The following is a 57,671-nucleotide window of genomic DNA, read 5'->3' on the forward strand; positions in this document are numbered from 1 at the left end:
ACTTCCTTATGTTAACATCTTCGTTTTTCGATGTCAACTAAGTTTTTCAAATTTCTTTTTTGTCGTTTACTGCGTTTCCACATCAGCGACGTTCATTAATATATCACGCAGTATATATAGGGTCAATACTTTTTCTGAAAAAATTTCACATCCCGTTAAAAAACTAAATTAACTATAGAAAAAAATTACTACTCCTCTTTTATAGACATGCTCCTTCCACCTAATCTCTTTCTGTATTGCATCTTAAAAGAAAACACTACTGTTCTTTAATAAGTGATAAATTTAATCATCACCTTCGTTTTCATAAAATATTCTAAATTGTGTGTTATATTATTTCTATAGGAGTGTGGTGGGAATGGGTATTAAATATTCGAACAAAATTAATAAAATCCGAACCTTTGCATTGAGTTTAGTATTTATCGGCCTCTTCATTGCATACTTAGGTGTCTTTTTTCGCGAAAACATCATTATTATGACAACCTTTATGATGGTTGGTTTTTTAGCTGTCATCGCTAGCACTGTTGTTTACTTTTGGATTGGTATGTTATCTACAAAAACGATACAAATTATTTGTCCAAGCTGCGATAAACCAACAAAAATGCTCGGTCGTGTCGACGCATGTATGCATTGCAATCAACCTTTAACACTTGATCGAAATCTAGAAGGAAAAGAATTTGATGAGAAATATAATAAGAAGAGTTATAAATCATAGGTATATGGAGCTTACATAACTAAAGAAGTTTCATCTCATTAAAAAGGTGATTTCTTAACTAAGAAATCACCTTTTGTATTTGTTCTTATTAAATTTGATTCTTCACTTAACATTTTAAATCCTCATGAGTCTAACACGATTCCCATGTATAATAAAGAAAGAGGTCGACGTATAGCCGTCAGCCTCTTTCTTTATTATATATTACGCCTTATGACACTCTGGACAAACGCCATAAATTTCTAAGCGATGACTATTAATAACGAAGCCTGTCGTTTTTGCAGCTTCCTCTTCAAGCTGTTCCAATCCTCCATAAGGAAAATCAACAATCTTACCACATTTTTCGCAAATCACATGATAATGTTGACTTGTAACATAATCAAATCTACTTGAAGCATCCCCATAAGTTAATTCCTTTACAAGTCCAACTTCTTTAAACACACGTAAGTTATTATAGACAGTTGCAACACTCATATTTGGAAACTTACCTTCTAATGCTTTATAAATGTCATCCGCTGTTGGGTGCGTCATAGATTCCACAAGGTACTCTAAAATAGCATGACGCTGTGGAGTAATGCGTACACCCGTATTTTTCAGCATTTCTAGCGCTTCTTTTAATTCTTCTTTGACCACCGTCATGCACCCCGATTCTATACGGATTATTATTTTATAATTCTTATAAAGAGTGTACTCTTTTTCTTATAAATCGTCAATATTTCTACTATAAGTATGTGGTTTATTTTCGTATATAGCCTTATTCTTATGTATCTTCCCCCATTCCCTATACATTTACATAGAAAAAAGTGCGACATAATCGCACTTGGAATACTATCATCTGAGGAGGTATGCCCTACACTTTCACTTTATGTATCGCAAGAAAATATGTATAGACGCATGCCTTACATATGTATTTTTTCTCCTCATTAATATAGATTTATTTTATATAAGAAAGAACATCCTCAATATGCCCTTTCACTTTCACTTTACGCCACTCATTTACAAGCTCACCGTCTTTATTAATAAGGAATGTAGAACGCTCAATTCCCATGTACTCTTTTCCGAAGTTCTTTTTCAGCTTCCAAACATCGTACAATTCTGCTACTTTATGATCTTCGTCTACTAAAAGTACAAATGGAAGCTCATGCTTCTCAATGAATTTCATATGTCTATTTGCTGAATCTGGACTTACACCAAGTATAACCGTATCCTTCTCTTGAAATAATCCATATGCATCACGAAAATCACATGCTTCAGTTGTACATCCCGGAGTCATATCTTTCGGATAAAAATATAGGACTACATTTTTACCGCGAAAGTCAGCTAAGCGAATTTGTTCTCCGTTACTTCCTTCTAATGTAAATTCTGGTGCCATTTCTCCTACTGTAATCATTGTTATCACTCCTTCTCTTTTCTTTTACTATATCAAATGCTACCTTATTTTTCATTGTCTATTACAGATCTCATCACAAAGGCAAACGGTAATGTATATCCAATTAGCGCTTCTCCAATTGCAATCCATCTTCCGATTCCAATCGGAGCTATATCACCATATCCAACGGACAATAAAGTAACCGCGCTAAAATATAAACATATTTCAACGAGCTGAAAGGAATGAGCACTTAACCTATCCCCATCTTCTTTCAAAACTGCAAAACCCATTTCCTCTAGCACAACATAACTTAATCCAAACGCAATCAGTACCGTTGTATAAATCAAAAACAACGTAGCTAAATTGTACAGCGAAAAGAAACGATTGGAATTTGAATATGAACTCCATAATAATTGGACACTTCTCAAAATAGCGATTGCTGCAATTAATAGAATAAATCCCCATAACATGTCCTCCACCTCGTTTTATATGTATGAGGACTGTAGCTGATTTATCCCTTAGAAACGAACAAGCTTCTATAATTAATTTCCTGCACCACGATATCGTTTAACCCCTTGATTCCAGAGGGTAATTGCAATAGTAAAACAGATAACACCAACAATTGGATTTGCGAAAGCATAGCTATTCCACTCTGTTTTTCTTAAAAAGTATGCTGCTGGATATACCCCAACAAATGCAAACGGTAAAACAAACGTTAAAACAAAGCGAATAACACGGTTATAAATATCAACAGGGTAGCGTCCATAATTCCCTATGTTATACATAAGCGGCATAATGGAACTTTTCGCATCCGACCAAAAGCCAAAACTTGCAAGCGTAACAAATATCCCGCCGTACACAAGTGCCCCTCCCCCTACCATGAGTAGGAATAAGAAGAAATCATACCAGTAAAAAGATAATTGCAGCTCCATTGCTGCATAACCCATCACAATAATCCCCGTAATAGCTCCAATTAAAGATTCAAGTTCCATTCTTTCTAATATAATTTGAAATAAACTATGAATCGGTCTCGTTAATATACGGTCCATTTCTCCTTTAATAATGTAACGATCATTAAAGTCCCATATATTAAAGAAAGCTGAAAAAATGGCAAACGGTACTAAAAAGAACCCATAAATAAAGATTACTTCTTCTCGGCTCCACCCTTTTAGTGCTTGGGTATGCCCAAACACAACGAGAATGAAGATTAAATTAACAGCTTGTAGTGATAAATCTGAAAGTAATCCGACGATAAAATCGCCACGATACTCCAATTTTGTTTTTATATATTGACTTGCATATTGCAAAAATAATTTTATATATATCATCTCATCATCCCCCTTGTACGATTAGACGTTTTCTCGCCGTTTTCCACATCAGTACAATTGGAATAATAAGTATAATTGCCCAAATCACTTGAAATAATAAAGCTTCATATAACTTACTTCCTTGTATACCTTCAGAGAAAATCATACTTGGAATATAACTAATTGCTTGAAACGGTAAAAACACCATTGCTTTTTGGGCCCATAACGGATAAAAACTAATCGGTAATAATAAACCAGAAAATAAATCGATAACAACACGTTTCGCATACATAATTCCACTATTATTAAATAAGAAGAATGTAAGCATTCCTGTCATTAAATTTATTTGTGTATTAATGATAAAACTAAATATTAAAGATAAGAAGAAATATAACCACGTTTGAAAATTCGTTGTAATTTGTAATGAAAATAATAACGTAACAATAACCATGCCCGGAATCGAAAAGAAAGCAAAACGAAATATCCCTTCTCCAAGCCCTTGCATAACTTTCATACCTAAATAGTTGTACGGACGAATTAGCTCTACCGCCACACGTCCTTCTTGAATTTCCATCGCAATTTCTCTATCTATATTATTGAAATAAAAAGCGCGTGCCATCCATGCGATCGCAATATACGTAGTCATTTGTGAAATAGATAAACTTTCAATATTCTCTTTCCCGCTATAAATTGCTTGCCATAAAAAATAATACGCACCAATGTTAATCGTATAAATTAAAATCCCGCTGTAATAATTTGTACGATAAGCAAGCATCATTAAAAAGCGAATCCGAATCATTTCAATATACTTACCCATGCATAATACCTTCTTCATAAATGTTACGAATAATTTCCTCTGTAGACACTTCGTTAATTTTCAAATCTTTAATTTGAAAGGCTTGTACTACTTTAGAAATCAACATAGAAATGATAACTTCTTCATTCGGTATTTTTGCAACCCATGCGTTTTCTTCTTTCGCTTTTAACCAAACAACATGGCTATCTGGCATAACCATTGATAACTCCTGGTATGAAACTGGGGCAACAAACTGAAAATGTATTTCCTTCTCTACTCCCCACTGCGTACGAAGATTATCTAAAGATCCGTCATACATAATATTCCCTTCATCAAGCATGATGACGCGTTCACATAAAGCTTCAATATCAGTAATATCATGTGTCGTTAATAAAATTGTTGTTTTATAACGTTCATTCATCTCTTTTAAGAATTCTCGTATTTTCAATTTCACAAGAACATCTAGTCCAATTGTTGGCTCATCTAAAAATAATAACGGCGGATTATGAATTAACGCCGCTGCCAATTCACAACGCATTCTTTGACCAAGAGATAATTTCCGTACCGGTTTATCTAACAAAGGACCGATATCTAACGTTTCAATAACATGTTCCATATGTTCCTTATACTGAGAGTCTGATACACCGTACACTTTCTTCAATAAACGAAATGATTCTTGTACAGCAATATCCCACCAAAGCTGGGAACGCTGACCAAACACAACGCCGATTGTTCTTACAAATTCTTCTCTCTGTTTGTGTGGATTCATTCCATTCACTGTAATTTGTCCTGATGTCGGAGTCAAAATCCCTGTAAGCATTTTAATCGTCGTTGATTTACCAGCACCATTCTCACCAATATAACCAACCATTTCACCTTGCTTTACAGTAAAAGAAACATCATTTACTGCTGGTACTATTTTATAATTACGATTTAATAAATCGCGAAATGCACCCTTTAATCCCGGACGACTTGAATAAGCTGTAAACTCTTTACGTAACCCTTGTACCTCAATTACCGATTTCATAATCGGACCCCCTTCCTAAATGTCACAACGAATAGTTTACCCAACTGCTCCTTCTATCACAAACAATACGTCTTTTCAAAAAACATGTTAGAATAATACATAGATTTTTGTAAGGAGATGAATTGTAGTGAATTTCACAAAATCAGAAGCGTTACATAAAGAAGCTTTAGAACATATCGTTGGTGGTGTTAATAGTCCTTCCCGTTCTTTTAAAGCAGTTGGAGGCGGTTCTCCTGTTGCAATGGAACGTGGAAAAGGTGCTTATTTCTGGGATGTAGATGGAAATAAATATATCGATTATTTAGCAGCGTATGGCCCTATTATTACTGGACATGCTCACCCACACGTGACAGAAGCAATTAAAACAGCGGCTGAAAACGGCGTACTATACGGTACTCCAACAGCATTAGAAGTAAAATTCGCAAAAATGTTAAAAGAAGCAATGCCCGCTTTAGATAAAGTCCGCTTCGTGAACTCTGGTACAGAATCCGTTATGACAACCATTCGTGTTGCTCGTGCTTACACTGGCCGCACAAAAATTATGAAATTCGCTGGTTGTTACCACGGTCATTCCGATTTAGTACTTGTAGCAGCTGGCTCTGGTCCTTCTACTCTTGGAATTCCTGATTCAGCAGGTGTGCCACAAAGTATCGCTCAAGAAGTTATTACTGTTCCATTTAATAATGTAGAAACTTTAAAAGAAGAGTTAGATAAATGGGGACATGAAGTAGCAGCTATCCTTGTAGAGCCAATCGTTGGAAACTTCGGTATTGTTGAGCCAAAACCTGGCTTCCTTGAAAAAGTTAATGAACTTGTTCACGAAGCTGGTGCACTAGTAATTTATGATGAAGTTATTACTGCTTTCCGCTTTATGTATGGCGGCGCTCAAGACTTACTTGGCGTAACCCCAGATTTAACAGCACTTGGTAAAGTTATCGGCGGTGGACTTCCAATTGGTGCTTACGGTGGTAAGAAAGAAATTATGGAACAAGTTGCACCGCTCGGCCCTGCATACCAAGCTGGTACAATGGCTGGGAACCCTGCTTCTATGGCATCAGGGATTGCCTGCCTAGAAGTACTTCAACAAGAAGGCGTATACGAGAAATTAGATGCACTTGGCGCAATGCTTGAAAAAGGAATTTTAGATCAAGCTACAAAACATAACATCGATATTACAGTAAACCGTCTAAAGGGTGCATTAACTGTATACTTCACAACAAATACAATTGAAGATTACGATGCAGCCAAAAATACAGATGGTGAAATGTTCGGTAGATTCTTCAAGCTGATGCTTCAAGAAGGTATTAATTTAGCACCTTCTAAATATGAAGCATGGTTCTTAACGACAGAACATACAAAAGAAGATATTGAATATACAATTGAAGCTGTTGGCAGAGCATTTTCTACCCTAGCGAACAATAAATAATCTCTTCATTACAAAAGGAAAAAAGAAAGCCCATCTTTCTTTTTTCCTTTTTTCTATTTCATAAATCCCTCATTAATAGTATAATTATTCATAATTATCTGTTTTATATTCTTTTATATCCTTACTATCCATGTATACAAGGCAGTTCACGCCTTAAATAGTAAGATTATTCAAAATTCATTTCCAGAGGGGGGATTGACGGATGCTCAACAAAAAAAATAAATGGACACCGTCTTTATTTCGGAATTATAAAAATGCAGAACACGATGCGTGTGGAATCGTTTCCGTTATGGAAAAACGAAGAATTCCTACAAAAGAAAACATCGATCTTTGTATACAATCGCTAGTCAAAATGAATCATAGAGCTGGTTTCATTAATGGCGAAGGAGATGGTATCGGAATTCATATCGACATGCCAAAAGCACTTTGGAATGAAAAACTGAAAAATAGCGGATATAATCCAACGATTGTGGATCATCCCCACTTTATCGTTGGACATTTTTTTCTAAACAAAAAAGAAAACATTGCTGAGTTAAAAGATTACATTCGTACGCAACTAAACAATGAAAGCTTTACAATTGTTCTCGAAAATGATGATGTAATAAACTCAGATGCACTCGGTCCTCTTGGTAAACAAGAAGAACCTTTATTTTGGCAAATTGCCCTTATCGCCGAAAGTGAAGTTAAAAATATTGAACAAACATTATTTTCTGTAACAATAAAAATCGAAGAAAATGAAGCAATTCATGTTGCCTCATTAAGTCATGAACATGTTGTATATAAAGTTCTCGGTGCTGGCGATACACTCGTTGCTTATTACAATGATTTACAACACCCACTTATCGCTTCAACTATGACACTAGGACATAATCGCTATTCTACTAATACGTTATCTAATTTTTTTCGTGTACAACCATTTAGCATTCTCGGGCATAATGGCGAAATTAACACGATTGCAAAATTACGCGATCAAGCTGAAATGATTAATGTACCACTTACTGCCGGGGGCAGTGATTCCCAAGATTTAAACCGCACCTTAGAAACCCTTCTCGTTCAGTATAACTACAGTTTATTTGAAGCAATGGATATATTATTTCCACCAATTATTAATGAAATAAAACTTTACGAAACAAACTTACAAAACTTATACACTTATATACGTGAGGCTTGGGGGCATTTCGCACAAGGTCCAGCTGGTATTATTTCACGTTATAAAGATGAAGCTGTTTTCAGTGTCGATTCCCTTGGATTACGCCCAGTTTGGAAAGTAGAGACAGAGAGCTCCTATATTTTCTCTTCTGAACCTGGAGTTGTATCACCAACTGAATATGTAGCAGAGCCGAAACCACTCGCTCCTGGAGAAAAAGTTGGATTAAAATGGAATCAACAAGATGAGCTCGTTCTCTATGAATACGACAATTATCAAATTGAAGTATATAACCGTTTTAAGAAACGAATCGATGTTACCAATTATCATGTAAACTTATCTATCCCTGAAACGAAAGAAACTGAGGGATTATGTGCTTCGGTTCAAGTTGAAACGAATCAATACGTCGCTTTTGGCTGGGATCGAGAACATATTCAGCTCCTTGAACAAATGGCGACAAAAGGCGTCGAACCAATTCGGTCACTTGGGCATGACTCACCACTTGCCGCACTTGATACAGATAGACGAAATATTGCTGATTTCATTAAGGAAAGTGTAGCCGTTGTTACAAATCCAGCAATCGATCGCGATCGAGAAGTTGAACACTTCTCCACACGTACTGTACTCGGAGAGCGTCCGGGTTTATTAGATAACTCTAAACAACCATTTGTAATCGAGATGCTTTCACCCATTATTTTAGAAGGGAATTTAGCTCAATCTATCGCGGCAGACTTACACACGATTACGTACGAACAACTTATACAGCTATTCATTACTCATAGCTCTGTCTCTACAATTTCTGTTACATTTAGTCCATCAGAAACTCTACAAATCGCATTAAATCGAATTAGTTCCGAAGCGATAGCAGCCGTTAAAAATGGTGCTTCCCTACTATTATTAGATGACGCTAAATCTCATCAAAATGAACTGTTATGGATTGACCCACATCTAGTTACTGCTAAAGTACATCAAGCATTAACTGAAAATAAATTACGCCGGAAATGCTCTCTCGTTATACGTTCCGGTGCCCTTCGCTCCTTACACGATATCGTCACGCTATACGGATTAGGGGCAGATGGTATTAATCCATATTTATTGTTCGCAACGGTAAATGATGAAACAAAAGTACCAATTACTAATTTGTATACCGCACTTAATAAAGGACTAGAGAAAGTAATTTCAACGATTGGAATTCATGAATTACGCGGTTACGGTCGCCTCTTCTCCTCTATTGGATTACATGAGGAAATCGCAAATATATTACAAATTACAAACTTCTGCGGTTCAAATAATTTAGCTTTTTCACTTGAATCACTTGCTGAAGATGCAAAAATTCGAGCTGAGGATTTTAACAATCCAAAAGTTAGAATGCGAAAATCATTTCATATATTCCCGCGGATTTGGAAAGCAATTGGTGATGTTGCAAAAGGAAACTCTTATGATGATTATCGCGACAAGTTAAGTGAATTAGAAGAAAACACTCCCATCGCAATCAGGCACCTTGTTCAAACAAAACAAGCACAGCATGTAGTTCCGACTGAAGAAGTGTCCATCGGCATTCACAATCATGATTTACCATTTATTATTAGTTCCATGTCATTTGGTTCTCAAAATGAAATTGCCTTTCGCGCGTATGCAGAAGCTGCCGATCAGCTAAATATGATTAGTTTGAACGGTGAAGGCGGCGAAATTAAAGATATGATTGGTAAGTACCCACATACACGCGGACAACAAGTTGCATCTGGCCGATTTGGAGTAAACGCCGAACTACTAAATTCATCAAATTTAATTGAAATTAAAATAGGTCAAGGAGCAAAGCCTGGTGAAGGTGGACATTTGCCTGGTTCAAAAGTGACTGCCAAAATTGCGGAAGCACGTAATGCTACAATTGGTTCGGATTTAATTTCACCTTCTAACAACCATGATATTTATTCAATTGAAGACTTGGCTCAAATGATTACAGAAATTAAAACGGCTAATCATCTTGCAAAAGTAGCTGTAAAAGTTCCTGTCGTTCCTAACATCGGAACAATTGCTGTTGGTATCGCAAAAGCTGGCGCTGACTTTATTAACATTAGTGGATTTGATGGCGGAACAGGTGCTGCGCGTATTCACGCATTGCAACATGTTGGTCTTCCTGTAGAGATTGGTGTTAAAGCTGCTCACAATGCGTTACTAGAAGCAAATATGAGACATAAAGTAGAGATTTGGGCAGATGGCGGTATTCGAAGTGTCAATGACGCCTTAAAAATCATGCTCCTCGGAGCAAACCGGATCGGATTTGGCACATTATCAATGATTGCAATTGGCTGTACAACTTGCCGTGGTTGTCATCTTGATACGTGCCACGTCGGAATTGCAACACAAATTGAATCTGAAGCTCAAGCGAAAGAACATGGACTGCGCCGTTTCGTTCCACGTGAATTAGAAAGCGCAGTTACAGGGCTATTAAGCCTATTCACTACTTTCGGTACAGAATTGAAACGTTTAACAGGGCAGCTCGGTTACACAAACTTACAAGATATTATCGGACGATCGGATTTATTAGAACAAACTCGAGGCAAGGACTTATTAGACTTACGTAATTTAATACAAACGATAGAAGATTCATCTGTGAAAATAACGGCATCTGTACAAGAAAAACAATTTGAAACAACAAATTCTCTCCAGTCAAAAGAATTAGTAAGCGTCGGCGTAGAGCAACGCGTAATGGGCGGTCTAGAATCCTGTTATCGTATTCGTAGCAAATTATATGAAAACACTCATCTTGAACCACTTACATTAAAGTATACAAACGGATCTGTTCCCGGAAACGGATTAGGCGCGTACAATAGCGAGAACTTATTTATACACGTAAATGGTGGCGCGCAAGATGGAATTGGAAAAACTTCATTTGGCGGTGGCATTTATATAACGAAAGCAAAAGGAACAGATGGAACATATTATAACGGTTCTGTCGGAAAAGGATTTGGATACGGCGCTCAAAAAGGTGCATTATACGTGCAAGGTAACGCTGATGCTCGTGCTGGCATTCGCCTTTCTGGAGCAGATATGATAATTGGAGGCAGAATTACAAAACCACTCCGCGAAAAAGAACAAGGAAATATCGGAGTATATTCTAATATAAAAGGATTTGCTTTTGAATATATGACAAATGGTCGCGCTCTTGTTTTAGGAGATCCTGGTCCATGGATTTGTGCCGGCATGACTGGTGGTGTTGTTTATTTACATCATGAGCCAAACTTAGGTTTAACAGAGCACGCTTTAAAAAGAAGAATTGCTAAAGGTGCAAATGTAACATTGCAGCCAATTAGTAAAAATGGTTTGCAAGATGTGAATGAATTATTATTAGACTACATTCGTGTATTAAATGAGCACGAACAATATGAAGAAGTCGCTTTGTTAACACCATTATTAGATGATATCCAGCTTCACTTCTATGAAATTATCCCAAAAAAAGAACAGGCGGATCCATCTATTTCAACTGAATGATATGTACAATATTTATTTTCATAAAAAAATTGACGAAGCGAGCATCGCATAGTAATCTAGAATAACAATTTGAAACCTGCTGAAATTCAGCAGGTTTTTTTATTAAAGAATAGATGTTTAAAGAGAATTTGGAGAAATTATAAATTGATTGTAATTTATTTATTAAACTTTTTAACGTCACTAAAATATCACTTGCTAACATATTGTAATGAATGTATAGTATCATGTTGTACATTCATTATGACAAGAGAAAGGATATCAATAAGGGTATGAAACTTGGTGCTCGCATTTTAAAAACGGGTATTGCCATTACATTAGCTTTATTTGCTTGTATTTTACTTCAATTACCGAGTCCTGTATTTGCGGGAATCTCAGCTATCTTTGCTGTTCAACCGTCTGTATACCGCTCGTATTTAACTGCTCTTGAGCAAATTCAAGCAAACGTAATTGGTGCTGTATTCGCTATCGTATTTGCTACTGCTTTTGGACATAATCCTTTTATTATTGGATTAACGTGTATATTAGTAATTGCTCTTACTTTACAATTACGCTTAGAAAAAACAATATCACTCGCTTTAGTAACAGTTATCGCCATTATGGAGTATCAAGGCGAAGATTTCTTTAATTTTGCCTTACTTCGATTCGCGACGATTATGATTGGAATTATTGCGGCTTCGCTTGTAAATTTAGTATTTATGCCGCCAAAATATGAAACAAAACTTTACCATCGCATCGTTGATAATACAGAGGAAATTGTTAAATGGATTCGTATGAACAGTAGGCAAGCTTCTGATTTTACAACGCTAAAAACCGATATCGATCGCATGAAAGAAAAAATGATTAAACTAAATCATTACTATTTGCTGTATAAAGAAGAAAGAAGCTATACGAAAAAAATACAATTCGCGAAAATTCGTAAGCTCGTTTTATTCAGACAAATGTTAGCGACAACAAGCCGCGCTTTAAGCACGTTAAAATCATTACATCGCACCGAAAATGAACTGCGCTATATGCCAGAAGAGTTTCAGGAATCTATTCAAAACGAACTTGATTCATTAACGCATTATCACGAACAAGTGTTATTAAAATTTATTGGTAAAGCAAAGAAACAACAATCCGTTGAGATGCTTGATGAAGTTGAAACCGGTAAACAAGAATTGATTGATATCTTTATGGATTATCAAAATAAAGACGATGAGGAAGCATATAAAATATGGTTACACCTCTTCCCTCTTATTTCTTCAATTATTAACTACAGTGAGGAAGTAGAGCATTTAGATTTACTTGTGGATAGCTTCTACACATACCATAAACCAGAAAGCGAACTCCAAATCGAAGATAAAAAAGAAGACGAATAAAAAACAGCTCCTTTTACGCTAAAGGAGCTGTTTCTGTTATATGCTGAAGTTGATATAGATTGTAATAAAACCCCCTCTTTTTCATTAACTCTTCATGAGAACCCTTTTCTTTTATTTCACCATCTTCAACATAAATAATTGTATCAACATGCGTAATCGTCGCTAATCGATGTGCAATAATAATTGTTGTCCGATCTGCAGCTAACGTTTGCAGTGCCTCTTGAATATATCGTTCATTTTCTAAATCTAAAGCGGAAGTTGCTTCATCTAATATAAGTAAAGACGGATTCTTTAGAAAAACCCGTGCGATTGCTACACGCTGTCTTTGTCCACCAGATAATTTCACACCACGTTCCCCAACGACAGTATCATAGCCCTCTGGCAACTCTGTAATAAAATTATGAATTTGTGCAGCTTTGGCAGCTGAAATCACTTCCGCCTCTGTAGCTTTCGGATTGCCATATAAAATATTAGCCCCGATTGTATCGCTAAATAATAAATTATCTTGTAGCACAATTCCAATATGACTACGTAAATTTCTCATATTATACTTTCTTACATCTATCCCGTCTATATAAACTGCACCTTCAGAAACATCGTAAAAACGCGGAATTAAACTAGCAAGAGATGACTTTCCTCCTCCACTTGCCCCTACAAGCGCAACCTTCTCTCCCGGGCGCATAGTTAATGACAGATTATGCAATATTTCTTTTTCATCCGCATTATAACGAAAAGAAACATTATCAAATATAACTTCCCCATCTAGCCTTTTCGTTTGCACCGCATTTGGCACATTAACAATATCGTATTTTTCATCCAACAATTCAAACACTCGATCCATCGAGGCGAAAGACTGTGTTAATGTTGTAGATGAATTAACAAGGCGACGAAGCGGACTATATAAACTATCCATATATCCAACAAAAGCAACCATCGTACCCAGTGTTAACGACCCTTGAATTACCTCATATGCCGCAAAACCAATAACAAGTAACGGCCCTAAATCCGTTAACGTATTCACTACCGAAAACGTTCTCGCCGTCCAACTCGTATGAGTTAGTGCTTTCGTTAAAAATTCATTATTTCTCTTTTCAAACTGTCCTCTTTCATACTCTTCTAATGCAAAACTACGTGTCACTTGCATCCCTTGAATACGTTCATGTAAATACCCTTGCATAGTTGCTAACGCTTGCGAGCGCTCTTTCGTCAATTTTCGAAGGCGCCCGAAAAAATATTTCACTGCAACTACATAAATAGGTAAGATTAATAAAGCAACAAAGGTTAATTTTATATTCATAGAAAACATAACGATAATGGCAATAACAATTGTTGCAGTATCTAACCAGACATTCATAAGACCAGTAATTACAAAGTCCTTCGTTTGTTCTACATCATGTATTACACGTGAAATAAGCTCCCCTGTTTTTGTGTTCGAATAATAACGTAAGCTCAATTTTTGCAAGTGCCCAAAAATGTATTTTCGTAAATCGTATAGTATTGTATTGGCAATGCGCTGCGCGAAATATTGACGATAATATTCTATCGGCGGTCTTACTACTGCAAAAATAAAAAAAGCAATCCCAATTGCGGTTATTAATTGAGACGTTTTTTCTTGAAGCGATCCCGTACCTTGAATAACATCATCAATAATATACTTTAATAACCATGGCATAATAAGCGGGATACCGAACTTCACAAGACCAATAATAATTGTAATAGCAATAAGCCATCGATATGGTTTAACAAATTGTAAATATCTTTTTATACCTTGCACATAATCCCCCCTCTAATAGGACAAACCTGCCGGGAAATTCCCTGCAGGTTTGTTTTAATTTCTGTACATTAAATATCTTTCGTACCACATATCTACGAAATCCGGTGCGAATGGACCTTTTCTTTGATGAATCCACTGTGTTAAATGTGCTACATTTCGTTTTAAAATTGTATCAATAACAGGTGGATACTGCATAATTTGACTATGCTTTTCATACTCATCTTCATCCAAAAGTGTATATGTCATATCTGGATACACTTTAATGTCTAAGTCGTAATCAATATACTTTAATGCTTCAGAGTCATATGCAAAAGGAGAACTTAAATTACAATAATAATATACTCCTTCTTCTCTCAGCATTCCAATTACATTAAACCAATAATTAGCATGGAAGTAACAAATCGCAGGTTCGCGAGTAACCCATGTTCGACCATCTGATTCCGTAACTACTGTACGATCATTTGCTCCGATCACAAGGCTCTGCGTCCCTTTTAAAATTGTTGTCTCTTCCCACATTCTATGAATGGAGCCATTATGTTTATAACTATGTATTTGTACCTTTTCTCCTTCTTTGGGAAATCCCATATATGCTCCCTTCTTTCAACCGCAAATGCTTTTCTTAAGTTGTCTTAACTACCCCTTGAACTGCATTCACTTTTTTTCTATTATAACTTTTTTGTCAAAATTTTAAAACTAAAGCGATAGGACACTTGTTTTCATGAGGAATATAATAAAGTTTGTATTATTGAATACCACATCACTAACCCTTTTAACGAAGGAACATTTCCTATGAATTAGCAATACGTATTTTAGAAGATTAAACGAAGATATAACAAAAAGAAAAGCCCCCTCACCTCTGTTTAAGAAAGGACTTTTCACCTAAAATCAACAACATATCTCACCCTTAATTTGAAATTATTTTTTCGGTTTCAAAAGATTGAATCACATTATTCGTTTGCTGTTCAAATTTTTCATGCAAAAGTTTTAATGCTATTTCTGTTCTGTATATTTCTTGACGGATAAAATGCAATTCTTTTTTATCGCACGTATCCCTTCCACTCATTTCAATTTGCTGATACTTCTCTAAATGTGATTGTAACTTTAAAAGCTCATCCATCGTTTCCAACTGCTCTCCTACCAACTTATCAAAATCGTTCATCACTTACCCCCTTTTTGATTCATTCGCCATTTATAATTCCTATTACATATTTTCTAATCGTGAACTTCTTTCTCCTTTGACTATATTTGTTGACTTATTAGAAGTTATGTCGTTTCCTTTATTTTCATTACAGTGACACGCACACAAAGAAAACACTTCTCTCGAATTGGAGAAGTGTTTTTCTTTCATTACTCGTTTGAACTAGAAGATTGTGATTGTTTTGCAGCTGATTGTGCATTTTGTTTTTTCACTGCATGCACATCTGTTTCAGTTGCAAACTCTGTACCATAACTAGCATTTGCACTTTGAGCAGCAGAAGCTTGTGCTTTCTGTGCCTCTGATTGTGCGTTCGCTTGTTTTACTGCTTGTACATTCGTTTCAGTTGCAAACTCTGTACCATAGCTAGCATTTGTACTTTGAATGCTAGCACCAGAAGTTGCCTTATTATAACCTTGTTGTTTTTTACTCATCTTTCTCACCTCCACAATCAATAATGTAACCAATTCACTTAGAAGTTATCCCTAATTTTCTTTTTAAAAATTCACGTATATATCTCTTATCACTCATTCAAACTACATATGATGGAGGTGGGAATATGTATACTGGACGTGATATGACTGAGCTAACTATGATTTCCAAAAATGAATGGAAAGAGGATGAATTAGCTTATTTTCATCATTCATTTCAGCAAATTATGCCTTATCTAAATGTAGAGGGACAAACGATTTATAAAGAAGTTGTTAAAGAAATCGAGTCACGGGGCGGATTATAAACGCGTGGATTTTCAACCTCAAAATACAAATTTATTTTCAATATAAAAAAACGTGTTCCAAAGTTCTGGAACACGTTTTTATTATTTATCCCGCTATTTGCCGGGCAGTAAGACCCCACCTCAAAATGCAGCGAAAGCAAAGAAGTTAGGTTGGGGTCGGGCTGCCCATAAAAGCCCGATTGGTGAGGGCTAATAATCAGTGGGGGATGAAGAAAACCCCCACTGATTAAAGTTTCACTTTACTGCATTGTAATTTTCTCAACACACTTTTCGTAAATTGTACGATGTGATTTCGAGAAAGGTAACTGTTCAAACGCTTCTTTCGATACAAACTTTAATGTATCCGTTTCGACAATATTACCTGTTACTTTTCCGTAAAATATGAAGATATCCCAAGTACGATGTGTAAAAGTATGTTGTACATTCATCGCGTATTCATCAATAGAAACAGAGAGATCAAAGCTCTCCTTCATATAATCCGTAAGCTGTTGTTTTTGATTACGAATACCTTCACTTAGTTCAATATTCGGGAACTCCCACATATTAGCCAGTAATCCCGTACTTGGGCGTTTATTAATTACGTAACGGCCATCTTCAGTTTGAAGTACTCCCGCAACGAGCGGTACCATTGTAGGTGCTTTCGCTTTACTCTTCACTGGTAGTTCTTTTTGAACACCTTCAGCATACCCTCTGCAATGTTCACGTACAGGACAAAGTAAACAAGATGGATTTTTCGGTATACAAATTAATGCCCCTAATTCCATCAAACCTTGGTTAAAATAAGATGGATTTTCTATAGAAATAATTTCACGCACAATCTCTTCAAAAACTTTTCTCGTTTTCGGTTTTGCAATATCATCCCACACTGATAAAATACGAGATAATACGCGCATAACATTTCCATCAACCGCTGGCTCTGGTATGCCATATGCAATACTTAAAATGGCACCTTTTGTATATGGTCCCACTCCTTTTAATTTTTCAATTTTCTTTACATCGCTCGGTACTGTCCCGCCGTATACTTCCTTTACCTCTTTTACTGCAGCATGTAAATTTCGTGCTCTAGAATAATAACCTAAGCCTTCCCATGCTTTTAATACTTCTTCATCATCGGCAGTTGCTAGCGCTTCAAGCGTAGGAAACTTCCCCATAAAATTTGCGTAATATGGTTTTACAGCCTCTACCCTTGTTTGCTGTAACATAATTTCTGAAACCCAAACACGGTATGGATCTTTATTTTTTCGCCACGGTAAATCACGTTGTTCTTTTTCAAACCAACCAATTAAATCATTTTGAAACTGTTCTATGTTAAACTCATTTAATATTTCAAGTGTCAAACTTGATCCCCCTCATTTTTTTGCATATACGTACTATTATAAAGATTTTAGGAAAAAATTTAAGTAAGATGACATAGGAAATAGAAGGCAAAGGACTTGAGGTATCGAATAAAAAGAGTTACATTAATAAAAAACGGAGGTGGATTTCTATGGACACAGCCACTCACCTTGTTATGGGCGTTACTCTAGGCAGTTTGGCAACATTAGATCCAGCTATAGCACAAAGTGATATTGGGCCACAAGCAGTAATGCTTGCAACAATTGCCGGTTCCAATATTCCTGACATCGATACAGTTTTAAAATTGCGTAATAACGCTAAATATATAAGAAATCATCGCGGGATTACTCATTCCATCCCTGCAGTGATCCTTTGGTCACTCCTTATAAGTGGCATCTCTTTCGCCTTCTTTTCAGACGCTCCCTATCTGCATCTACTACTTTGGTCATTTATTGCCGTCTTTCTTCATGTCTTTGTGGATATTTTCAATGCCTATGGTACACAGGCATTAAGGCCCTTCACAAAAAAATGGGTAGCGCTCGGCATAATTAATACGTTTGATACTGTCATTTTCTTTATCCATATACTTGCTATCGCCTGTATGCTTGTCGGAGCACATAAAGGCTATACTGCTTTAGCAGCGTATATATTAATGTTTGTTTACTATATCGGCCGCATTATGATGCATCGAAATATTAAAAGTGTAGTATACAAACGTTTCAAAAATGTAGAGAAAGTAATTATTTCTCCTTCTTACAAATTTTATCATTATCATTTAGCCGTCGTTACAACTGAACATTACTACGTAGCAAGATGGCACCGCGGTAACATCCTTGTATACGATAGATTTAATCGCGTACCGTTCCCGAATACCGCCATTATGCAAGCCGCTGTGCGAGATGAAAATATATCTGCTTTCTTATCTTTCTCGCCTGTATATCGCTGGGATATTTTCGATTATGATAACTATTATGAAGTTCGATTTATTGATTTGCGGTATCGAAGTAAAGATTATTATCCATTCGTCGCAATCGTTCAGCTCGATCAAAATTTAAATATTATTAGTTCATATACAGGATGGATTTTCAGCGAAGAGAAACTTCGAAAGAAACTGGAATTGCTTCCACATTAAAAAAAGCGACCTACGTCGCTTTTTTTAATGTTTCAAATGATCTTCTTGATTGATTAAATGACTATACTTCGGATTATTTGTACGCATTTCATGAAGGCGCCCTCCATGATTATTAACCCATGTTCGTACCACTTGTTCAGTCATTTCCTCACCTTGGTAACGACCTGATTTAGCATAAGTTGTTCGGAAGTCTTCCCACAGTAATTCAACCCATGCACGAGCTTGTGCGTAAGAAAGGTTGTCATTTTTATCTAATAATTCTTTCGTTAATGTTTCATAAATATCATTCATGTTCTATTCTCCTTTTACCTATTTATTCCCTTAATTTCTAAAGGATAGTTTCTTCTATTTTGCACATTCTATAAGTGATACTTCTTAAAGGGGTATCGACTGATAATGAGGGGGCGTTCTTAATGGGTAGACAAGCCGAATTTTGGTCTGAGTCAAAAAACAACAGCAAAATCGACGGTCAACCGAAAGCGAAATCACGCTTCGCTTCGAAACGACCTAACGGCACAATTAACACGCACCCACAAGAGCGTATGCGTGCTGCAAATCAGCAGGAAGAGTAGTACAAATTAAATTCCTACACGAGGTGATAAAGATGAGCTACCGTGACCATTTAGATCGTCGTTCTGAATTATTTAACCATACGTGGACTCGTCCAAAACATGCGAAAGCGCAAGTTAACGGACAGACGCAACAAACCCAGTCTCTCATTATACTGGCAAACGAATGTAAAAAACGCCAATTTTAGAATCTCCTATCTCCTTTAACGCCTACCAAAGATGAAAACCAGAGAGATTCGCTCTCTGGTTTTTATTTTTCTTGTAGCAAGGAAATTGGTATTCCAATCTCTTCATTATCATGTTGCTTATATCCCCAAGCAAATACCCCATTGAAATACGTAATTTTAAATACCACACCAGGTTCTTCTACTAATTCATATGTCTCACCAATATGGAATTTATTTATATCTATCATATAAGCACGAGCCATAGCCATTTTTCTCATTAATACATCGAATTCATTTACAATTCCAAGTTGCTCAGCCTTTACTGCTTGCTCCTTCAAAACCCCAATTTCTTCCCTTAGCTCATGTGGTGTCATTTCACTGTAGCGTTTTGGCGTACCCATCTTATTTCCTCATCCCTCTTCACGTTTCATTTGTAAAAATATATCTATCTCATCAATAGAGAATCCTTTTCGATATAACGCTTGCTTCACCTTATTTTCGAATGTCCAACCATCATACTTCTTATATTTCTCATAATATTTATTCCCATGATAGTGTAACGCTTCTTCTTGCTGTTCGTCATCTTTTTCGTCTTTCAATTCTTCCAAGCAAATTTGAATCACATCTCTAGAATATCCTTTACGAACAAGCATTTCATCTAACTTTAGCTTCATTTGTAAAAATGAATGCTTTTGATAAGATTTTTTCTTCTTTTCTATAAGAAACAAAGCATTCTCCATTTGCTTCTCCTTTGGATACTCTTGTAAACTATGTGTAATGATTAAATCCTGAACACCTTTACTTAATAGCCCTCTCCTAATAACAGTTGGACCTTTTTGATTCACATTACTTTGCGTTCGCACGTATGAAATAGCGTACTCTTTATCATTAATGTATCGATCATGTAATAATTTCGAAACGACTTCAGAGATGATGGCCTGTCCCACTTCTTTTTTTCGTAAGAAATCTTCTATTTCTTGTTTTGTTCTCATTTGATAGGATAAATAGGAAATCGCTTGTAAATATGCTTTTTGTACCTCTTCATTGTACAAAATATTCCCTAACGCTACTTCATCAATTTCTAAGCCTTTTTGTAACCCATGTTTCATTAAGATTGATTGATTCACACTAAACCCGTACTCTTCGCCCTGACCTTTATCAATATAAATATTAAATCGTTCTTTCGATCGTTTTTGCACTTCTATTTTTGTAATGACAGTCATACTCTCACCTCTCTATTATTTTAACATAGTCAAGGAACGTTTTTTCTTTTCAAGAATATATATAATGAGGAGGAAATGATTGTGAAAATCGCAATTTCTGGTGGCTCTGGCTTTATAGGCAAATCCCTTTCTAGTTTTTTTATTCAAAAGGGATTTACTGTTTACATTCTTACTCGAAAAAAAATTACTGAAACTTCACACACTAACCTTCAATACGTACAGTGGACACCGGATTTACAGACCTTCCCTCTCTCCTCTATCGATGTAGTTATTAATCTAGCTGGAGAATCTATTAATAGTAGATGGACAAAAAAACAAAAAGAATCAATTTTAAACAGTAGAATTCAAACAACAAAAGGACTCATTAAACAATTACAAACACTTGAAACAAAGCCACACACATTTATTAATGCAAGTGCCGTTGGATACTATGGGACATCTGAAACCGAATCTTTTACAGAACAGCAAGAGACTCCAGGAGATGACTTTTTAGCAAACACAGTATATTTGTGGGAGCAAGAAGCATCTAAAGCCCGCTCCATTGGAATAAGAACTGTCTACACAAGATTTGGAGTCGTATTGGGCGCAGATGGAGGAGCTCTTCCAAAAATGCTACTTCCCTATCAATTATATATCGGCGGTACACTTGGATCTGGAAACCAATGGTTATCATGGATTCATATAGACGATGTCGTTCGCATGATTGATTTCATCATTCACAAAAAAGAAATTGACGGACCTTTTAATATTACAGCGCCAACGCCAATACGGATGAAAGAGTTCGGTGAAATTATTGCCACTATAACTAGGCGACCTCATTGGCTACCTGTTCCTTCATTTGTACTTCGCGCTTTACTCGGTGAGATGAGTATACTTGTATTAGAAGGGCAACATGTATTACCCAATAAAGCTATTAAACATGGATATCAATACACATTTCCAACAGTTAACCATGCATTACAAAATATCCTCTTGCATACAATGTAGTACTTTTAAAATACAGTTTTACGGGTAGTCTATCTCCTCCAAGACTTCTTACTTTTTAAACACCGGAGCATTACTACACGAAAAACCTTTCAGTTACTTTGTCTAAACCTATTCTACACATTACAAGGTGACGGAAATGAGGTCTCTATGAAAATATTGCTCAAACAAGCCATTGTATATCCTATTACATCCCAAAAGTTTCAAGGAGATGTACTCGTTATAGGAGAACGCATTGCTGCGGTCAAACCTCATATTGATACTACTCAGGATATGACCGTTATAGATGCACGAGCTCTTCATCTCTTGCCTGGATTTATTGATGTTCATACTCACCTTGGCCTCTACGATGAAGGTACTGGTTGGGCTGGTAATGATGCAAATGAAACATCCGAAGTTTCAACACCACATATCCGTTCTTTAGACGGGATTCATCCTTTTGATATTGCATTTCAAGACGCTGTACAAAATGGTGTTACGACTGTTCACGTGATGCCCGGAAGCCAAAACATTATCGGCGGTACTACTTGTGTAATAAAAACTGCTGGAACTTGTATTGATCATATGATTATTCAGGAACCTGCTGGTTTAAAAATTGCCTTTGGAGAAAACCCTAAAAAGTTCCATAGCAACGGCACAAAAGAATCAATAACACGTATGGGAATTATGGGGTTACTTCGTGAATCATTCTATGACGCACAACACTACGGGCATGAAGCTGATTTTCGAATGCTACCTATTTTAAAAGCACTCCGCCGAGAAATACCGGTACGTATCCACGCTCACCGCGCAGATGATATCACTTCAGCTTTACGCTTTGCGACAGAATTCAATCTTGATTTACGTATTGAACATTGTACAGAAGGACACTTTATTGTTGAAGAGCTTTCGAAACACAATTTAAAAGTTTCAGTTGGACCTACTCTTACGCGACGTTCGAAAATTGAATTAAAAAACAAAACGTGGGATACTTATCATATTTTATCGAAAAATGGAGTAGAAGTTTCTATTACAACCGACCACCCTTATACACCAATTCAATATTTAAATGTTTGCGCTGCCATTGCAGTAAGAGAAGGATTAGATGAGAAAACAGCGTTGGAAGGAATCACTATTTTCCCAGCTCGAAATTTACGTTTGGAGGATAGAATTGGAAGCATTGATGTTGGAAAAGATGCTGACCTCGTGTTATGGACACATCATCCTTTCCATTATTTAGCCAAGCCTGTACTCACTATGATTGACGGAAAAATAATTTACAAAAAAAATAAAAAAAACTAGTTTATTTTTTTGACTAGATACAGTATTATACGATTATAAACTGAATGAAACCATAATCAATTTGTGTCGTGATTATCATTTTCAAATTGATGAATGGGGAAGGCAAATGGTGCGCCACCAGCGTTAGAAACTGGTTCTAGTGGGTTCGATTCCCACCCCGAAATTTTTTAAAGATTGATATAAAAATTTCGAGGGTGGGTGCTTTTTCGTCATGCTACCCTCGTGTGAGGAGGAGTTAGTGTGTTGAAAAAACGCGACTTACACGACAGCCACGTTCTATACGAATTAATGGTGGATCCTGCTGTCTTCCCTTTTGTGCGTCAAAAGGCCTATTCTTATGAAGAATATTTATTTTTAACGAAACAAACAATCGAAGCCGAAGAGCGTGGAGAATTAATCTCACGCACAATTTTAGATGAATGGGGTAACCCCATCGGCACAATTACTTTATTTGATGTGCAAGAAAAAGCTGGATTCCTCGGAACTTGGCTTGGCAAACCATATCATGGTAAAGGATATAATAAATTGGCGAAAGATTCATTTTTTAGCGAACTTTTCTATGAATTAGATATTGAAACGATTTTTATGCGTATTCGTAAAATAAATATTCGGTCTATTAAAGCTGCCGAAAAACTACAATATGTAAATCTAGCAAACGAAACAAGAAAAGCCGTTTATGATGAAATTAACGCGCATGAAGAAGTATATAATTTATATGAAATTCCAAAAGATCAGTATACACTTGCAACAATGCGAGATACAACATTCCAAGAAGCACACCAATTAAAAGAAGCGTAATCTAAAAATTCAGAAATAATAATTAATCATTACTAGTTTGACATATATGTATATCACCCCATGTCTTTGGAAACGATAGATAGTGACTTTAGGACACGAGGTGATTTGTAATGGATAAAAAGAAACGTGATAAAGCAAAAAACACATTATCTAGTACACAAGAAGTTCTCTATCAGCGAGAATTTCGAAAAGCAGATCGTGCAGCGGGCTATCGCTCAAAAAGTATTTAAAGTGAAACTGAATAATTAGAAGGTTTCCCCCCTAATTATTCAGTTTCATTACATAAGATTTTCCAATGAATTAGCAAAAAAGGTTCCTTATTTATAAGGAACCTTTTTTGTGGACAACCTTATCCACAAAAACCGTAGAATTGTGCATAAATTACAAAAGTATTTTACGAATTCATTTATTTAAATGAATTCTAAACGTGAGAATTGTGGATAATTTTCTAAAAATTGTGGATTATGTGGATATAGCTGTTAATATTCCGATTTTACTGTCTAATGAAAGCGTAATCCCTTGTGGATAAAGTGAAACTTTAATCAGTGAGAGTTTTGTTTATCCCCACTGATTATTAGCCCTCACCAATCGGGCTTTTGCGGGATAAGTTAATAATTCACGTTTATTTTTTTTACAACAATAAAAAAACCCTCTTTAAATGCTTAAAAGAGGGTTTCATATTAAGTAAAAGATTCGGCAAGAACTGGTGATTTAATAGGTATATGATTCGGCTCTGCATGATTTTCTGCCAAAATTGTATCCACAATATGACCAGCTGGCTCAGGACGATAAATACTTTTCATTGCTTCTTTCATCTGAAGAAGCTTCATATCATCTTGTAATAACGCCTCTGTTTTTGCAAAAACTTCACTATCATCACGAATTACAACTGCAGCCCCTTTTTTTTCAAAATACAACGCATTTTCATTCTCTTGTCCTGGGACAGGTTTATATAAAATGACAGGTACTTGTAATGCTGCTGCTTCGCTTAATGTAATACCACCTGGCTTCGTAATCATACAAGAAGTAACACGGAACAATTCATCAATGTTTTCAACATAACCAAATACTTTTAAAGCATCAGAACTTTGTTCCTGTAGTTCCATTAAATCCTGCTTTAAAGCTTCGTTTTTCCCACAAACGACAACTACTTGTAAGTTTGGTACTGACATAAATGACTGGCATAGCTCTTTTACACTCCCTAGCACACCATGAGCACCTGCTACAATTAGTAACATCTTTTTATCCTTACATAACTGATATTTATTATATATAATTGCTGGATTTATCTTTAGCTCAAAACTGCTACGAATCGGAATCCCTGTTTCAACAATTTGTTCTGCAGGTACACCGATATCAACCATCACTTTTTTCACATGATCGGTTGCTACAAAATAACGATCTACTTCTCGATGGATCCATATTTTATGCACGCAAAAATCCGTTAATACGTTATAAACAGGAATAGAAATACCTATTTGCTTTTTCAATTCTGGTACAGCGATGATGGGAAAGGTATTAATAACAATATCCGGTTTCTCCACCTGTAATAGCGTCTTCAAACGCTTTCTCCCAAAATTCGCATACCAAGATGCTATTTTTTTATCATAAATTTTCTCTACACCATAATAAAACAAACGATATAATTCTTTTCCTACCGTATAGCTTTTTAAATATAAATATTTTGTAATATCGGTTATAACTGGATGTGATTCTCCAAACAAGTCGCATACAATTACATCTTCGATTCCTTTTTGGCGAAATGTTTGTTCTAATGTTTTTGCCACTTGCACATGACCGTTACCGTAATGTGCAGTTAATATTAAAACCTTGGGGTTTTTTATCAAACAAATCCACTCCTAGCTTTTTGTTTCTCCATATTGCATATACGACAATAGGAAAAACATTTTCCTTAAAAACTACATACTCGGATTCTAATACTTTCCTGTTAGCTATGTATCTGTCGTGGATATGCAAAGCATATAAGATTGACCCCTTAATCCTATCTGTGCTCATATCTTTACATTATACTTTCCTATAAGAGCTTTCGCAATAACTTACAAATGTTCTATATTCCATAATACTCACTCTTTTACTTCTTAATTCTTTTTACTATTTTGATTTCCCTTTACAATTATGTAAATTTCTCCGCTTATTCTTTACAAAAATATGGATATTCCCTTTTCAGTATACTCTTTTCTAAATATATACTCTAGATTTTATTATGAAGAAACAAAAAGCCTAACCAAATGTTTAGGTTAGACTGCTTGTAAAATATGTTTTGCATGTTCAACATTTTCTTCTGTCGGTGGATTCACATCCGCAAGTGGATACTTATGTCCAAGTGCCTCCCATTTATAAACACCGAGCTTATGATATGGCAGCACTTCCACTTTCTTAACATTAGATAGACTTTGAATAAAGTTTGATAATTTTTGCAAATCCTCTTCACCATCGGTAACACCGGGAACCAATACATGTCTTACCCAAATTGGTTTCTTTCTATCCGATAAATAACGAGCAAATTGTAAAATGTGTTCATTTGGTTTCCCTGTTAATTTACGATGTTTCTTTGAATCAATATGCTTCAAATCCAATAAAACTAAATCTGTATACTTCATTAAAATATCTAGCTTATTTTGGAATTCTGGTTCTTCAGAATAACAACCGCCAGAAGAATCGATTGTTGTATGGATACCAGCTTCTTTGCACTTTTTAAACAACTCAATTAAGAAGTCTAGCTGTAATAGTGGCTCTCCACCGCTAACTGTTATACCGCCTCCAGAAGCTTCAATAAATGGAAGGTAACATGTCACATCCTGCATCACTTCTTCAACTGTTATTTCTTTACCTTTACCGATTTCCCATGTATCAGCATTATGACAATATTGACAACGTAATAAACACCCTTGTGTAAATATGACATAACGAATCCCTGGGCCATCAACAGTACCACAAGACTCTACAGAATGTATTCTTCCTTTTACCATGTTACTTCCTCCTTTATTGAAACAGCCTCCCTCCGCTATATATTAAAAGCGGAGGGACACTTTTTTCACTTACATGCTTTCATGCATTGTACGGTTTATTACATCAATTTGTTGTTCACGAGTTAATTTAATAAAGTTAACCGCGTAACCAGATACACGAATTGTTAATTGTGGATATTTTTCAGGGTGCTCCATTGCATCCATTAATGTTTCACGGTTAAATACGTTAATATTTAAGTGGTGTCCTTCTTTTATTGCATATCCATCAAGCATAGATACTAAGTTGCGCACTTGTACATCATCTTCTTTACCAAGTGCTTTTGGAATAATAGAGAATGTATTTGAAATACCATCTTGTGCATCTTCATATGGTAATTTAGCTACAGATAATAATGACGCTAATGCACCTTTTGTATCACGGCCATGCATTGGGTTTGCCCCCGGTGCAAATGGTTCTCCAGTACGACGTCCATCTGGAGTGTTACCAGTTTTCTTACCGTATACAACGTTAGATGTGATTGTTAAGATTGACATTGTATGAACAGAATTACGGTATGTTTTATGTTTGCGAATCTTGTTCATAAATGTTTTCACAAGATTTACTGCGATTTCATCTACACGATCATCATTGTTACCGTATTTAGGGAAATCTCCCTCAATTTCGAAATCAACTGCAATACCATTTTCATCACGAATTGGTTTTACTTGTGCATATTTAATTGCACTTAAAGAGTCTGCTACTACAGATAATCCAGCGATACCTGTTGCCATTGTACGAAGAACATTTGTATCGTGAAGTGCCATTTCAATACGTTCATAGCTATATTTATCGTGCATATAGTGAATTACATTTAATGTATTTAAGTATAGACCAGCTAACCATTCCATTGTCATATCGAATTTACGCATAACTTCTTCATAATCTAATACTTCAGAAGTAATTGGTGCGTATTCAGGACCAACTTGTGCTTTTGACTTTTCATCTTTACCACCGTTAACCGCATATAGTAATGCTTTCGCTAAGTTTGCACGTGCTCCGAAGAACTGCATTTGTTTACCAATTCTCATTGCTGATACACAACAAGCAATACCGTAGTCATCACCGTAGTCAGCACGCATAATGTCATCATTTTCGTATTGAATTGCTGATGTTTTAATAGACATTTTTGCACAGTATTTTTTAAAGTTCTCTGGTAATTGTTTAGACCAAAGAACTGTTAAGTTTGGTTCTGGTGCTGGTCCTAAATTATCTAATGTATGCAAGAAACGGAATGAGTTTTTTGTTACTAACGGACGACCGTCTAACGCCATACCACCGATAGATTCAGTTACCCAAGTTGGATCTCCAGAGAATAGTTCATTATAATCAGGTGTTCTTGCAAATTTCACAAGACGTAATTTCATAATGAAATGGTCAACAATTTCTTGTGCTTTTTCTTCTGTTAAAGTACCATTTGCTAAATCTCTTTCAATGTAAACATCTAAGAATGTAGAGGTACGTCCAAGGCTCATTGCTGCCCCGTTTTGCTCTTTAATTGCTGCAAGATAAGCAAAGTATAACCATTGGAAGGCCTCTTGTGCATTTGTAGCTGGCTTAGAAATATCGAATCCATGAGAAGCAGCCATCTGTTTTAACTCTTGAAGTGCACGCATTTGCTCAGATAATTCTTCACGTAAACGCATTGTATCTTCGCTCATTACACCGCCAGTTAAATTATAATCAGCTTTTTTCGCTTCAATTAAATGATCTATACCATATAGCGCTACGCGGCGATAGTCACCGATAATACGTCCACGTCCATACGCATCTGGAAGACCAGTAATAACACCTGATTTACGAGCCGCTTTCATTTCTGGTGTGTATGCATCAAATACACCTTGATTATGAGTTTTACGCCAGTCTCTGAAAATCTTGCTAAGTTCTTTATCCATTTCATATCCATACGCTTCACAAGCTTGTTCTGCCATACGAATACCACCATATGGTTGTAAAGAACGTTTAAATGGTTTATCAGTTTGGAAACCGACCAATTTTTCAATATCTTTATTTAAATATCCTGGTTCATGTGATGTAATAGAAGAAACAATTTTTGTATCCATATCAAGAACGCCACCGTTTTCACGTTCCTTTGTTGTTAAATCCATTACTTGATCCCAAAGTTGTTTCGTTGCTTCAGTTGCTTCCGCTAAGAAAGAGTCTTCTCCCTCGTAAACGTTTACATTATTTAAAATGAAATCGCGAACATCAATCTCTGCTTTCCATTTTTCACCTTTAAAGTTTTCCCACGCGCTTTTTACATTTTCTAATACTTGAGTCATCCTAATCTCCTCCATTTTTGATTAGTACAGGACTACGATTTTTTATATAACAGCTTACACACTTAGAATACTACTTTTTTTCGGAAGTGGACGAAATAGTTGTGACATGTTTGTGAAATGTTGAGCAAACTACTACATACATAGTGTTAACCTCATATAAAACTCTTTAGAATTAACCCTTTCTTTAATTGTATTTTTTTGGTATTCTTATATACGAGTCCTATTTTGTAATATAAGAACGATACCCATTGTAGAGCTGTAATACTCTTATCTCCTAATCTGTTATAGTTTTTATAACAGAGCAAAAAAGTGTACATACGTTGTACACTTTTTTTGTTACCACTATAAAACATCTCTTTTTCTATTTCCATCGTAAAATCCACCACGACTGTTTGTTAATGCAATTAATTGCTCTAATCCTTCTATATGATCACCAATAATTCGAAGGACAGCTGGAGGATGACCTATTTTTGCGAAATGTTCACTGGGACGAATACGGTTTATCTTATCAACATCGACACGACTTACACAAGCGATTTCAAAACCTGAAAGTACAGCTTTCACTTGTGCTACACAAGGTGACAATAATGATTTATACCCTATTTCCTTCAAACAAGTACGACTAAACGCATTAGGTACAGCAATAAGAGAGCCTACTCCTAAATCTTTTCTATCACAAGCTAAATTTAATGCATATTTAAATGCTGTTACAAGATGAAGTGGTACTCTCAAATCTAAATAATGATTTAAATCATTTAATGCGACATCCGTTCCATCTGCAATAGCTTTTGCAAAGGGATATAGCTCACTAGCTGGAATAACAAAATCACCGTCTATAAATAAAACAATTTCTCCTTTTGCAAAATAAGTTCCAAGCGAACGCCCCACATCGTTTCCTAGTGCTTCTTTATACACAATTGTTGTTGCTCCCTTGTCTTTTGCAATTGTTGCCGTTTTATCGGACGAACCATTTACAACAACGATGATTTCAAAAGGTTCAATTTTGCGAAGCTCTTCTATAACGTTTCCGATTGTTTTCTCTTCATTTTGCACAGGAATAATTACCGATAATTGCTCTCCTTTATACAAATTAGATGTAACGCCCCATCCTTGATAAAAATCTTCAAAATTTAGAGTATGATAGACACTCTCTCTTTTCCTATTTCCATCATAATATCCTCCGCGCCCATCGCTGCCTAATATCCGCTCTGCTACAGCTTCTATATGATCACCTATCATTCGTTTTTCAGATTGAGAAAGATCCGTGCCATATGCAGCATGCTCGAATGGACGAAATTTATTTGGCGTAATAACGTCAATTGCACAATGACGACTAATTCTCCATTTACTTTGTGCTAGGCGTAGATGAGCCACAATAGGATTAACAAAACATTCGTCTCCAATACTTTGCACAACTTCCTTCGTCAGCGCATGAGGTACAGATAATAAAGAATCAATTTTTAATTCTTCACGCTCTAACATTGCATTTAATATTTGGCGCCATACTGTCACGGAGTGCGGTTTTTGTTTCTTTAAAAATAATGCGTCCAAATTATTTAAAACGATGTCCGCCTGATCATGTAAAATCGGATTAAGGAATAATTGTAATTTTGAAGTTTGAATAGCAAAATCTCCATCTACAAACAGTAATACATCACCTATCGCATGTTTTGCACCAACTGCGCGTCCAACGTCGTTACCAAGTGACTCTTTATGCTGGATTACTGTACATCCTAAGCTCTCAGCAATCGCTTCTGTACCATCATTACAACCATTTGCTACTACAATAATCTCAACTGGATTCAATGGTTTTACCGATTGAACCACATCTGAAATCGTATCCACTTCATTACATACGGGAATAATAACTGATAACGACTTAGCCATTGTTTTCTTCACGAAACCATTTAATAGTTTCTTTCAATCCTTGTTCCCACGTTACTTTCGCTTGAAACTGAACGAGTTCTCTTAATTTCGTTACGTCTGGTCTTCTATTTGGAATCTCTTCAAATCCATGTGGATATACTTCTTCAAATGGAACGTGCACAATTTTGGAAATAGACTTCGTTAATTTTTTTATATCTTCCGCTACTACCCTTATATTTTTTTCATTCTCAGAACCTATATTAATAATTTCACCATTTACCTTCTCATCCATTGCACGAATTGTTGCCTCGACCGCATCACTTACATACGTAAAGCAGCGTGTCTGCTTTCCATCTCCATACACGAGAATATCGTCACCTTGCAAAGCCGCACGAATAAATCGTGGAATTACTCCTGCGTACGGACCATCTTTCGCTCTTGGACCATAAATATTAAAATAACGAACAATCGTTACAGGTAAACCTTCTAATGCGTACCCTAAACATAATGTTTCCTCTAACGTTTTACAAATTGCATAACTCCAACGTATTTTGGAAGTTGCACCGTATAAACGATCTCCTTCTTCAGAGAATGGCGGCTCTCCCTTTCCATATACTTCAGAAGTAGATGCAAATACTACTTTCTTCTTCCCTTTTAACGCTGCTTGTAAAATATTTCTCGTTCCATCGAAATTTGTTTCAATAAGCTCTACACTTTTTTCCATTGTAGTTTTGACTCCCAAAATTGCAGCTAAATGAAACACCACATCATGTTGATTCACTAATTCATAAATTGAATTTTTATCTAAAACGCTTATTGGAATAACCCGGAGCTCTTTCATTAACTCATTATGATATTTATTTTTTCCTTTATAGAAGTTATCCACAATAGTAACTTCATAACCTCTTTTCACCAACTCTTCAGCTAAATGCGAACCAATAAATCCTGCTCCACCTGTAATTAAACATTTTTCACTCATACACTCACCTTCTTTACGATTCCACGTGTATCTATTAATCGCTCAATCCCTTTAAAAAGGTTCCAATCGATACTAGAGTGATCCGTTACAATTAAAATACAATCTGCTTGTTTAATTCTTTGTTCATCTAATGGAACAGATTGATATAGTGTATCTCCAATTTTCGCTGTAGAAATATACGGATCATGATATTCTATCTTGTATCCTTCTTTTATTAATAATTGAATAATTGGCAACGCCGGTGATTCTCTCAAATCATTTACATCTTTCTTATATGCAATCCCTACTATTAAAACCGTTGCGGGTGATTGCACCACACCTTTTACTTTCCCGATTATTTTCGCTGGCATTTCTTCATTAATTACATGTGCTGCCTCAATTAATTGACTAATTGCTCCAGCCTTTCTTATTCTCCATTGAAAATATAAAGGATCTACCGGAATACAGTGTCCTCCTATTCCTGGTCCTGGCCAATACGGAGTAAATCCAAACGGTTTTGTAGATGCCGCTTCAAGCACCTCATAAAAATTAATATTCAAACTTTCACAAAGTATATTTAACTCATTTACTAATGAAATATTAACTAAGCGCTGAATATTTTCAAATAACTTACACATCTCGGCCACTTTCGGAGAGCTAACTGGAACGACTACATCAAATATAGTGCTATACAAATCCTGTACTTTTTGTTTACACTGCTCGGTTTGTCCACTAATAACTTTTGGAATTGTTTCAACTGAATACTGGCTATTCGCTGGATCAATTCGCTCTGGAGAATACCCAATATAATACTCTTCTCCTACCTTTTTACCTGTTTGAGAAATAATCGGAATGATAACTTCCTCCAGTGTACCTGGATATGTGGAGCTTTCAAAAATGAAGGTTTGTCCTTCTTGAAGGTGTTGTTGTATATAATGGGAGGCTGAAACGAGTGCACTTAAATCTGGTTCTTTCTGCTCATTAATTGGGGTTGGCACGGTCACAATGACATAATCGCTATGCTTAAAATCCGCAACACCTTTATCTGGTGTATTCACTATTAATTTTCTCTCGTTCAATAAATTTTGTAATACATTAGAAGAAACATCAGGAATATAACTTTCTCCTTTAATTATTGATTCTATCTTCCTAGTATCTTTATCTAATCCAAGTACAGCATGTCCTCTTTCTGCAAAAAGGACCGCTAAAGGAAGGCCAACATATCCTAATCCAATAATGGTTATTTTACTACTAGCATTCATCTATATTCTCTTCTTCCCTTCTCAATTGTAGTATTATATCTCTATCCCTTTCTCCGTCTGTAAAACTCCCGCGCCCATTTGTATGTTGTAATAAATAAGCAATCGCCTCAAGCTGATCTCCGAAAATACGATCAAATGCAGGAATTCTTCCATTTACAAACCCATGTTGCTCTGGACGTACTCGATTTGTTTTTATAACATCTACAAATTCCACTGCTGTAATAGAGCATTCTTCTAAAATAGCTTTCATTTGAGCTAATGGTGGAATGATAAGGGAATCATATCCAATTTTCTCTATTACCTTTTTATGCATAGCATGTGGCACTGCCGTTAATGAGTTGTTCCATAAATCTGGTCGTTTCGCTACCAAATTCACGAAATATTTCCCCATACTAATTGGATCTGCCGGGTGAAACATATCTAACAAACATTGCAAATCATTTAACGCCACATCATTTCCGTCTTCAATAGCATGCAAAAATGGAATTAGCTTTTTTGCCGGAATAGCAAAATCACCATCAACAAATAAACAAATATCTCCCGTAGCATGCATAGCCCCTATCGCTCGTGCTACATTATGTCCAAGTGCCTTCGCGAATTCAACTACAATAACATTCTCTAGCTTTGCTTGTTTAATTGTCTCGGTATCTGCTCCATTCGCAACAACTATAATTTCATCTACACCTGCCTTTTTCACTTCCTGTATGACAGATCTTATAGTCATTTTTTCTTCTGATACGGGTATAATAGCACTGTATTTCGCTTTTTCCTTTTGTAATAAAACTGGTTTATACTTCCCTATAAACTCTCTATCCCTGTTTCCCTCCGAAAAACCGCCACGTTTACCATATGTTTCGATTACGTATTGCAAAGCACACAAATGATCACCCATAATACGACTAGTCGCCTTCGGATAAGGAGAACCAGGTGATGTACCCGTATGCACAGGACGAACCTTATTCGTGTGAATTACATCGACCGAAGCCATATCGGCAATATCTACTCCTCTAGACATCGCCATCGCTTGAAATAGTGCTGGATCTGCTAAATTCCACCACCCAAGATTCTCAATAACATCCCGATTCATCGCATGTGGAATTGCGATTAAAGAACCAACAACAAGCTCTTTTTTATTCAAATAACGATTCAACATGAATTTTCCAACTGTCGTATAGTGTGGTCTCATCTTTAAATAAACAGACCATGTTAAATTATTCACAACAATTTGATGCCCTTGCTGAACTCCTTTCACGAAACGTTGTAGCTCTTTACTCTCAATAACGATGTCACCATCTAAAAACAATACAATTTCACCTTTTGCTTCTCTAGCTCCAATTGCCCTTCCTACATCATTACCAAGAGAATGTTTATAATAAATTACATGGCAACTATGCTGTAATGCGACTTCATTCGTTCCATCTGTCGATCCATTATCTACTACAATAATTTCATACGGCTTCAGCTTCTCCACTTCTACTAAAACTTGTGATAAAGTACTTGCTTCATTATGCGCTGGAATAACAACTGATATTCTCATACTTGTATCACTCTTACCCTTCCAAGCGAACATAAGCAATAATAGGAATACGCACAAGTACATCTTCAGGTGGTCCATAAGAAGGAGATGTACGAACACTTACTGCCCCGTCCGTAACAGATAAAAGAATACCTGCAACAATTTCAACAGCTGTCACAACTTGCACTAATTCACCAACATGGTTACGCAATTCATCAGTAAATAACATATATAAGTCTCCTTTCTTACACTTCTTTCATTGATATAATACTTGTAAATGGTAATAAAACTTCAGTTCCTATTCCTTCTTGCAGCGTTAAGAAATCGTCACCAACTGCTACAATAACACCTGTTAACTGTCCAACTGTCACAGTAATTTCTACGTTTTTACCTAAATATTGCTTTGCAATTTCCTTAAAAGGTGATGTATTGCATTCTTTTAAAATGTTACAAATAATAGATTGAAATTGACTTGATTCTATAAACTCTTCCGTAGCTTGCTTAGAATTTCTTTGAATAAATCTCGCAAAGTTTTGTGAAAATAAAAGTCGTTCCACAGCAGGCAGTAACTTGTCATCTAAAAAATAGCCTAATTGTCTATTAAACAGTCTGGATAATTTATGCCAATATTTTCTGAACAGACACATATGCTTCTCCTCCTATTATTTTTAAAGTATAAAAATTTACATCCATACATCTTAATGTATACAAAACGGCTTTTTTTGTGATAGGTAAGACATACATTTTATAGAACATATTCATTATTTTTTTATTACATTAAGTAATAATTGTAGATATATTTCCTGAGCATGAAAAAAGACTATCCAAAAGGATAGCCTCTTACACTTCAATATTCCGCAACATCGTATAAATGTCGTTATTCACTTTACCAAATGATTTAATGTTATTTTGAATGTTAGATAATAAAACCACATATACACTACCATTTTTACTAAAACCATTTAAGCAATTCCAACCTGGCATTACACCGTGATTTGAATAGCTTCCTGGATCTACATACCAGCCAAATCCATAATCCTTTTTCACGGCTGTAAACATTTGATTATAACTCTCTTTTGAAATTAATTTTCCAGAAAAGAGTGCTTCATTAAATAAATATAAATCATGCGCGCTCGTATATATATCACCACAACCATATAGTTGTGACATGCTCGGAATATTAGGTGTTGTCATATTGTTATTCACTATTTTATAACCCGTTGATGGGAATCTTGTTTGTTCCAACGCTGTACCGAAACCAGATTGTTTCATACCCGCAGTCGCAAAAATATGTTGTTTTATATATTCTTCGAGCGACTGTCCACTTACCTTCTCAGCAATGTAAGCAAGTATAGAGTAGTTCGAATCGGAATACTTCCATTTCTCTCCTGGAATCCCGATACGCTTTTGATTTCCTATCCGCTTTATCAGTTCTTCACGAGAAATATCCTCTTTTCCCTGCTCATATTCCGGAATGCCTGATGTATGTGTTAATAGATGTTTTAACTGAATGCTATTACCTTGAGGAAAGTCTGGAATATACTTTGCAACTGTATCCTCTACTTGTAACTTATTTTGATCTTTGAGTTGCATAATAGCAGTCGCCACAAATGCTTTTGAAATAGAACCAATATAAAAGGTCGTCTCTGAATTATTCGGCACTTGCTTCTCTTTATTAGCCATGCCGTATCCTTTATTCACAAGAACTTTCCCATTCTTCACAATAACAGCTGTCCCACTAAATCCCATGCTCTGTAAATATTGATCCAATTGAGCGTTTTCATTAATTTCTTGAGGCGGTCCCTCAGCAGGTTTCTCTATAACTTGCGCCTGTTTTATCTGTTCTTCCTGTTCTTTTTGTTTTCTTTGTTTTTCAGCTTCTTGCCTTTTCACTTCTTCTATCTTTTTTATCTCTTCTTGCTTCTTCATTTCTGCTGCTGCTTTTAAAGTTTCCTCTTTTTTATTATGCGCAACAATTTTTGTATACATGAAATATACAAGTGACAGTAGTAGGGCTAGAATGATTGTTCTTTTTATGTATACAATCGACCGATTTGCTTTCCCATTAACAGTATTTTTTTCCTGATCCATGATTACCTTTTTCCCCTTATTTACCGATAATTTAATTCATCTACACAAGACTTATTTCAAATCATTTCCGTAGATTATGGACACTCCATTTTATGTCATCACTACTGTATCACGCACCGAACATATTACCAACCTATATGTTCAAAAAAGAAAAAGAAAATTTATAAAAGTAAGATTCCCTTTAAAAAATTAACAAAAAAAGAGGATATCCTGTAAAAGACTGTTGTTATCAATCTTTTTGGATATCCTCTTATCTAACTATTTACACGTGTTTTTTCATATCATCGGCAACAGATTCAACATTTGTACCTACGATAACTTGTACACTTGTGTTACTTAATTTCATAACGCCTTTTGCACCTGCGCGTTTTAATGCTGGTTCATTTACTAAACCTGCATCTTTCACTTGTAAGCGTAAACGCGTTGCACAGTTATCAATAACTGTTAAGTTTTCTTTTCCGCCTAAAGCTGCTACGTAAGTTTCACCAATTGAACCTGCAACTGGTGCATCACCCTCTTCAGCTAACTCATCTTCATCTTCATCTTCACGACCAGGAGTTTTCAAGTCGAACTTCTTAATTAAGAAGTAGAATACTACAAAGTAAATTGCTGCGTAAATTAAACCGATTCCTGCTAGTAACACTGGTTTTGTTGCAATACCAAAGTTTAAGAAGTAATCAATTGCACCGGCACTAAATGTGAAACCATCGTGAATGCCAAGTGATGTTGTTACGAATAAAGATATACCTGTTAACACGGCATGAATACCATATAATAATGGTGATAAGAACATGAATGAGAATTCAATAGGTTCTGTAATACCAGTTAAGAATGAAGTTAATGCTAGGCCACCTAACATACCTGTAACCATTTTACGTTTTTCTGGTTTAGCAGCTGCAATCATTGCGAAACATGCTGCTGGTAAACCGAACATCATAACTGGGAAGAAACCAGTCATAAACATACCTGCTGTTTTGTCCCCTGCAAGGAAACGAGCGATATCACCATTTACAACATTACCTGCTGCATTTGTAAAGTCACCAAATACGAACCAGAAGTATGTGTTCATTACGTGGTGTAAACCAATTGGGATTAATAGACGGTTTAATAGACCGAATAGACCTGAACCAATTGCACCTAAATTAACAATTCCATGAGCTAATGCATCGATGCCATTTTGAATTGCTGGCCAAATTTGTGCGAATAGAATTCCTAATATTAGCATCACAACCGATGTAACAATTGGAACGAAACGTTTTCCAGCAAAGAAACCTAACCATTCTGGAAGTTTAATTTTATGGAATTTATTATAAAGGAATCCTGCTATAACACCGACAATAATACCACCTAAAACTTTCATATCCACTTTAGTCGATAATTCGGCTGCCTTAGATACTTGTGTCATTGTATCTGCAAGCTTAGATGGATCTACATTTGCGCTATTACCTATTAAATCTTGAACTTTACCTAATTTATCTTGTAATTCTGCAGCAGAATATCCCTTACTAAGTGCATCAATACTGTTTTTCATAACCAGATAACCAATTGCACCTGCAAGACCTGCGGCACCACTACCATCAACTGAAAGACCGATTGCAATACCGATTGCAAAAATAAGTGCTAAATTATCAAAAACAGCTGCACCGGCCTGTGCCATAACAGGAATATCAAATACATCTGGTTGCCCTAAACGAAGCAATAATCCTGCTGCTGGTAGCACTGCGATTGGAAGCATTAACGCTTTACCAATACGTTGTAAAAACTGCAACATTTTAATTCCCCCTATCAAATTTATGAAATCGTTATCATTATAAGTACGCCTTAGAAAACGCTTTCTATTTACATAACCATAATAACATATAGTTGTATAGATGTGTAGTTTTTATTTCCGAACTTTTTATGGATAAATCTCCTATTTCCAAACTGTTATATAAAAGGAAAATTTCCCTTTTATAACACGGAATAATCGAAACTGAAGACTCACTATAGAACATCCAACTTTCGTTTTATCATTCCACTTTTTCATGTTATTATTTATTTCCGAGCATATCGGGAAAAGTAAACTTAGTTAATTCGAAATAGGAGCGTTGGTACTATGCAGTGCATTGAAACAAACAACTTACAGCAGTTGTTAGAACAAGTAAAACCATATACGAAAAAAGGAAAACTTGCTACTTATATCCCCGAACTAGGAAATGCAAATCCAAATGATCTAGGGATTGCCATTTTCCATAAAGAAACAGAATATATCCATGCTGGTAACTCACAAACACTATTTACTCTTCAAAGTATTTCTAAAGTAATTACACTTGCTCTTGCCCTTTTAGACCGTGGTGAAGAATATGTATTTTCTAAAGTTGGAATGGAACCAACTGGTGACCCATTTAATTCTATTATTAAGCTTGAAACAACAAGTTCTTCCAAGCCTCTTAATCCAATGATTAATGCGGGTGCATTAGCTATTACAAGTATGCTAGCTGGTAATGATAACGAGGAGAAGATGGAACGCATTCTTCAATTTGTGCGTGATATAACAGACAATCCTACTATTAGTTATTCTTCTAAAGTTGCCACTTCTGAATTAGAAACAGCTTACTTAAACCGTTCACTTTGTTACTATATGAAACAAAATGGCATCATCGATAACGATATTGAAGAACTTATGGATTTATATACGCGTCAATGTGCAATTGAGGTTAACTGTATCGACCTAGCACGTATTGGTTTAATCTTTGCAATGGATGGATATGATCCTTATAAAAAGAAACAGATCATCCCTAAACATATTACGAAAATTTGTAAAACATTTATGGTTACTTGCGGGATGTATAATGAATCTGGTGAATTTGCAATTCGTGTTGGAATCCCTGCAAAAAGTGGTGTAGCGGGCGGCATTTTCGGCTGCGTAAAAGGCGAAATGGGAATCGGTATTTTCGGACCAGCTTTAGATGCAAACGGAAATAGTATCGCTGGTTTTAAAATTCTTGAATTACTTTCTGCCCAAGAAGGTTGGAGTATGTTTTAATTTAGAAGTTATCCTGCTATATTGGCAGGATTTTTTATTTCACAAAAAATCAGTTCTACTAGGCATCAACACAATTCAAAAAACAGTAATAAAAGTTCTCTTTATTATGCATATTTGCTCCCCCCTCCTGAATAATATAGTACAACCTAGCGCTGTATGTGGAGGTGTAAAAGATGAAACTCATATTTCAAATGGAGAAACAACCTGTTCTCGAAAAAACAATTCTTCTTTTTATATTGAGTATTGTAGAAAGTTTGAAACTAAAAGTTGTTTCACTCGATGAATCTCACCGATACATATTCAATTTAGAAGTGCTTGAACTATTAATGGATCGGAACATCGATGATCAAGTATTAGAACTTATTCATTTCGGAATGGGACTTGAAGACATTTACCATGTACTTCCCGAAGAACTTGAGCATAGTATTGAAGAACTGAAATGGCTTTGTATTCAAGTTTTAAGTGAGTACAGTATGCATGATGAAGAATGTGCACAACTAATTGAAGATATACGCTAAAAAGCACCTATACAGGTGCTTTTACTTTTTTAAACCTTTTTACACCAAAGATTTGTATAATACTTACAATCTTTCATTACCGTGAAAAGATTTCACGTCGATATATGCAATTTTTTAGTGTATTTCCAAGGAAATACTCGAATACTGTTTTCCCTATCCTTCTTACAACAATTGATCAATTCCAATAAGAATTAATAACACACCTGCAATTATAGTTGCCCATTTCCCTAAGTATTCAGCTAAAAATCTTTTACCAACATACGTAAAACCACTAATACAAATAAAACTAAAAACTCCAGAAATACATGCCGTAAGCCAAAGATTTAAATTTGTTACTCCAGCATCAAATCCGCCTGCAATATTGTTTATGGACAATGCAACTCCTAAAACAATTGCTTCAGAAAAACTAATTGTTTTAGAACCATCAAAATCTGCTTTTTCTGGATCACGTAAAACCCCCATAAGTACACTACTATCTTTAGATTCTACGGTATCTTTTTGACTCAAGAAAGGCTGACATAAAATAAACACCCCGATTATTCCTAAAACGATTGCTCCAATAATGTTTGCTGTGAACTCTGAAATAAATAATGCGATCCAATTCCCAAAAAATCCAGCTAGTAAAGTAAATAAAAATCCAAAAAATGCGATGATAAAATTGTTAAGCCACGAAATTCGAATTTTACGAATGCCATATGCAATCCCAACACCTGCATTATCTAAATTAGACGCAATCCCGATTAAAAAAATTGAAAATAAACCTGCCGTACTCATCGTACAGTCACCCCTTTTCTCACTTTTCGTTGCATATTATGAAAATGTTGAGCAACTGTGCCTGTCTGTTTCATATACTTGTAATAAATGCTCAACATTTTTTCAACGATAGACAATAGAAAAGGAGTGCCTACATTATGTCCAATGAAAATCCAAATGAGCGGCTCGGTAAATTAATAAAGAAACTGTTAAAGGAGCGCGCTCTATCTATGCGCCAACTAGGAACACTTACAAATATTGATCCTGCAACAATTTCAAGAATAATTAATGGCAAACAACAACCGAAGCAAAACCATTTACAAAAATTCGCAAACTGTCTACAAGTTCCACCGCAATTATTACTTGATGAAATGTACCCTAACTCTCCACACATAAATAAGGAAAAAGCAGATATGTACACATCTCTCGATACAATTCAACAAACATTACAATCCTCTAACCTATTCGACTTCGAATACACAACAACTCGTGTAAAACAAGAACTTGAAAATTACGAGCGCTATGCTCAAACTACTGAAGGCGAAAAACGTATTCACGAGAGTTTCAAAAGTAAAATAGAACAAATTGATAGTTCTGGTCCTTTCATTGAGCAATTAACAAATATGTACCAACAATTTTGTACAGAAACCATTTCAACCGAAGAGCGTGCAATTATTGGGGGTGCCTTACTATATTTCATTTTATCAACAGACATTATCCCCGATTATCTTTTTCCAATCGGCTATTTAGATGATGCGATTGCCGTTGAATTAGCTAAAGAGAAATTAATTGAAATAAAACGAAAAACATAGAAAAATAAAGAACTATTTCAGTTGTTTATGTTCAACTCTGAAATAGTTCACTAAAAAAGCGTACAAGTACATACCTGTACAATTTCAATATACTAATCTATTTTTTTGTATGACACCATTCATATATGAACGCTGTTATTACTTTTGTAAATTCAATTAACTGCTCAACTTCAACTTTCTCATTTATTGAATGAGCTTCTTCTAATGTACCTGGTCCGTAAATAACAGCTGGAATGTTAAACTCACTAAACCATCCGCCATCAGTTACCGTTGCTGACATATCTAAAATTGCATTTTTAGATAAAATAGATTCATGTACTGAACTTAGCGTTTTGACAGCAACATGTTCGCTATCTACTTCTAAAGAAGGAAAAATTTCGCCACGATCCACAATCATTGATTCTCCGCCCCACTTAAATTGTGGTGGGTTCTCTCTTAACCATGGATCTGCTGCTGCCACTTTTCCTAAATACTCTTCTATTTCTTCTATTATTTGTTCATGCGTTTCATTTGGATAAAAATGTACGGTTATCCACAATCGGCACTCATCCGCAATAAATGCCGCATGACGTCCTCCTTCAATAACAGCTGGATTAATTGTTGTTGTCCCAGATGGATAGCCTTCATATGTTTTCATGACTGCCCAATGACGCTCTAATTCTTGTAAGCTTTGGACAATCTTCATCATTTTCTCAATCGCACTCGCTCCAAATAGACGTCCTCCAGCATGGATCATTTGTCTACGTGTTGCATCATGAAACGTTTGTGGGCTTTTCACTGTAATCCATCCAGTAATTACGCCGCCCTGCCCTTGCATATGTAAATTACTTGTATCAACTACTACTGCAAAATCAGCATCGTAACCACGTTTACAGCATTGAAGTGTCCCTGCTTCTCCTACTTCTTCGCCAATTACCGATTGAAAAATTAAATCCCCAGGTAATTCAATCCCCGCTTCTTCTAAAAGTTGAATAGCAAATAAGGCTCCAGCTAGTCCACCTTTCATATCTGCCGCGCCTCTCCCAACTAACCAACCATCTTTTATAAACGGCTCAAACGGATTTGTTTCCCACAGCTCGTCCTTTGATACTTCTGCAACATCTATATGTCCATTAATAATGAGACTTTTATGTGACTCACTTGCTGTCCCCTTTTTCACTCCAACAACATTCGGATCATTTGGATATAAATCCCATTTATCAATACTAAAATTTCGTTTTTTTAGAAACTCCGCAACAAATTCTTGCGCCTCATTTGTATTTCTTGCTGGTGGTGCTGGTGTTTCAAAGCGAATTAAAGCTTTTGTAAGTTCTAGTAGCTCGTCTTTTCGTAAATCAATCTGTTTTAATAGCTGTGAGACTTCTTGATTCATTGCTAATTCCCCTTTGCATACGTAGTATGTTTCCAAATTTATTTTCACAAAAAAAGAGACTGTTTACAATCTTACAGTCTCCAAATTAATCACTATTATAAACTTTCTAATTCGGTTGTATTTGTCTTTTCAATATGTTCTACTTTACTTCTCTTATTTCTAGTAGCACGATAAAACAGTAAACAAACAATCATAAATGGAATACCACAATACAATGCCATTCTTTGTTCTGGAATAAAAGCCATAGCTACAATTACTGTTAAATTTAATACTAAAGCAAGAATTGGAACAAATGGATACAATGGTGTTTTAAATTTTAAGTCCTTAATATCCCCGCCTTGCTTCAAATATGTCCTTCTAGCCAATAAATTTGAAAGAGCAATAGATGCCCAAACTAATATTGCTCCGAACCCTGCAATTGAAAGAAGCCATAAATAAACTGTATCTTCCGCATAAATACCTGATAGTAATGAGAAACACCCTACAAACGTACTTACAATCAATGCATAAATAGGAACACCGTTTTTAGATAATTCACCAAAAATCGGGCTAATCATTCCTTGATTAGACATCGACCATAGCATACGGGAAGTTGCATATAATCCTGAATTCGCAACTGATAGTACAGCTGTAATAATAACGAAATTTATAATATCAGCCGCATAAGGGATACCAATTTTATCAAATACAACTACGAATGGACTTTCTATCACGCCTGCTTGCTGCCAAGGAAATAGTCCCGCAAGAATAAAAATAGATAGTACAAAGAAAATAAGTATGCGCCAAACTGTATTATTAATTGCCTTCGGGATAGTTTTCTCTGGATTTTCACTCTCACCAGCTGCAATACCAACTAGTTCTGTTCCTTGGAAGGAAAAATTAACTGCAATCATCGTAACTAAAATGGCTGATAATCCATTTGGGAACAATCCACCATAATCAGTAAAGCTAGAAAACATCGGCGCTGGTTCATTTCCTTTCATATCTAGAAAACCAAACATTGCTGCCCCGCCCAAAATAATAAATGCAATGATTGTAATTACTTTAATACTTGCAAACCAGAATTCAACTTCCGCAAAACTTCTTGAAGATAACGCATTAATAGCAAAGAGCAATACGGCAAACACTACGCACCAAATCCATGATGATACATCTGGAAACCAACGTTTCATTAATATACTAACTGCAATTAATTCAATGCCTATCGTAGCCGTCCAGTTTAGCCACGACATCCATCCCACTACATAACCCGCTGCAGGTGAAATATGTTTTGTAGCATATGTTTGATACGACCCTGCATCAGGCATCGCAACCGCTAACTCTCCAAGACAGAGCATCGTTAAATACATAACAAATCCACCGACAAGATACGCTACAATCGCTCCTCCAGGTCCAGCTTCATGAATTGTATAACTGGATCCTAAAAAAAGCCCAGTACCAATAACCCCTCCGAGTGCAATCATAAATATGTGCCGACTTTTCAATTCTCTTTTTAATCCCTGGTTTTGATCCATCATATAAATCCCCCCTTTTCACTTTGCAAACCCATTTAATGTAAGCGTTTTTAAAATTCTTCATAGTAAAAATAATTATTTAAAAGAGCAAAAATACATACTACTTATATTAATCACTACCTGTTATTAAAAGGTCATCCCTCACTGTTATTAATAGTTTTTGATCAGCGATAGCTTGTCCTTCTACCACTTCTAATGATTCGATATAACCACTGATTCCCACTTTAATTTCCACCTGCTGCTTATCTATTGTTTCAATTAACGCTAATTTTTCCCACTCATATACGTAAGAACTTTCAGTAACAAATAATTTCTCTACTTTCCCGTAACAAGGACTATACACGCCTTCTATAACCGTCTTCACTTTATAAATTCCTCCCTCTTATTAATTGAAACTGAAACGTTGCATACACTATAAAGATTCATAATCCCCCTACTCTTTAAATTTAGAGATCTTAACTACTATTCATGCAAAATACGTACCAACCTCAATACCTATGTAAAATTAGGATTTCTTACGAAAAAAATCTGCATAACCGCAAAAATTTTCTATCATTTGAAAATTTTTAAGAGAAAATAGCAAAAAAATTTTGCGATTTTATAAGAATTTTAATAAAATTATAAAAAGTCAGTCTTCATAGGGTATAACGAGGAGAAGATAATACATGCATACAGAAGAAATCAATTTTAAAAAGATTATTGAAATGAATGTGCTATACGAAACTTTACTCAATGAACTCGATATCGGGATCCATATTATTAATGAGGAAAGTAAAACGATTATCTATAACCGTAAAATGATGGAAATTGAATCAATGGATCGCTTAGATGTGCTAGATAAAAATCCTTTAGAAGTATTTGCATTTGAAGAAAATAAAAATAGTACTCTTATAGAGGCTTTAAAACTTGGAAAAACAAACAAAAATATAAAACAAACGTATTTTAACAATAAGGGACAAGAGATTACGACGATTAACGATACTTTTCCTATAATAGAAAATGGAAAAATTAAAGGCGCTATTGAAATTTCAAAAGAGATTAGTCATTTAAAGCAAACAATGAAAACGAACCTTTCTCGAAAACAAAATACTAAGTTTACCTTTGATCACATAATTGGTGATTCTAGAGCTATTCAATCGGTCATTACAGAAGCAAAGAGAGTGATACGTACGCCATCCTCCATACTTATCATCGGGGAAACAGGGACCGGTAAAGAGCTATTTGCGCAAAGCATCCATAATGAAAGCCAGCGTTCAACAAAACCATTTATTTCGCAAAACTGTGCCGCTATACCAGAAACCTTAATGGAAAGTTTACTATTTGGTACAAATCGAGGTGCTTTTACAGGAGCAATAGATAAACCTGGTTTATTTGAAGAGGCAAATGGGGGAACTTTGTTATTAGATGAAATCAACTCATTAAGCCCAGCACTTCAAGCTAAATTATTGCGTGCTATACAAGAGAAAACAATACGAAGAATTGGAGGGGCGCAAGAAAAAGAAATTGATGTTCGTATTATAGCAACTATTAATGAAGATCCTCTTGAAGCCATAGCACACAATCGATTAAGACAAGACTTATATTACCGATTAAGCGTTGTTACTTTATGTCTTCCACCTTTACGGGAACGAAAAGAAGATATTGCATATCTTGTTCAACACTTTATTGAAAAATACAATATCCAATTTGATCTTAGCGTAAAAGATGTAGATTTAAACGTAAATAACTTCTTCTATAAATACGATTGGCCTGGTAATGTGAGAGAACTAGAACATATAATTGAAGGCTCCATGAACTTAATAGAAGATAAAGATATCATTACAGCGTTCCATATGCCAACGCACTTTCGCGAACTAGCAAAAAAGGAACTGAATATGCAGACTCCGCTAACTAGTCACAATACTGATACGCCACAAACTTTAAAACGTATAATCGAAGAAATGGAAAAGAAATATATCCATCAAATTCTTAAAGAAAATAAAGGTAATATCTCACAAGCCGCAAAATTTTTAGGATTGAGTAGACAAAACTTACAATATCGAATTAAAAAATTGCACTTACACATATGAAATGAATCTTTCTCCAAGTGTAAAGAAACTGGTAAAATATGTTATAATAAACGTATAATATGCTAGAAAGGGGCAATGTATATGAGTAATGATAAGAAGTTGAAGTTATTACACTACTTAGGTCTTTTCCCTACCATTCTATGTATAATGCTATTCATTGATATGAGCAGCTTTCCTCATGCAAAGCTCTTAGGCACAATTAGCGGCTCCTTTGCAGCTATTATGCTTGCTGCTTTTTGGAATTTGAAGCTACGTATGAAGAAAGAGAAATCTTCTTAATTTCAGAGTGCAAAAAAATCGAGCCTTATCAGCTCGATTTTTTTACTTATTATTAAAATTCAACATTCTCCAAATACAATCCACTCGCCTCAGCAAGACAATTAATTTGATTACGTTGTTTTTCCTCTAAAATGTTTGGAATTGCGTCCGCCTCTAATTGCCCTAATCCAACTTCAATTAATGCTCCAACAATTTTCCGCACCATGTTATGAAGGAATCCGTTACCACTTACTCTAATTTGTACAAATCCTGATTCTTCGGAAACATCAAGTGTATACACTTCTCGAACCATAGATTTTTTCTTAGACTTTGCATTTGAAAAGGCAGTGAAGTCATGTGAACCAACTAAATGTTTCGCAGCTTCTTTCATGCTTTTCACATTTAATTGTTTATTCACGTGCATGCTGTATTTACGCATAAATGGGTTCGTATGCTCTTCATTCCAAATTTTATAAAGATATGTTTTTGCTTTAGAATTGTAACGAGCATGGAAACGATCTGGTACTTCTTCTACACTCGTAATACTAATATCATTTGGTAAATATTGATTTAAATACTTTTTCACTTTATGTTCTACTAACTTCTCATCACTTTGAAAGTTAGCTACTTGATTCAAAGCGTGTACACCAGCATCCGTTCTACTACAGCCGATAATTTCAATTTCTTTTCCGACCATTTCAGATATTATACTTTCGATTTTCCCCTGAATCGTATTGTCATTATTACCAAGACGTTGCCACCCTTTATAACGCGCACCATCATATTGAATCGTCAATTTATAATTGTTCATTATATTCTCCTTACTTCCATTCGCTAAATAAAATATACCCTCACATAGCTCTTGCTTTGTGAGGGACATATCCTTATTGAATGTTACTTTCTAACAAGTTTCACTACATTTTCTACATGAGCTGTATGCGGGAACATATCAACTGGTTGTACATACTCCACTTCATAGCTCTCCATTAATGTTTCCACATCACGTGCTAATGAGGAAGGATTACAAGACACGTAAACAACTTGTTTCGGTTTCACTTTTAAAATCGTTTCAAGTAATTTATCATCACAACCTGTACGCGGTGGGTCGACAACAATGACATCTGGACGCCAGCCTTCTTTTACCCACTTTGGTAACCATTGTTCCGCTTTACCAGCTTCATACTTTGCATTTGTGAATCCGTGGCGTTTTGCATTTTTCTTTGCATCTTCAATCGCTTCTGGAATTACATCCATACCACGTACTTCCGCTGCATCATTCGCAAGCCAAAGTCCAATCGTACCGACACCACAATACGCATCCACAATCTTCTCGTTTCCTGTTAAAGCAGCTGCTTTTTTTGCTTCATCGTATAAAACAACTGTTTGTTCTGGATTTAATTGGAAGAATGCGCGTGCTGATAATTCAAATGATAAATCACCTAGTGTTTCTTGAATTACTTCTTTTCCAGCTAATTTAAATGTTTTATCACCGAAAATAACAGATGTTTTACGCCAGTTTACGTTTTGCATAATTGATTTAACACTTGGCATTTGTTTTTGCACTTCTGCGATAAATTGATCTTTATTTGGTAATTCTTCTTTTGTTGTAATAAGTGTGACTTGCACTTCCCCTGTTTGAACTGCAGTACGTGTCACAATTGTGCGTACTAAACCTTTTTGTTTTTTCTCATTGTAAATAGAAACATTTAATTTTTCTAATATACGTCTTACAACTTTTGTCGCTTCATTCGTTGCTTTATGTTGAATCATGCAATGAGAAATATCAATTAACTGATGTGAGTTTTGCTTATATAAGCCTGTAATAACCTTTTCGTCTTTACGCCCCACTTGCAATTGACTTTTATTACGATAATGCCATGGATTTTCCATACCAAGCGTCGGACGAATTTTCTCTTCCAGACTGTTATTCATGTACTTCTCAAATGCTTGTACAACGATATCACGCTTTTGATTTAATTGTTCTTTATAATCCAAATGCTGCAATTGACAGCCACCACACTCCTCATATACTGAACATGGTGCTTTCACACGATGTGGTGAGGATTTACGAACTTTTTTCACTTTCGCTTCAGCGAAGCCACGCTGAATTTTCGTTGCTTCAGCAACAACTTCTTCTCCTGGTAATGCCCCTGGAATGAAAACAACTTGTCTCTTAAAATAACCAACGCCTTCTCCGTTAATCCCAAGACGTTTAATTGTCACAGGAAACGTTTGACCAACTTCCAACTTACTCTCTTGTTGCTTTTGTATCATTATTACACCTCTACTCTATACTTTTCCATAAATATAACGCTGCATAACTGCAATATGGTTCACACTCTTGTTTCACTTTTTCTAAAAATGCATCATCAGGCTTATTATCTAATTGAAATACACCTTGCACTGCGCGCTGAATTCCAATGTCTGCTTTTGGAAACATATTTTTCCGACCAAGCCCAAACATTAAAAAGTTTTGCACTGTCCATGCTCCAATACCCCTTATTGGTAACAATTGTGCCGATACTTCTTCTTCTGTTTCGTTTTGTATCCTTGCTAAATCTAATTTACCGCCTACAATATGTTTTGCTAATCCTACTATATATTCGGCTTTTCGCTGACTAAACTTCTGCTCTCTCAATTCTTCTATTGAAATGTTTGCTACTCTTTCTGGTGTTGGGAAAAAGAAAACGCCGTTCTTCTCTGTCCCATATCGTTTTACAAATTGATCTGTTAGCACAGTAGCAAATTTCAAATTTATTTGTTGATGAATAATACAGCGAAGAAGACAAGCGAAATAATCAAATTCTAAAATAATTGGAGTATAAGCATATGTTTCAAATAGTGGACGTAATGATGTGTTTAAAAAATGATTTTGTATATTTTGAAACGGTTCATTCCAGTGAAAAATGGATTTCATTCGTTTCATTACTTTCTCTTGATCTCCTGCCTGACTAGAGATCCAAAACTGTGGATTTTGAACAGTACCAATCCCTTGCAAACGAACAACAATCTGTTCTTCGTCTATAAAAAGCGGGACATAAATTACTTTCTCGTCTAATTGAATAACGTTTAACGGGTCGAAAGATAAACGCTTTAGTACTTCCTCAAAATGGTACGGATATTCTAACGTAACATGTTCGCTCCACATACGTTTCCCCATCCTTTTTACACATCATTATAGCATGAGAAAACCGCAAGCATACATGCTTACGGTTGATTGCTTTTTACTAAATCATCTAGGCTTTTAAAATGATACCCTTTCTCGCGCAAATCATCAATGATTTTCGCAAGTGCTTCTGCATTATCTTTTGATATTGCATGAAGTAACAAAACAGATCCTGGATGAATCATAGTCATTACATTATTATGAGCGTATTGCCATCCTCTTTGCTGATCTACTTTCCAATCAAGAAATGCAAGCGACCAAAACACGTTATAATATCCCATGTCTTTCGTAAGCGCTAGCGTTCTTTCACTAAACACGCCTCGCGGAGGGCGTACATATTTCACTTCTTTTTGCCCAGTAACTTTTTTAATCTCTTCCGTTACGCTCGTTAATTCTTCACGAAGTTTTGCATCATTTACTGTTGTAAAATCTGGATGACTCCAAGAATGATTACCAATAATATGTCCTTCATTTTTCATTCTTAATAATAAATCTTTTTGTGTTTTTATATAATGTCCCGTCACAAAGAAAGTTGCTGGTACTTTTTTCTCCTTCAGTACATCTAAAATCTTTCCTGTATATCCATTTTCGTATCCATTATCAAATGTTAAATAAATATCTTTTTTCTTCGTATCTCCTAAATAAAACCCACCATTTTTTTGTAGTAATTCTGTATATAGTTTCCCTGCATCTGGCACCGTTTCATTTTTAGGACGTGGGATTCCCCAGTTATGTGGTGTATTCGTATAAGCAAATGCTGAAACTGGAACAAGTGCCATCATAATTGAAAAAATGAGACCTATATATAACCATTTATATTTCATAAATAGTCTCCTTTCCATATATAATCGTACCTGTAGTTTCTGTTTCCCTGCTTTCTTTCATGCTGAACATGTTTTTCTATATATACCAAAAAAATGCACCTCGAATAATTCGAGATGCACTTCTCTTTACTTAAATACAGGTTCTTTAAAGCTCGCCAATTTTTCAAGTGATGTTTTATCAACATCAGCATGTAGACTTTTACCATGAGAATCCATCGTTACAACTGCTTTAAAACCATCGATACGTAAATGCCACATTGCCTCTGGGATACCGAATTGTAAGAAATCAACATCTTTCACTTCTTTAATACATTCAGCATAATATTGCGCTGCACCACCAATTGCATTTAAGTACACACCACCGTGTTCTTCTAAAGCTGCTAATGTTTTAGCACCCATACCGCCTTTACCAATTACAGCACGAATACCGAACTTTTTCATAATATCGCCTTGATATGGCTCTTCACGAATGCTTGTCGTTGGGCCTGCCGCTTTAATTTGCCAATTGTCATTTTCATCTTTCACTACAACTGGACCACAGTGATAAATAATTTGTCCCTTTAAATCTACTGGACAATCGTTATCCATTAAATGTTTATGAATCGCATCACGTCCTGTATACATCATGCCGTTAATTGTAACAACGTCACCAACACGAAGTTCACGAATTTGCTCTTCTGTAATTGGAGCTTGTAATACGATTTCACGCTGCTCTGTTTGTTCTTGCGCAGCGTCTTGTTGAAGTGTATCTTCACCTTCTTGGTATAACCAATCCATAATTTCACCTGTTTCAGGATGAATTGTTACGCCAAGACGACGATATGCCCAACAATTATACGCAACAGATACGTAGAAGCTCGCTGGCAAACGATTATATACTCCAATTTTGCAACCTAATAAAGTTGTTTCTCCGCCAAATCCCATCGTACCAATGCCAAGCTTATTCGCATTCTCTAATACATACTCTTCAAGCTTGTGTAATTCTGGAACTGGATTTACATCATCTAATGTACGGAATAATTGATTTTTTGCTAATTCGTAACCTGATGTGCGGTCTCCCCCGATACCGACGCCGATTACTCCTGCGCTACACCCTTGACCTTGCGCTTGATATACTGCATGAAGAAGGCATTTACGAATTCCTTCTAAATCACGCCCAGCTCGTCCAAGTCCTTCTATTTCACAAGGCAGGCTATATTGAATATTTTTATTCTCACAACCGCCGCCCTTTAAAATTAAACGTGCATCAATGTAATCTTTTTCCCATTGTTCAAACTTAATAACAGGTGTACCTGGTCCTAAATTGTTTCCGCTATTGTCTCCAAAAAGAGAATCAACAGAGTTTGGACGAAGTTTACCATCTTTTGTCGCCCGCTCAAGCGCACTATAGATAGCTTCCTTCAGTTTTAATTGATTCACACCAACTGGTGTATAAATTTTAAACGTTGGCATCCCTGTATCTTGGCAAATTGGCGAGATATTATCATCTGCCATTTTAATGTTATTCGTAATTGTGCCAAGTGCCATCGCCGAACGAGTTCCTGCATTTTCTCGTTCTTTCGCTTGTTGAATTGCGCGACGAACATCTTTCGGTAAGTTCGTTGACGTTTCAACAATTAGTTGATACATGCTTTCTTGAAGCTTTTCCATTGTTACTTCCCCCTCAATTGTGAACGCTACCAAAACGTTATGAAATGAAAATTCCATTGTTATACTCTTCAGCTGTTTATTTATTTCACGCCATTAAAGGTTAAATGAAATTTTTCACAACTTGATTATACCTTTTTTTCTATATTCCTTCTATTATCCGTACAGAAAAAGGCTGCCAATTTTGTAGTGGCAGCCTTTTTAATATATTATTCGTCTTTTTTAAATTGCTCACATTTCAGTTCTAATTCATCTAACATTGCAAGAAGACGATCTACATCTTCTAATTCTACCTCTTCTGGTTCAATCGTATCAATTACTTCAATGAACATATTTAAACGTTCTTTCAAATATACTAGTTGTGAATCTTTACCTTGAATTGCTTTTCCCATGAAGGCACTCTCCTTTTAATTCGAGTTGCTTTTATTATACCGCAAAAATGATTGCTATGGGCATGTAATTTCATCAATTTCGTCACAGTAATTCATTATAATGTAAGCCCTCTCTCTTTTTTCACAAAAAAGTTTCACTTTATAAAAAGCTCATATTCTTCTATTATAGAGAATGGACAAATTGTTATTTCAATAGTCAAAGGAGTATTTCATATGACGATATCACAAATAATGAAGCCGATTACTCCTTCTTACGATCCATGGGAAGCGTATATGGACCTTGAAGAGTACGGCAAACTACTATTAACAAACGTTGAGTTTACAACGACGACGTTATGCAATATGCGTTGCGAGCATTGCGCTGTTGGTTACACATTACAGCCGAAAGATCCAAACCCGCTTCCGATGGAGCTTTTATTAAAACGATTAGATGAGATTCCTCATTTACGTTCTTTAAGTATTACAGGCGGAGAACCTATGCTTTCAAAAAAATCCGTCGACAACTATGTAACACCACTCTTAAAATACGCCCATGAACGAGGCGTTCGCACTCAAATTAACTCAAACTTAACTATAGATTTAGCACGTTACGAACAAATTATTCCCTACTTAGATGTATTGCACATTTCACATAACTGGGGAACAATCGATGACTTCGTTGAAGGCGGATTTGCAATGATGGAGCGTAAGCCTACTTATGAACAGCGCGCTAAATTATTTGAAAGAATGATTACAAATAGTAAAGCTCTATCAGAGGCAGGTGTACTCGTATCAGCCGAAACTATGTTAAACAAACGAACTCTACCACATATTGAACATATTCACCGTCAAATCGTTGAAGAAATGGGCTGTAAACGTCATGAAGTTCACCCGATGTATCCGAGTGACTTCGCTAGCACTCTTGAAATTTTAACAAAAGAAGAAATTCGAAATGCAGTTGAACATTTATTAGAGATCCGTGATGAAAATGTGTGGATGTTATTCGGAACATTACCTTTCTATGCATGTAGTGATAATGAACACGATTTAGCTACACTAAAGAAATTACATGAAAGTAAAAATGTAACTGTCCGCAATGATCCAGATGGTCGTTCTCGTTTGAACGTAAATATTTTCGATGGAAATATTATCGTGACCGACTTCGGTGATGTCCCGCTTCTAGGTAATGTACAAACAAATACACTACAAGAAGCTTACGACAAATGGTGTGACTCAAAAACAGCAAAATCATTAAGTTGCCATTGTCCTGCCGTGAAATGCCTTGGACCAAACGTTCTTGTAAAAAATAGCTACTATCCAAAAGAAGATTTCTTATCAAAAACATCAAACATTATGTTATAAAGTGAAACTTTAATCAGTGGTTGTTTTGTTCATCCCCCACTGATTATTAGCCCACACCAATCGGGAGTTTACGGGCAGCAGGGCCTCCCACCTAACTTCTTTGCTCCAGCCGAATTTTGAGGTGGGAGTTTTACTGCCCGCAAATAGCGGGATAAATAAAAAACGTCAGCTTATAGGCTGACGTTTTTTATTTCATTGTGCATGCGATGAAGAAACAAATTTAAAAAATAAATGATCATGAATTGGAATAGCGGCTCCGATTCCTTGAGATGTAATATTTTTCACGACAAGCTTTTTTTGATTCCCTTTTAACACAAGGTAGACTTCTCCAAATGTTACTTTTCCTTTTTCATTTACTGCTGGTGTATACGCATATAAATATCCAAGTTGACTTGGACTAATATTATAAACACGCTCATGTCCGGTACCATAACCAATGGTTGTTTTAAATGAAAGTGGCAATTGTACTTTTTCAAGCGCTTTTAGAAGCATCATTTTTTTCACATCTGTAGTATCTTTCATATCTGCTGTTAAATCACCTTCGATTGTCTTTTGGGTTTCTTGCTTATAGCGAAGTGGGTATAAGCGATCCCCTCCGCGATTATCATATACATTTCGATTTACTTGCTTATATTCCCAATTAATCGATGTGTCTATTGACTCATAATTTAATGCCCATTGTCCTAAATAAATTTTCGCTCGGTACCCTACTGCAAGCGGTGCATTCGAAATTGTCGTTTCATTAAACATTCGAATTAAATCTGGGTTTTCAATTTTAATATTTGCTGTTTTCAATAGTTCTTGCGCAAACTTACTTGGCTGTAAACGCGGTAAATCTTGTGCGTCATTTGGAAATGTATTATCCTTTGAAATATTTAAAACAGATGAAGGCATTTTTACTTCTACCGTTGTCTTTGCAAAACTACTGTTAGGAAATAATAAAATAAACGAGACCATGGTTGAAAGACATATGCTGTATACTCGTTTCACCTGTCTGGCTCCTTCCTACGTAAAGGTATATAAATTACTGTATTTAGTGTTTTCCCTCTGAAGCATTGTTATCCCTATTTTTCATAATAAATAAAAACCAATTCCCATAATGACATACGCAGCTAATAAAGTGCCTCCTTCAAACCAGTTTGTATCCCCATCATTTGAAATGGCGATAGTTAAGAAAACAGCTGTAATCATAGAAACAAGTTCTGGTATTGTAAATACTAGAGGCATCTTTTGTGCAAAAAGCATCGAAAGAAGTACTAACACAGGAGCAACAAACATGGCGATTTGTAATGTAGAACCTACTGCAATTTCTACTGCGATATTTACTTTATTTTTATATGCCATAATAATCGCAGATGCATGTTCTGCTGCATTACCAACAATCGCAACGATGATAACCCCTATAAATAACTCTGACCAGCCAAATGACTTTGCAACCGTTTCAAAAGTATGTACGAGTGCCTCTGAAACATAAGCTACCGCAATTGTTGCTATCGCTAAAACGAGTAGCGCTTTACCTTTCGACCACTCAGGCTCCTCCTCATGTACTTCTTCATCGCTCTTATGTTGATATACACCGCGGTGCGTAACTAACTTAAATAGCAATGCAGCAAGGTACATAATGATCATGATAATAGAAACACCAATACTTAATTGATACGTCTTTCCAGCATCCATCTTCATTGAAAAAATCTCTGGAATAACAAAGGCTACGACAACAGCAAATATTAATAAAGCTGAATTATGTCTTGCATCATAAACATTGAAACTTTGTCTTTTATACTTAAGGCCACCTATAAAGAAGGATAACCCTCCTACCAGTAATAAGTTTCCAAGTACAGAACCAGTTAAGGAAGCTAAAACAACTTCTGTTAATCCTGCCTGGAGTGCAAAAATTGAAATGATAAGTTCCACGGCATTACCGAAAGTTGCATTTAATAAACCACCTATCCGAGGCCCAGAAACAATTGCTAAACTTTCTGTCGCCCTCCCCATAAAACCAGCTAATGCAATAATAGTAATGCAGTATACAGCAAACATAATAGTTTGTGGCCAATGAAGTGTTTTTCCGATTACAGAAAGTGGTACACCTATAAGCGCTACTATGAGAAATATTTTATTAAACATGCTTTTCATCCTTCCATCGTATGTATTTCTCCTCGATATTATTATTATTCATCTCCTAACTTGTCCGATTTCATCACAATTACGTTTAAAAAATCGGATTGAAGAAAACAGTATGAAAGATATTTAAATTATCTTGTCCAGACAGAAAAAATTATGAATTATGAAAAGAGGCTAAAAATATGCACTTAAAAGAAAAAATCGCAACTATTATTCAAGGTCAACGCACTGGTGTATTATCTACTGTACGTAACGATAAGCCACATAGCGCCTTTATGATGTTTTTCCACGAAGATTTTGTACTATATGTTGCAACAGATCGAAATTCAAAAAAGATAACAGATATCGAAAAAAATCCCAATGTACATGTACTACTTGGACGTGAAGGAAAGAAATTAGATGAAGATTACATTGAAGTTGAAGGTATCGCTTCCATCGAAGAAGATCAAACATTAAAAAACAAATTTTGGACTAATAGCTTAAAACGCTGGTTACTCGGTGCGGAAGACCCTAATTACGTACTAATAAAAATCAATCCCGATACAATTTATTACATCGATAGTGCTGGTACGACCGAGCCCGAGTTTTTACGACTATAAAATAAAAACAAGCCCCCTTAGGTGGGCTTGTTTTGTCGAAAGGTTCTTCTGAAAAAAACAATAAAATAGGTGGAACTTTCTAAAGATTCTGTTATATAATAGCAGTAACTTAAATAAACTGTATTAAAACAGATTGAGGGGAGAAATTAAAATTGATGAAAAGAGAAGAACGAAAAAACATGATTGAGTTTATTGAAAAGAAAAAAGGGATTGAACGTGACGAATTATTATTTATGACAGACGATGAAGTAGAGCATATTTATAATGTGACGTACTTTTTATATGAAGAAATAGCAGAGTAGTATAATAAACCCCCACCTTATTAAAAATATAGGGCGGGGGTTTATTTCGTTTTTTATACATGAGAATGATTTTTATGTATAATAATGTAAGATTGGAGGAGTTTCACTATGAGTTCATGGCTATTATT

Annotated in this window: 59 protein-coding genes (1 of these 59 running past the window's edge); 21 read left to right on the plus strand and 38 right to left on the minus strand. The window is 35.7% G+C overall.

The genetic code is table 11. The annotated features are described in order from the left end of the window. Nucleotides 1–355: 355 nt before the first annotated feature. Complete coding sequence (locus B5P42_RS17915; RefSeq protein WP_002125074.1) at nt 356–712, plus strand: YgzB family protein; 357 nt, start codon at nt 356–358, stop codon at nt 710–712. Between the two features lie 201 nt (nt 713–913). Here B5P42_RS17915 and perR read toward each other — a convergent pair whose 3' ends face one another. The 6 genes from perR to B5P42_RS17945 form a co-directional block, all read right to left on the minus strand. Then, the gene (gene perR, locus B5P42_RS17920; protein WP_000237831.1) at nt 914–1,342 is read right to left on the minus strand and encodes a peroxide-responsive transcriptional repressor PerR; all 429 of its coding nucleotides are present in this window, start codon (nt 1,340–1,342) and stop codon (nt 914–916) included. A 301-nt stretch (nt 1,343–1,643) separates the two neighbouring features. Then, nucleotides 1,644–2,099 carry a thioredoxin-dependent thiol peroxidase gene (bcp, locus tag B5P42_RS17925; RefSeq protein WP_002029647.1) on the minus strand — a complete coding sequence of 152 codons (456 nt, stop codon included), beginning with the start codon at nt 2,097–2,099 and terminating at the stop codon, nt 1,644–1,646. A 44-nt stretch (nt 2,100–2,143) separates the two neighbouring features. Beyond that, a complete protein-coding gene (locus B5P42_RS17930; protein ID WP_002125072.1) occupies nt 2,144–2,548 on the minus strand; it encodes a potassium channel family protein in 405 nt (134 codons plus the stop codon). 72 nt (nt 2,549–2,620) lie between these two features. Then, complete coding sequence (locus tag B5P42_RS17935) at nt 2,621–3,406, minus strand: ABC transporter permease (protein WP_113734827.1); 786 nt, start codon at nt 3,404–3,406, stop codon at nt 2,621–2,623. A gap of 4 nt (nt 3,407–3,410) precedes the next feature. Further along, nucleotides 3,411–4,202 carry an ABC transporter permease gene (locus B5P42_RS17940; RefSeq protein ID WP_000521522.1) on the minus strand — a complete coding sequence of 264 codons (792 nt, stop codon included), beginning with the start codon at nt 4,200–4,202 and terminating at the stop codon, nt 3,411–3,413. Next, the gene (locus B5P42_RS17945; RefSeq protein ID WP_113734828.1) at nt 4,195–5,208 is read right to left on the minus strand and encodes an ABC transporter ATP-binding protein; all 1,014 of its coding nucleotides are present in this window, start codon (nt 5,206–5,208) and stop codon (nt 4,195–4,197) included. The genes B5P42_RS17940 and B5P42_RS17945 overlap by 8 nt, the downstream gene beginning before the upstream one ends. A 127-nt stretch (nt 5,209–5,335) precedes the next feature. On the opposite strand from B5P42_RS17945, the gene hemL reads away from it, so the two are divergent. The 3 genes from hemL (at nt 5,336) to B5P42_RS17965 (ending at nt 12,631) form a co-directional block, all read left to right on the plus strand. Next, complete coding sequence (gene hemL / locus B5P42_RS17950) at nt 5,336–6,634, plus strand: glutamate-1-semialdehyde-2,1-aminomutase (RefSeq protein WP_113734829.1); 1,299 nt, start codon at nt 5,336–5,338, stop codon at nt 6,632–6,634. A 202-nt stretch (nt 6,635–6,836) separates the two neighbouring features. Continuing rightward, entirely contained in the window at nt 6,837–11,273 is a 4,437-nt protein-coding gene (locus B5P42_RS17955) for a glutamate synthase-related protein (protein ID WP_044444347.1), read from the plus strand. 269 nt (nt 11,274–11,542) lie between these two features. Continuing rightward, the gene (locus tag B5P42_RS17965) at nt 11,543–12,631 is read left to right on the plus strand and encodes an aromatic acid exporter family protein (protein ID WP_002063696.1); all 1,089 of its coding nucleotides are present in this window, start codon (nt 11,543–11,545) and stop codon (nt 12,629–12,631) included. Between the two features lie 13 nt (nt 12,632–12,644). On the opposite strand, the gene B5P42_RS17970 is transcribed toward B5P42_RS17965, so the two are convergent. From B5P42_RS17970 to B5P42_RS17985, 4 genes are all read right to left on the minus strand, one after another. Beyond that, the gene (locus tag B5P42_RS17970) at nt 12,645–14,405 is read right to left on the minus strand and encodes an ABC transporter ATP-binding protein (protein ID WP_002091119.1); all 1,761 of its coding nucleotides are present in this window, start codon (nt 14,403–14,405) and stop codon (nt 12,645–12,647) included. A gap of 54 nt (nt 14,406–14,459) precedes the next feature. Next, nucleotides 14,460–14,990 carry a nucleoside tri-diphosphate phosphatase gene (gene ntdP, locus B5P42_RS17975; RefSeq protein ID WP_000506630.1) on the minus strand — a complete coding sequence of 177 codons (531 nt, stop codon included), beginning with the start codon at nt 14,988–14,990 and terminating at the stop codon, nt 14,460–14,462. Between the two features lie 319 nt (nt 14,991–15,309). Further along, nucleotides 15,310–15,564 (minus strand): YgaB family protein, encoded by a 255-nt coding sequence (locus B5P42_RS17980; protein ID WP_002010338.1) that lies wholly within the window; start codon nt 15,562–15,564, stop codon nt 15,310–15,312. Between the two features lie 188 nt (nt 15,565–15,752). Beyond that, entirely contained in the window at nt 15,753–16,034 is a 282-nt protein-coding gene (locus B5P42_RS17985; RefSeq protein WP_002125062.1) for a gamma-type small acid-soluble spore protein, read from the minus strand. Nucleotides 16,035–16,159: 125 nt separating this feature from the next. Here B5P42_RS17985 and B5P42_RS32050 point away from each other — a divergent pair, with 125 nt between their 5' ends. Next, nucleotides 16,160–16,336, plus strand: coding sequence for a hypothetical protein (locus tag B5P42_RS32050; protein WP_002091123.1), 177 nt, complete (start codon nt 16,160–16,162; stop codon nt 16,334–16,336). Nucleotides 16,337–16,575: 239 nt separating this feature from the next. On the opposite strand, the gene mutY is transcribed toward B5P42_RS32050, so the two are convergent. Next, nucleotides 16,576–17,673 (minus strand): A/G-specific adenine glycosylase, encoded by a 1,098-nt coding sequence (gene mutY / locus B5P42_RS17990; protein ID WP_002091125.1) that lies wholly within the window; start codon nt 17,671–17,673, stop codon nt 16,576–16,578. 149 nt (nt 17,674–17,822) lie between these two features. Here mutY and B5P42_RS17995 point away from each other — a divergent pair, with 149 nt between their 5' ends. Next, nucleotides 17,823–18,803 (plus strand): metal-dependent hydrolase, encoded by a 981-nt coding sequence (locus tag B5P42_RS17995; protein WP_113734830.1) that lies wholly within the window; start codon nt 17,823–17,825, stop codon nt 18,801–18,803. A 24-nt stretch (nt 18,804–18,827) separates the two neighbouring features. Here the strand turns inward: B5P42_RS17995 and B5P42_RS18000 are convergent, their stop codons facing one another. Beyond that, nucleotides 18,828–19,094: a YfhJ family protein gene (locus tag B5P42_RS18000; protein WP_002010328.1), complete on the minus strand. Its 267-nt coding sequence runs from the start codon at nt 19,092–19,094 to the stop codon at nt 18,828–18,830. A 122-nt stretch (nt 19,095–19,216) separates the two neighbouring features. Between B5P42_RS18000 and B5P42_RS18005 the strand changes: the two genes are divergently transcribed. Both B5P42_RS18005 and B5P42_RS18010 read left to right on the plus strand, forming a co-directional pair. Then, entirely contained in the window at nt 19,217–19,375 is a 159-nt protein-coding gene (locus tag B5P42_RS18005; protein WP_002010326.1) for a small, acid-soluble spore protein K, read from the plus strand. 32 nt (nt 19,376–19,407) lie between these two features. Then, nucleotides 19,408–19,560 carry a YpzG family protein gene (locus B5P42_RS18010; RefSeq protein ID WP_002010325.1) on the plus strand — a complete coding sequence of 51 codons (153 nt, stop codon included), beginning with the start codon at nt 19,408–19,410 and terminating at the stop codon, nt 19,558–19,560. A 62-nt stretch (nt 19,561–19,622) separates the two neighbouring features. Here the strand turns inward: B5P42_RS18010 and B5P42_RS18015 are convergent, their stop codons facing one another. Beyond that, on the minus strand, nt 19,623–19,940 hold the full coding sequence (locus tag B5P42_RS18015) for a YfhH family protein (protein WP_002010323.1): 318 nt from the start codon (nt 19,938–19,940) through the stop codon (nt 19,623–19,625). Nucleotides 19,941–19,949: 9 nt separating this feature from the next. Further along, the gene (gene recX, locus B5P42_RS18020) at nt 19,950–20,762 is read right to left on the minus strand and encodes a recombination regulator RecX (protein WP_002125056.1); all 813 of its coding nucleotides are present in this window, start codon (nt 20,760–20,762) and stop codon (nt 19,950–19,952) included. An 81-nt stretch (nt 20,763–20,843) separates the two neighbouring features. Between recX and B5P42_RS18025 the strand changes: the two genes are divergently transcribed. The 4 genes from B5P42_RS18025 to B5P42_RS18040 all read left to right on the plus strand — a co-directional run bounded on the left by B5P42_RS18025 (nt 20,844) and on the right by B5P42_RS18040 (nt 24,055). Further along, complete coding sequence (locus tag B5P42_RS18025; RefSeq protein ID WP_220089393.1) at nt 20,844–21,749, plus strand: TIGR01777 family oxidoreductase; 906 nt, start codon at nt 20,844–20,846, stop codon at nt 21,747–21,749. 147 nt (nt 21,750–21,896) lie between these two features. Beyond that, entirely contained in the window at nt 21,897–23,027 is a 1,131-nt protein-coding gene (locus B5P42_RS18030; protein WP_002010318.1) for an amidohydrolase, read from the plus strand. A gap of 240 nt (nt 23,028–23,267) precedes the next feature. Further along, nucleotides 23,268–23,825 carry a GNAT family N-acetyltransferase gene (locus B5P42_RS18035; RefSeq protein ID WP_002091129.1) on the plus strand — a complete coding sequence of 186 codons (558 nt, stop codon included), beginning with the start codon at nt 23,268–23,270 and terminating at the stop codon, nt 23,823–23,825. A gap of 110 nt (nt 23,826–23,935) precedes the next feature. Then, entirely contained in the window at nt 23,936–24,055 is a 120-nt protein-coding gene (locus B5P42_RS18040) for a YfhE family protein (RefSeq protein ID WP_000358484.1), read from the plus strand. Between the two features lie 450 nt (nt 24,056–24,505). Here the strand turns inward: B5P42_RS18040 and B5P42_RS18045 are convergent, their stop codons facing one another. From B5P42_RS18045 to nagE, 12 genes are all read right to left on the minus strand, one after another. Further along, nucleotides 24,506–25,672 carry a diglucosyl diacylglycerol synthase gene (locus B5P42_RS18045; protein ID WP_002139554.1) on the minus strand — a complete coding sequence of 389 codons (1,167 nt, stop codon included), beginning with the start codon at nt 25,670–25,672 and terminating at the stop codon, nt 24,506–24,508. Between the two features lie 411 nt (nt 25,673–26,083). Continuing rightward, nucleotides 26,084–26,815, minus strand: a complete 732-nt coding sequence (pflA, locus tag B5P42_RS18050; RefSeq protein WP_113734832.1) for a pyruvate formate-lyase-activating protein — start codon at nt 26,813–26,815, stop codon at nt 26,084–26,086. Nucleotides 26,816–26,884: 69 nt separating this feature from the next. Next, on the minus strand, nt 26,885–29,134 hold the full coding sequence (pflB, locus tag B5P42_RS18055) for a formate C-acetyltransferase (RefSeq protein ID WP_113734833.1): 2,250 nt from the start codon (nt 29,132–29,134) through the stop codon (nt 26,885–26,887). A gap of 152 nt (nt 29,135–29,286) precedes the next feature. After that, complete coding sequence (locus tag B5P42_RS18060; protein WP_002125049.1) at nt 29,287–29,505, minus strand: hypothetical protein; 219 nt, start codon at nt 29,503–29,505, stop codon at nt 29,287–29,289. Beyond that, nucleotides 29,477–31,021, minus strand: a complete 1,545-nt coding sequence (locus B5P42_RS18065; protein WP_044444342.1) for a glycosyltransferase family 2 protein — start codon at nt 31,019–31,021, stop codon at nt 29,477–29,479. The genes B5P42_RS18060 and B5P42_RS18065 overlap by 29 nt, the downstream gene beginning before the upstream one ends. Continuing rightward, nucleotides 31,014–31,979, minus strand: coding sequence for an NAD-dependent epimerase/dehydratase family protein (locus B5P42_RS18070; RefSeq protein WP_002140285.1), 966 nt, complete (start codon nt 31,977–31,979; stop codon nt 31,014–31,016). The genes B5P42_RS18065 and B5P42_RS18070 overlap by 8 nt, the downstream gene beginning before the upstream one ends. Continuing rightward, nucleotides 31,976–33,220, minus strand: a complete 1,245-nt coding sequence (locus B5P42_RS18075) for a nucleotide sugar dehydrogenase (protein ID WP_113734834.1) — start codon at nt 33,218–33,220, stop codon at nt 31,976–31,978. The genes B5P42_RS18070 and B5P42_RS18075 overlap by 4 nt, the downstream gene beginning before the upstream one ends. Next, nucleotides 33,210–34,757 (minus strand): glycosyltransferase family 2 protein, encoded by a 1,548-nt coding sequence (locus tag B5P42_RS18080; protein WP_113734835.1) that lies wholly within the window; start codon nt 34,755–34,757, stop codon nt 33,210–33,212. Before B5P42_RS18080 ends, B5P42_RS18075 begins: the two co-directional genes overlap by 11 nt. Nucleotides 34,758–34,770: 13 nt before the next feature. Continuing rightward, complete coding sequence (locus B5P42_RS18085) at nt 34,771–34,965, minus strand: LSm family protein (RefSeq protein ID WP_002029614.1); 195 nt, start codon at nt 34,963–34,965, stop codon at nt 34,771–34,773. Between the two features lie 16 nt (nt 34,966–34,981). Next, a complete protein-coding gene (locus B5P42_RS18090; protein WP_016103463.1) occupies nt 34,982–35,383 on the minus strand; it encodes an LSm family protein in 402 nt (133 codons plus the stop codon). A gap of 193 nt (nt 35,384–35,576) precedes the next feature. Beyond that, the gene (locus B5P42_RS18095) at nt 35,577–36,827 is read right to left on the minus strand and encodes a serine hydrolase domain-containing protein (protein ID WP_044444339.1); all 1,251 of its coding nucleotides are present in this window, start codon (nt 36,825–36,827) and stop codon (nt 35,577–35,579) included. Nucleotides 36,828–37,089: 262 nt separating this feature from the next. Continuing rightward, the gene (nagE, locus tag B5P42_RS18100) at nt 37,090–38,598 is read right to left on the minus strand and encodes an N-acetylglucosamine-specific PTS transporter subunit IIBC (protein WP_088031659.1); all 1,509 of its coding nucleotides are present in this window, start codon (nt 38,596–38,598) and stop codon (nt 37,090–37,092) included. 324 nt (nt 38,599–38,922) lie between these two features. Between nagE and glsA the strand changes: the two genes are divergently transcribed. Both glsA and B5P42_RS18115 read left to right on the plus strand, forming a co-directional pair. Continuing rightward, nucleotides 38,923–39,852: a glutaminase A gene (glsA, locus tag B5P42_RS18110; RefSeq protein ID WP_002029606.1), complete on the plus strand. Its 930-nt coding sequence runs from the start codon at nt 38,923–38,925 to the stop codon at nt 39,850–39,852. A gap of 173 nt (nt 39,853–40,025) precedes the next feature. Further along, nucleotides 40,026–40,370, plus strand: coding sequence for a DUF3969 family protein (locus B5P42_RS18115; protein WP_002125038.1), 345 nt, complete (start codon nt 40,026–40,028; stop codon nt 40,368–40,370). Nucleotides 40,371–40,532: 162 nt separating this feature from the next. Here the strand turns inward: B5P42_RS18115 and ytaF are convergent, their stop codons facing one another. Then, nucleotides 40,533–41,144 (minus strand): sporulation membrane protein YtaF, encoded by a 612-nt coding sequence (ytaF, locus tag B5P42_RS18120; protein WP_002091150.1) that lies wholly within the window; start codon nt 41,142–41,144, stop codon nt 40,533–40,535. Nucleotides 41,145–41,281: 137 nt separating this feature from the next. On the opposite strand from ytaF, the gene B5P42_RS18125 reads away from it, so the two are divergent. Then, nucleotides 41,282–41,935 carry a helix-turn-helix domain-containing protein gene (locus B5P42_RS18125; protein ID WP_113734836.1) on the plus strand — a complete coding sequence of 218 codons (654 nt, stop codon included), beginning with the start codon at nt 41,282–41,284 and terminating at the stop codon, nt 41,933–41,935. A gap of 97 nt (nt 41,936–42,032) precedes the next feature. Here B5P42_RS18125 and B5P42_RS18130 read toward each other — a convergent pair whose 3' ends face one another. From B5P42_RS18130 to B5P42_RS18140, 3 genes are all read right to left on the minus strand, one after another. Next, nucleotides 42,033–43,355: an acetylornithine deacetylase gene (locus B5P42_RS18130; RefSeq protein ID WP_113734837.1), complete on the minus strand. Its 1,323-nt coding sequence runs from the start codon at nt 43,353–43,355 to the stop codon at nt 42,033–42,035. 47 nt (nt 43,356–43,402) lie between these two features. After that, the gene (locus B5P42_RS18135; RefSeq protein WP_113734838.1) at nt 43,403–44,824 is read right to left on the minus strand and encodes an amino acid permease; all 1,422 of its coding nucleotides are present in this window, start codon (nt 44,822–44,824) and stop codon (nt 43,403–43,405) included. 106 nt (nt 44,825–44,930) lie between these two features. After that, nucleotides 44,931–45,185 carry a biotin/lipoyl attachment domain-containing protein gene (locus B5P42_RS18140; RefSeq protein WP_002010281.1) on the minus strand — a complete coding sequence of 85 codons (255 nt, stop codon included), beginning with the start codon at nt 45,183–45,185 and terminating at the stop codon, nt 44,931–44,933. Nucleotides 45,186–45,486: 301 nt separating this feature from the next. Between B5P42_RS18140 and B5P42_RS18145 the strand changes: the two genes are divergently transcribed. Further along, nucleotides 45,487–46,890 (plus strand): sigma-54 interaction domain-containing protein, encoded by a 1,404-nt coding sequence (locus tag B5P42_RS18145; protein ID WP_060749409.1) that lies wholly within the window; start codon nt 45,487–45,489, stop codon nt 46,888–46,890. Nucleotides 46,891–46,971: 81 nt separating this feature from the next. After that, nucleotides 46,972–47,169 (plus strand): hypothetical protein, encoded by a 198-nt coding sequence (locus B5P42_RS18150; RefSeq protein WP_002140273.1) that lies wholly within the window; start codon nt 46,972–46,974, stop codon nt 47,167–47,169. Between the two features lie 52 nt (nt 47,170–47,221). On the opposite strand, the gene truA is transcribed toward B5P42_RS18150, so the two are convergent. From truA to B5P42_RS18180, 6 genes are all read right to left on the minus strand, one after another. Beyond that, complete coding sequence (gene truA, locus B5P42_RS18155; RefSeq protein ID WP_002125027.1) at nt 47,222–47,959, minus strand: tRNA pseudouridine(38-40) synthase TruA; 738 nt, start codon at nt 47,957–47,959, stop codon at nt 47,222–47,224. 83 nt (nt 47,960–48,042) lie between these two features. Then, nucleotides 48,043–49,422 carry a 23S rRNA (uracil(1939)-C(5))-methyltransferase RlmD gene (gene rlmD / locus B5P42_RS18160; protein ID WP_002029595.1) on the minus strand — a complete coding sequence of 460 codons (1,380 nt, stop codon included), beginning with the start codon at nt 49,420–49,422 and terminating at the stop codon, nt 48,043–48,045. A 10-nt stretch (nt 49,423–49,432) separates the two neighbouring features. Further along, complete coding sequence (locus tag B5P42_RS18165; RefSeq protein ID WP_050000837.1) at nt 49,433–50,296, minus strand: DNA-3-methyladenine glycosylase family protein; 864 nt, start codon at nt 50,294–50,296, stop codon at nt 49,433–49,435. A gap of 59 nt (nt 50,297–50,355) precedes the next feature. Next, on the minus strand, nt 50,356–51,138 hold the full coding sequence (gene pdaA, locus B5P42_RS18170) for a delta-lactam-biosynthetic de-N-acetylase (protein ID WP_088031664.1): 783 nt from the start codon (nt 51,136–51,138) through the stop codon (nt 50,356–50,358). A gap of 126 nt (nt 51,139–51,264) precedes the next feature. After that, nucleotides 51,265–52,788 (minus strand): class I fumarate hydratase, encoded by a 1,524-nt coding sequence (gene fumA, locus B5P42_RS18175; RefSeq protein ID WP_088293327.1) that lies wholly within the window; start codon nt 52,786–52,788, stop codon nt 51,265–51,267. A 206-nt stretch (nt 52,789–52,994) separates the two neighbouring features. Continuing rightward, on the minus strand, nt 52,995–53,177 hold the full coding sequence (locus B5P42_RS18180; protein WP_002010264.1) for an SE1561 family protein: 183 nt from the start codon (nt 53,175–53,177) through the stop codon (nt 52,995–52,997). Between the two features lie 213 nt (nt 53,178–53,390). Between B5P42_RS18180 and yfkAB the strand changes: the two genes are divergently transcribed. After that, nucleotides 53,391–54,518 carry a radical SAM/CxCxxxxC motif protein YfkAB gene (gene yfkAB / locus B5P42_RS18185; RefSeq protein WP_002125019.1) on the plus strand — a complete coding sequence of 376 codons (1,128 nt, stop codon included), beginning with the start codon at nt 53,391–53,393 and terminating at the stop codon, nt 54,516–54,518. A 192-nt stretch (nt 54,519–54,710) separates the two neighbouring features. Here the strand turns inward: yfkAB and B5P42_RS18190 are convergent, their stop codons facing one another. After that, nucleotides 54,711–55,508: a YfkD famly protein gene (locus B5P42_RS18190; protein ID WP_002125017.1), complete on the minus strand. Its 798-nt coding sequence runs from the start codon at nt 55,506–55,508 to the stop codon at nt 54,711–54,713. A gap of 81 nt (nt 55,509–55,589) precedes the next feature. Further along, nucleotides 55,590–56,645, minus strand: coding sequence for a calcium/proton exchanger (gene cax, locus B5P42_RS18195; protein ID WP_016103262.1), 1,056 nt, complete (start codon nt 56,643–56,645; stop codon nt 55,590–55,592). Between the two features lie 179 nt (nt 56,646–56,824). Here cax and B5P42_RS18200 point away from each other — a divergent pair, with 179 nt between their 5' ends. The 3 genes from B5P42_RS18200 to B5P42_RS18210 all read left to right on the plus strand — a co-directional run. Further along, on the plus strand, nt 56,825–57,241 hold the full coding sequence (locus B5P42_RS18200) for a pyridoxamine 5'-phosphate oxidase family protein (protein WP_002140268.1): 417 nt from the start codon (nt 56,825–56,827) through the stop codon (nt 57,239–57,241). Between the two features lie 155 nt (nt 57,242–57,396). Beyond that, on the plus strand, nt 57,397–57,543 hold the full coding sequence (locus B5P42_RS18205) for a BH0509 family protein (RefSeq protein ID WP_000817786.1): 147 nt from the start codon (nt 57,397–57,399) through the stop codon (nt 57,541–57,543). A gap of 108 nt (nt 57,544–57,651) precedes the next feature. Further along, on the plus strand, nt 57,652–57,671 hold the beginning of the coding sequence (locus tag B5P42_RS18210) for an EamA family transporter (RefSeq protein ID WP_113734839.1). The gene runs 409 nt beyond the window's last position; the window shows 20 of its 429 coding nt (coding positions 1–20); it begins with the start codon at nt 57,652–57,654; its stop codon lies off the right edge, out of view.

It is taken from the genome of Bacillus sp. SRB_331, assembly GCF_003264175.1.
GTDB classification, from domain to species: domain Bacteria; phylum Bacillota; class Bacilli; order Bacillales; family Bacillaceae_G; genus Bacillus_A; species Bacillus_A mycoides.

Bases quoted from the DNA above. Each gene is read 5' to 3' on its own strand.
- B5P42_RS17915 (WP_002125074.1), top strand. From the start codon at position 356: ATGGGTATTAAATATTCGAACAAAATTAATAAAATCCGAACCTTTGCA.
- bcp (WP_002029647.1), bottom strand. From the start codon at position 2,099: ATGATTACAGTAGGAGAAATGGCACCAGAATTTACATTAGAAGGAAGT.
- B5P42_RS17930 (WP_002125072.1), bottom strand. From the start codon at position 2,548: ATGTTATGGGGATTTATTCTATTAATTGCAGCAATCGCTATTTTGAGA.
- B5P42_RS17935 (WP_113734827.1), bottom strand. From the start codon at position 3,406: ATGATATATATAAAATTATTTTTGCAATATGCAAGTCAATATATAAAA.
- B5P42_RS17940 (WP_000521522.1), bottom strand. From the start codon at position 4,202: ATGGGTAAGTATATTGAAATGATTCGGATTCGCTTTTTAATGATGCTT.
- B5P42_RS17945 (WP_113734828.1), bottom strand. From the start codon at position 5,208: ATGAAATCGGTAATTGAGGTACAAGGGTTACGTAAAGAGTTTACAGCT.
- B5P42_RS17955 (WP_044444347.1), top strand. From the start codon at position 6,837: ATGCTCAACAAAAAAAATAAATGGACACCGTCTTTATTTCGGAATTAT.
- B5P42_RS17965 (WP_002063696.1), top strand. From the start codon at position 11,543: ATGAAACTTGGTGCTCGCATTTTAAAAACGGGTATTGCCATTACATTA.
- ntdP (WP_000506630.1), bottom strand. From the start codon at position 14,990: ATGGGATTTCCCAAAGAAGGAGAAAAGGTACAAATACATAGTTATAAA.
- B5P42_RS17980 (WP_002010338.1), bottom strand. From the start codon at position 15,564: ATGAACGATTTTGATAAGTTGGTAGGAGAGCAGTTGGAAACGATGGAT.
- B5P42_RS17985 (WP_002125062.1), bottom strand. From the start codon at position 16,034: ATGAGTAAAAAACAACAAGGTTATAATAAGGCAACTTCTGGTGCTAGC.
- B5P42_RS32050 (WP_002091123.1), top strand. From the start codon at position 16,160: ATGTATACTGGACGTGATATGACTGAGCTAACTATGATTTCCAAAAAT.
- B5P42_RS17995 (WP_113734830.1), top strand. From the start codon at position 17,823: ATGGACACAGCCACTCACCTTGTTATGGGCGTTACTCTAGGCAGTTTG.
- B5P42_RS18000 (WP_002010328.1), bottom strand. From the start codon at position 19,094: ATGAATGATATTTATGAAACATTAACGAAAGAATTATTAGATAAAAAT.
- B5P42_RS18005 (WP_002010326.1), top strand. From the start codon at position 19,217: ATGGGTAGACAAGCCGAATTTTGGTCTGAGTCAAAAAACAACAGCAAA.
- B5P42_RS18010 (WP_002010325.1), top strand. From the start codon at position 19,408: ATGAGCTACCGTGACCATTTAGATCGTCGTTCTGAATTATTTAACCAT.
- B5P42_RS18015 (WP_002010323.1), bottom strand. From the start codon at position 19,940: ATGGGTACGCCAAAACGCTACAGTGAAATGACACCACATGAGCTAAGG.
- recX (WP_002125056.1), bottom strand. From the start codon at position 20,762: ATGACTGTCATTACAAAAATAGAAGTGCAAAAACGATCGAAAGAACGA.
- B5P42_RS18030 (WP_002010318.1), top strand. From the start codon at position 21,897: ATGAAAATATTGCTCAAACAAGCCATTGTATATCCTATTACATCCCAA.
- B5P42_RS18040 (WP_000358484.1), top strand. From the start codon at position 23,936: ATGGATAAAAAGAAACGTGATAAAGCAAAAAACACATTATCTAGTACA.
- pflA (WP_113734832.1), bottom strand. From the start codon at position 26,815: ATGGTAAAAGGAAGAATACATTCTGTAGAGTCTTGTGGTACTGTTGAT.
- pflB (WP_113734833.1), bottom strand. From the start codon at position 29,134: ATGACTCAAGTATTAGAAAATGTAAAAAGCGCGTGGGAAAACTTTAAA.
- B5P42_RS18060 (WP_002125049.1), bottom strand. From the start codon at position 29,505: ATGGAAATAGAAAAAGAGATGTTTTATAGTGGTAACAAAAAAAGTGTA.
- B5P42_RS18065 (WP_044444342.1), bottom strand. From the start codon at position 31,021: ATGGCTAAGTCGTTATCAGTTATTATTCCCGTATGTAATGAAGTGGAT.
- B5P42_RS18070 (WP_002140285.1), bottom strand. From the start codon at position 31,979: ATGAGTGAAAAATGTTTAATTACAGGTGGAGCAGGATTTATTGGTTCG.
- B5P42_RS18075 (WP_113734834.1), bottom strand. From the start codon at position 33,220: ATGAATGCTAGTAGTAAAATAACCATTATTGGATTAGGATATGTTGGC.
- B5P42_RS18080 (WP_113734835.1), bottom strand. From the start codon at position 34,757: ATGAGAATATCAGTTGTTATTCCAGCGCATAATGAAGCAAGTACTTTA.
- B5P42_RS18085 (WP_002029614.1), bottom strand. From the start codon at position 34,965: ATGTTATTTACTGATGAATTGCGTAACCATGTTGGTGAATTAGTGCAA.
- B5P42_RS18090 (WP_016103463.1), bottom strand. From the start codon at position 35,383: ATGTGTCTGTTCAGAAAATATTGGCATAAATTATCCAGACTGTTTAAT.
- B5P42_RS18095 (WP_044444339.1), bottom strand. From the start codon at position 36,827: ATGGATCAGGAAAAAAATACTGTTAATGGGAAAGCAAATCGGTCGATT.
- nagE (WP_088031659.1), bottom strand. From the start codon at position 38,598: ATGTTGCAGTTTTTACAACGTATTGGTAAAGCGTTAATGCTTCCAATC.
- glsA (WP_002029606.1), top strand. From the start codon at position 38,923: ATGCAGTGCATTGAAACAAACAACTTACAGCAGTTGTTAGAACAAGTA.
- B5P42_RS18115 (WP_002125038.1), top strand. From the start codon at position 40,026: ATGAAACTCATATTTCAAATGGAGAAACAACCTGTTCTCGAAAAAACA.
- ytaF (WP_002091150.1), bottom strand. From the start codon at position 41,144: ATGAGTACGGCAGGTTTATTTTCAATTTTTTTAATCGGGATTGCGTCT.
- B5P42_RS18125 (WP_113734836.1), top strand. From the start codon at position 41,282: ATGTCCAATGAAAATCCAAATGAGCGGCTCGGTAAATTAATAAAGAAA.
- B5P42_RS18135 (WP_113734838.1), bottom strand. From the start codon at position 44,824: ATGATGGATCAAAACCAGGGATTAAAAAGAGAATTGAAAAGTCGGCAC.
- B5P42_RS18145 (WP_060749409.1), top strand. From the start codon at position 45,487: ATGCATACAGAAGAAATCAATTTTAAAAAGATTATTGAAATGAATGTG.
- B5P42_RS18150 (WP_002140273.1), top strand. From the start codon at position 46,972: ATGAGTAATGATAAGAAGTTGAAGTTATTACACTACTTAGGTCTTTTC.
- truA (WP_002125027.1), bottom strand. From the start codon at position 47,959: ATGAACAATTATAAATTGACGATTCAATATGATGGTGCGCGTTATAAA.
- rlmD (WP_002029595.1), bottom strand. From the start codon at position 49,422: ATGATACAAAAGCAACAAGAGAGTAAGTTGGAAGTTGGTCAAACGTTT.
- B5P42_RS18165 (WP_050000837.1), bottom strand. From the start codon at position 50,296: ATGTGGAGCGAACATGTTACGTTAGAATATCCGTACCATTTTGAGGAA.
- pdaA (WP_088031664.1), bottom strand. From the start codon at position 51,138: ATGAAATATAAATGGTTATATATAGGTCTCATTTTTTCAATTATGATG.
- fumA (WP_088293327.1), bottom strand. From the start codon at position 52,788: ATGGAAAAGCTTCAAGAAAGCATGTATCAACTAATTGTTGAAACGTCA.
- B5P42_RS18180 (WP_002010264.1), bottom strand. From the start codon at position 53,177: ATGGGAAAAGCAATTCAAGGTAAAGATTCACAACTAGTATATTTGAAA.
- yfkAB (WP_002125019.1), top strand. From the start codon at position 53,391: ATGACGATATCACAAATAATGAAGCCGATTACTCCTTCTTACGATCCA.
- cax (WP_016103262.1), bottom strand. From the start codon at position 56,645: ATGTTTAATAAAATATTTCTCATAGTAGCGCTTATAGGTGTACCACTT.
- B5P42_RS18200 (WP_002140268.1), top strand. From the start codon at position 56,825: ATGCACTTAAAAGAAAAAATCGCAACTATTATTCAAGGTCAACGCACT.
- B5P42_RS18205 (WP_000817786.1), top strand. From the start codon at position 57,397: ATGAAAAGAGAAGAACGAAAAAACATGATTGAGTTTATTGAAAAGAAA.